52 protein-coding genes and 1 pseudogene (1 of these 53 only partly in view) are annotated in these 56,960 nt (G+C 67.8%); 16 read left to right on the top strand and 37 right to left on the bottom strand.

All coding sequences use genetic code 11. The features are described 5' to 3' along the window. Together GDI_RS01425 and GDI_RS01420 are read right to left on the bottom strand one after the other, a co-directional pair. Positions 1–488, bottom strand: the 5' portion of a protein-coding gene (locus GDI_RS01425) for a hypothetical protein (RefSeq protein ID WP_231854182.1). It extends 283 nt beyond the left edge of the window; the window shows 488 of its 771 coding nt (coding positions 1–488); it begins with the start codon at positions 486–488; its stop codon lies off the left edge, out of view. 230 nt (positions 489–718) lie between these two features. Continuing rightward, entirely contained in the window at positions 719–2,530 is a 1,812-nt protein-coding gene (locus GDI_RS01420) for a putative bifunctional diguanylate cyclase/phosphodiesterase (protein ID WP_012554271.1), read from the bottom strand. Positions 2,531–3,149: 619 nt separating this feature from the next. Here GDI_RS01420 and GDI_RS18785 point away from each other — a divergent pair. The 3 genes from GDI_RS18785 to GDI_RS01400 all read left to right on the top strand — a co-directional run bounded on the left by GDI_RS18785 (position 3,150) and on the right by GDI_RS01400 (position 4,955). After that, a complete protein-coding gene (locus GDI_RS18785) occupies positions 3,150–3,842 on the top strand; it encodes a helix-turn-helix domain-containing protein (protein ID WP_081434730.1) in 693 nt (230 codons plus the stop codon). After that, positions 3,743–4,697, top strand: a protein-coding gene (locus GDI_RS18780; RefSeq protein ID WP_408735206.1) for an IS630 family transposase whose coding sequence is annotated in 2 segments (ribosomal slippage) — positions 3,743–4,107 and positions 4,106–4,697 — 957 coding nt in all. Because the reading frame shifts where the segments join, the coding sequence is not laid out codon by codon here. The genes GDI_RS18785 and GDI_RS18780 overlap by 100 nt, the downstream gene beginning before the upstream one ends. A 15-nt stretch (positions 4,698–4,712) precedes the next feature. Next, positions 4,713–4,955: a S24 family peptidase gene (locus tag GDI_RS01400; RefSeq protein WP_261375551.1), complete on the top strand. Its 243-nt coding sequence runs from the start codon at positions 4,713–4,715 to the stop codon at positions 4,953–4,955. Positions 4,956–4,971: 16 nt separating this feature from the next. Here the strand turns inward: GDI_RS01400 and GDI_RS01395 are convergent, their stop codons facing one another. The 11 genes and pseudogenes from GDI_RS01395 to GDI_RS20530 all read right to left on the bottom strand — a co-directional run bounded on the left by GDI_RS01395 (position 4,972) and on the right by GDI_RS20530 (position 18,277). Further along, positions 4,972–6,006, bottom strand: a complete 1,035-nt coding sequence (locus GDI_RS01395) for a retropepsin-like aspartic protease (RefSeq protein ID WP_012222554.1) — start codon at positions 6,004–6,006, stop codon at positions 4,972–4,974. A 14-nt stretch (positions 6,007–6,020) separates the two neighbouring features. Beyond that, the gene (locus tag GDI_RS01390; protein WP_012222552.1) at positions 6,021–6,569 is read right to left on the bottom strand and encodes a gluconokinase; all 549 of its coding nucleotides are present in this window, start codon (positions 6,567–6,569) and stop codon (positions 6,021–6,023) included. Beyond that, complete coding sequence (rpiA, locus tag GDI_RS01385; RefSeq protein ID WP_012222551.1) at positions 6,566–7,270, bottom strand: ribose-5-phosphate isomerase RpiA; 705 nt, start codon at positions 7,268–7,270, stop codon at positions 6,566–6,568. The genes GDI_RS01390 and rpiA overlap by 4 nt, the downstream gene beginning before the upstream one ends. A gap of 64 nt (positions 7,271–7,334) precedes the next feature. Next, entirely contained in the window at positions 7,335–8,072 is a 738-nt protein-coding gene (gene pgl, locus GDI_RS01380) for a 6-phosphogluconolactonase (protein WP_012222550.1), read from the bottom strand. Beyond that, positions 8,072–8,893 carry a Cof-type HAD-IIB family hydrolase gene (locus GDI_RS01375; RefSeq protein WP_012222549.1) on the bottom strand — a complete coding sequence of 274 codons (822 nt, stop codon included), beginning with the start codon at positions 8,891–8,893 and terminating at the stop codon, positions 8,072–8,074. The genes pgl and GDI_RS01375 overlap by 1 nt, the downstream gene beginning before the upstream one ends. Before the next feature lie 42 nt (positions 8,894–8,935). Continuing rightward, the gene (locus tag GDI_RS01370) at positions 8,936–9,814 is read right to left on the bottom strand and encodes a Cof-type HAD-IIB family hydrolase (RefSeq protein WP_012222548.1); all 879 of its coding nucleotides are present in this window, start codon (positions 9,812–9,814) and stop codon (positions 8,936–8,938) included. Next, complete coding sequence (gene zwf / locus GDI_RS01365; RefSeq protein WP_012222547.1) at positions 9,811–11,343, bottom strand: glucose-6-phosphate dehydrogenase; 1,533 nt, start codon at positions 11,341–11,343, stop codon at positions 9,811–9,813. The genes GDI_RS01370 and zwf overlap by 4 nt, the downstream gene beginning before the upstream one ends. Positions 11,344–11,387: 44 nt before the next feature. Continuing rightward, positions 11,388–12,386, bottom strand: a complete 999-nt coding sequence (gnd, locus tag GDI_RS01360) for a phosphogluconate dehydrogenase (NAD(+)-dependent, decarboxylating) (protein ID WP_012222546.1) — start codon at positions 12,384–12,386, stop codon at positions 11,388–11,390. A 111-nt stretch (positions 12,387–12,497) separates the two neighbouring features. Further along, entirely contained in the window at positions 12,498–15,365 is a 2,868-nt protein-coding gene (locus GDI_RS01355; RefSeq protein ID WP_012222545.1) for a bifunctional transaldolase/phosoglucose isomerase, read from the bottom strand. Between the two features lie 115 nt (positions 15,366–15,480). Next, positions 15,481–17,594: pseudogene (tkt, locus tag GDI_RS01350) on the bottom strand (transketolase). A 335-nt stretch (positions 17,595–17,929) separates the two neighbouring features. Further along, positions 17,930–18,277, bottom strand: a complete 348-nt coding sequence (locus GDI_RS20530; RefSeq protein ID WP_322786474.1) for a hypothetical protein — start codon at positions 18,275–18,277, stop codon at positions 17,930–17,932. Positions 18,278–18,440: 163 nt separating this feature from the next. Here GDI_RS20530 and GDI_RS20525 point away from each other — a divergent pair, with 163 nt between their 5' ends. The 4 genes from GDI_RS20525 (at position 18,441) to GDI_RS01330 (ending at position 21,133) form a co-directional block, all read left to right on the top strand. Next, positions 18,441–19,094 carry an MBL fold metallo-hydrolase gene (locus GDI_RS20525; RefSeq protein ID WP_322786473.1) on the top strand — a complete coding sequence of 218 codons (654 nt, stop codon included), beginning with the start codon at positions 18,441–18,443 and terminating at the stop codon, positions 19,092–19,094. A 41-nt stretch (positions 19,095–19,135) separates the two neighbouring features. Then, positions 19,136–19,657, top strand: coding sequence for an ankyrin repeat domain-containing protein (locus tag GDI_RS01340; protein WP_012554265.1), 522 nt, complete (start codon positions 19,136–19,138; stop codon positions 19,655–19,657). A 69-nt stretch (positions 19,658–19,726) separates the two neighbouring features. Then, entirely contained in the window at positions 19,727–20,797 is a 1,071-nt protein-coding gene (gene hisC / locus GDI_RS01335; protein ID WP_012222533.1) for a histidinol-phosphate transaminase, read from the top strand. Between the two features lie 60 nt (positions 20,798–20,857). Beyond that, complete coding sequence (locus GDI_RS01330; protein WP_012554263.1) at positions 20,858–21,133, top strand: hypothetical protein; 276 nt, start codon at positions 20,858–20,860, stop codon at positions 21,131–21,133. 298 nt (positions 21,134–21,431) lie between these two features. Here GDI_RS01330 and GDI_RS01325 read toward each other — a convergent pair whose 3' ends face one another. After that, a complete protein-coding gene (locus GDI_RS01325; RefSeq protein WP_012222527.1) occupies positions 21,432–23,120 on the bottom strand; it encodes a Na+/H+ antiporter in 1,689 nt (562 codons plus the stop codon). A 184-nt stretch (positions 23,121–23,304) separates the two neighbouring features. Here GDI_RS01325 and GDI_RS01320 point away from each other — a divergent pair, with 184 nt between their 5' ends. Together GDI_RS01320 and gabT are read left to right on the top strand one after the other, a co-directional pair. Beyond that, entirely contained in the window at positions 23,305–24,078 is a 774-nt protein-coding gene (locus GDI_RS01320) for an EAL domain-containing protein (RefSeq protein ID WP_012554261.1), read from the top strand. A 139-nt stretch (positions 24,079–24,217) separates the two neighbouring features. Next, positions 24,218–25,489 (top strand): 4-aminobutyrate--2-oxoglutarate transaminase, encoded by a 1,272-nt coding sequence (gene gabT, locus GDI_RS01315; RefSeq protein ID WP_041249239.1) that lies wholly within the window; start codon positions 24,218–24,220, stop codon positions 25,487–25,489. A gap of 34 nt (positions 25,490–25,523) precedes the next feature. On the opposite strand, the gene GDI_RS01310 is transcribed toward gabT, so the two are convergent. The 6 genes from GDI_RS01310 to GDI_RS01285 all read right to left on the bottom strand — a co-directional run bounded on the left by GDI_RS01310 (position 25,524) and on the right by GDI_RS01285 (position 29,639). Continuing rightward, a complete protein-coding gene (locus tag GDI_RS01310; protein WP_012222520.1) occupies positions 25,524–26,084 on the bottom strand; it encodes a thioredoxin-like domain-containing protein in 561 nt (186 codons plus the stop codon). Further along, positions 26,081–26,623 (bottom strand): MauE/DoxX family redox-associated membrane protein, encoded by a 543-nt coding sequence (locus GDI_RS01305; RefSeq protein ID WP_231854181.1) that lies wholly within the window; start codon positions 26,621–26,623, stop codon positions 26,081–26,083. Before GDI_RS01305 ends, GDI_RS01310 begins: the two co-directional genes overlap by 4 nt. 21 nt (positions 26,624–26,644) lie before the next feature. Then, entirely contained in the window at positions 26,645–27,040 is a 396-nt protein-coding gene (locus tag GDI_RS18575) for a hypothetical protein (protein WP_157870982.1), read from the bottom strand. 113 nt (positions 27,041–27,153) lie between these two features. Next, the gene (locus GDI_RS01295) at positions 27,154–27,741 is read right to left on the bottom strand and encodes a methylamine dehydrogenase light chain (RefSeq protein WP_012222515.1); all 588 of its coding nucleotides are present in this window, start codon (positions 27,739–27,741) and stop codon (positions 27,154–27,156) included. A 34-nt stretch (positions 27,742–27,775) separates the two neighbouring features. Continuing rightward, positions 27,776–28,408 (bottom strand): thioredoxin domain-containing protein, encoded by a 633-nt coding sequence (locus GDI_RS01290; protein WP_012554255.1) that lies wholly within the window; start codon positions 28,406–28,408, stop codon positions 27,776–27,778. Between the two features lie 13 nt (positions 28,409–28,421). Then, the gene (locus GDI_RS01285) at positions 28,422–29,639 is read right to left on the bottom strand and encodes an amine dehydrogenase large subunit (RefSeq protein WP_012222511.1); all 1,218 of its coding nucleotides are present in this window, start codon (positions 29,637–29,639) and stop codon (positions 28,422–28,424) included. Positions 29,640–29,953: 314 nt separating this feature from the next. Here GDI_RS01285 and GDI_RS01280 point away from each other — a divergent pair, with 314 nt between their 5' ends. Continuing rightward, positions 29,954–30,910: a LysR substrate-binding domain-containing protein gene (locus tag GDI_RS01280; RefSeq protein WP_012554253.1), complete on the top strand. Its 957-nt coding sequence runs from the start codon at positions 29,954–29,956 to the stop codon at positions 30,908–30,910. 110 nt (positions 30,911–31,020) lie between these two features. Continuing rightward, positions 31,021–31,503 carry a hypothetical protein gene (locus tag GDI_RS01275; protein ID WP_012222506.1) on the top strand — a complete coding sequence of 161 codons (483 nt, stop codon included), beginning with the start codon at positions 31,021–31,023 and terminating at the stop codon, positions 31,501–31,503. 69 nt (positions 31,504–31,572) lie between these two features. On the opposite strand, the gene GDI_RS01270 is transcribed toward GDI_RS01275, so the two are convergent. The 9 genes from GDI_RS01270 to GDI_RS01230 all read right to left on the bottom strand — a co-directional run bounded on the left by GDI_RS01270 (position 31,573) and on the right by GDI_RS01230 (position 42,884). After that, the gene (locus GDI_RS01270) at positions 31,573–32,412 is read right to left on the bottom strand and encodes an MIP/aquaporin family protein (RefSeq protein WP_012222505.1); all 840 of its coding nucleotides are present in this window, start codon (positions 32,410–32,412) and stop codon (positions 31,573–31,575) included. Between the two features lie 44 nt (positions 32,413–32,456). Beyond that, a complete protein-coding gene (gene glpK, locus GDI_RS01265; RefSeq protein ID WP_012222504.1) occupies positions 32,457–33,956 on the bottom strand; it encodes a glycerol kinase GlpK in 1,500 nt (499 codons plus the stop codon). Between the two features lie 109 nt (positions 33,957–34,065). Then, positions 34,066–36,363 carry an HPr family phosphocarrier protein gene (locus tag GDI_RS01260; RefSeq protein WP_012222503.1) on the bottom strand — a complete coding sequence of 766 codons (2,298 nt, stop codon included), beginning with the start codon at positions 36,361–36,363 and terminating at the stop codon, positions 34,066–34,068. A 2-nt stretch (positions 36,364–36,365) separates the two neighbouring features. Next, positions 36,366–37,001: a dihydroxyacetone kinase subunit DhaL gene (gene dhaL, locus GDI_RS01255; RefSeq protein ID WP_012554251.1), complete on the bottom strand. Its 636-nt coding sequence runs from the start codon at positions 36,999–37,001 to the stop codon at positions 36,366–36,368. Positions 37,002–37,005: 4 nt separating this feature from the next. Continuing rightward, positions 37,006–38,007, bottom strand: a complete 1,002-nt coding sequence (gene dhaK, locus GDI_RS01250; RefSeq protein WP_012222501.1) for a dihydroxyacetone kinase subunit DhaK — start codon at positions 38,005–38,007, stop codon at positions 37,006–37,008. Between the two features lie 46 nt (positions 38,008–38,053). After that, positions 38,054–39,604, bottom strand: a complete 1,551-nt coding sequence (gene glpD, locus GDI_RS01245) for a glycerol-3-phosphate dehydrogenase (RefSeq protein ID WP_012554249.1) — start codon at positions 39,602–39,604, stop codon at positions 38,054–38,056. A gap of 201 nt (positions 39,605–39,805) precedes the next feature. Beyond that, positions 39,806–40,546, bottom strand: a complete 741-nt coding sequence (locus tag GDI_RS01240; protein ID WP_012222499.1) for an SDR family NAD(P)-dependent oxidoreductase — start codon at positions 40,544–40,546, stop codon at positions 39,806–39,808. A 140-nt stretch (positions 40,547–40,686) separates the two neighbouring features. Then, entirely contained in the window at positions 40,687–41,682 is a 996-nt protein-coding gene (locus tag GDI_RS01235) for a zinc-binding dehydrogenase (RefSeq protein ID WP_012554248.1), read from the bottom strand. 137 nt (positions 41,683–41,819) lie between these two features. Beyond that, complete coding sequence (locus GDI_RS01230) at positions 41,820–42,884, bottom strand: SDR family oxidoreductase (RefSeq protein ID WP_012554247.1); 1,065 nt, start codon at positions 42,882–42,884, stop codon at positions 41,820–41,822. Between the two features lie 120 nt (positions 42,885–43,004). On the opposite strand from GDI_RS01230, the gene GDI_RS01225 reads away from it, so the two are divergent. The 3 genes from GDI_RS01225 to GDI_RS01215 all read left to right on the top strand — a co-directional run bounded on the left by GDI_RS01225 (position 43,005) and on the right by GDI_RS01215 (position 45,665). Beyond that, positions 43,005–43,970, top strand: coding sequence for a LysR family transcriptional regulator (locus tag GDI_RS01225; protein WP_050934964.1), 966 nt, complete (start codon positions 43,005–43,007; stop codon positions 43,968–43,970). 81 nt (positions 43,971–44,051) lie between these two features. Next, positions 44,052–45,242 carry a GAF domain-containing sensor histidine kinase gene (locus tag GDI_RS01220; RefSeq protein ID WP_012222495.1) on the top strand — a complete coding sequence of 397 codons (1,191 nt, stop codon included), beginning with the start codon at positions 44,052–44,054 and terminating at the stop codon, positions 45,240–45,242. A 39-nt stretch (positions 45,243–45,281) separates the two neighbouring features. Then, positions 45,282–45,665 carry a response regulator gene (locus GDI_RS01215; RefSeq protein ID WP_012222494.1) on the top strand — a complete coding sequence of 128 codons (384 nt, stop codon included), beginning with the start codon at positions 45,282–45,284 and terminating at the stop codon, positions 45,663–45,665. A 7-nt stretch (positions 45,666–45,672) separates the two neighbouring features. Here the strand turns inward: GDI_RS01215 and GDI_RS01210 are convergent, their stop codons facing one another. Together GDI_RS01210 and GDI_RS01205 are read right to left on the bottom strand one after the other, a co-directional pair. Further along, a complete protein-coding gene (locus tag GDI_RS01210; protein ID WP_157870981.1) occupies positions 45,673–45,855 on the bottom strand; it encodes a hypothetical protein in 183 nt (60 codons plus the stop codon). A 112-nt stretch (positions 45,856–45,967) separates the two neighbouring features. Then, positions 45,968–48,607: a TonB-dependent receptor plug domain-containing protein gene (locus GDI_RS01205; protein WP_012554244.1), complete on the bottom strand. Its 2,640-nt coding sequence runs from the start codon at positions 48,605–48,607 to the stop codon at positions 45,968–45,970. 176 nt (positions 48,608–48,783) lie between these two features. Between GDI_RS01205 and GDI_RS01200 the strand changes: the two genes are divergently transcribed. Both GDI_RS01200 and GDI_RS01195 read left to right on the top strand, forming a co-directional pair. After that, the gene (locus GDI_RS01200) at positions 48,784–49,428 is read left to right on the top strand and encodes a CMD domain protein (RefSeq protein WP_012554243.1); all 645 of its coding nucleotides are present in this window, start codon (positions 48,784–48,786) and stop codon (positions 49,426–49,428) included. Continuing rightward, a complete protein-coding gene (locus GDI_RS01195; protein ID WP_012222490.1) occupies positions 49,428–50,057 on the top strand; it encodes an alkylhydroperoxidase domain protein in 630 nt (209 codons plus the stop codon). The genes GDI_RS01200 and GDI_RS01195 overlap by 1 nt, the downstream gene beginning before the upstream one ends. A 31-nt stretch (positions 50,058–50,088) precedes the next feature. Here GDI_RS01195 and GDI_RS01190 read toward each other — a convergent pair whose 3' ends face one another. The 6 genes from GDI_RS01190 to GDI_RS01165 all read right to left on the bottom strand — a co-directional run bounded on the left by GDI_RS01190 (position 50,089) and on the right by GDI_RS01165 (position 56,904). Continuing rightward, positions 50,089–51,120 (bottom strand): putative FMN-dependent luciferase-like monooxygenase, encoded by a 1,032-nt coding sequence (locus tag GDI_RS01190; protein WP_012222489.1) that lies wholly within the window; start codon positions 51,118–51,120, stop codon positions 50,089–50,091. Between the two features lie 4 nt (positions 51,121–51,124). Further along, entirely contained in the window at positions 51,125–52,750 is a 1,626-nt protein-coding gene (locus tag GDI_RS01185; RefSeq protein WP_012222488.1) for a dipeptide ABC transporter ATP-binding protein, read from the bottom strand. Further along, entirely contained in the window at positions 52,747–53,562 is an 816-nt protein-coding gene (locus GDI_RS01180; protein WP_012222487.1) for an ABC transporter permease, read from the bottom strand. Before GDI_RS01180 ends, GDI_RS01185 begins: the two co-directional genes overlap by 4 nt. Continuing rightward, on the bottom strand, positions 53,559–54,548 hold the full coding sequence (locus GDI_RS01175) for an ABC transporter permease (protein ID WP_012554240.1): 990 nt from the start codon (positions 54,546–54,548) through the stop codon (positions 53,559–53,561). Before GDI_RS01175 ends, GDI_RS01180 begins: the two co-directional genes overlap by 4 nt. Continuing rightward, the gene (locus GDI_RS01170) at positions 54,545–56,149 is read right to left on the bottom strand and encodes a TIGR04028 family ABC transporter substrate-binding protein (protein WP_231854180.1); all 1,605 of its coding nucleotides are present in this window, start codon (positions 56,147–56,149) and stop codon (positions 54,545–54,547) included. The genes GDI_RS01175 and GDI_RS01170 overlap by 4 nt, the downstream gene beginning before the upstream one ends. A 413-nt stretch (positions 56,150–56,562) precedes the next feature. Continuing rightward, positions 56,563–56,904 carry a YkgJ family cysteine cluster protein gene (locus GDI_RS01165; protein WP_231854286.1) on the bottom strand — a complete coding sequence of 114 codons (342 nt, stop codon included), beginning with the start codon at positions 56,902–56,904 and terminating at the stop codon, positions 56,563–56,565. Between the last annotated feature and the right edge of the window lie 56 nt (positions 56,905–56,960).

Raw genomic sequence — 56,960 nt, 5'->3', positions numbered from 1 at the left:
CGGGACGGGCCGGCCTGTTCGGCCGCGGAGACATCCGGATCACTCGATAACGCCACCCGTTCCGCGTCCCCGTTATAGAGCGGACTGTTTTCCGCGTCGGCGCGGGACGGTTTTGCAGTGCGGCTGTACAGCAAATAGATCAAGCCCCGCGCGCCGCTCAATGAAAGCGAGGATATGCCGCGACTCGTTTCGACAGTCGCGGTCGTGGACGAGGTGAGCGCGCGAACGAATCCGTCCAGTTGGTCATCTTCAAGGACGAGGCCGTTCCGGCCCGCGCTGAATTCGCGATTTCCGATATCCATCGTATAATTCGGGGATAGTCCGCCGCCGTTTCCAAGCGTCACGCGCAGGGACGGCAGCCCTCTCCTCGCTTTGATTCCAATGAACAGATCGCCCTGATGACTGACGAGTCGTGCGTCGGAGTCATCGTTCGCCACGAATAACTGCCATTGGTCCACGTCCCGTTCCATATGATAGGTGGCGGCCATGCCCCCGGGCAGCGTCTGTCCGTAACCGGCGGAGGCGGCGCACAACAATGCCACGGAACACGATATAAGAAGGAATGTACGAGATTCAGTCATTTCTATAATATGCTCGAATCCATGCGCGATTATGTATTGACGACGACTATCGTCGCTTCATGGGAATTTAATTCTGTTAATATCCATTTTTGTTACGAAATTCATATGAACAAAACCTGTTCTGCACTTACAAGGACCTATTCGTCACTTTCGGTGATCGTTCCGTCACGAGATTGCAGCCAGTTCGGAATTTCGGCTGACGGCAGCGGCTTGCTGATCAGGTAGCCCTGCACGACATCGCAGCCCAGTTGACGCAGTTTCCTTACCTGCGCGATCTCTTCGACGCCTTCGGTGACCACTTTCACCCCCAGTCGCTTTCCGATCGTGATCGCCGCCTCGGTGACGATCATCGAACCGACGTCCCGCTCCAGACTTGTGACGAAGCTGCGGTCGATCTTGATTTCCGTCAGGGGAAGATGGGTCAGGCGCGACAGGGAGGAAAAGCCGGTTCCGAAATCATCGAGCGCCAGGCCTATTCCGATCGCAAGCATGGCGGAAAGGGTCGCCCCGGTGTCGCGGCTCTGCTGCATCATGGCGCTTTCCGTAATTTCGACCGTCAGGCGGCGCGGTTCCAGCCGATACCGCTTGAGAAGGGCGGCGATCCGCCGGGGCAGATCGGTGTTTCGGATACTGACGGCAGAGACGTTCACGCTGACCGTGGGCAACCGCATTCCGGCCCGGTCCCATTCCGCCATCTGCCGACACGCTTCTTCCATGGACCATCTGTCGATGATTTCGATCTGCCCCGTCTGTTCGGCGACCGGGATGAATTGCGACGGCTGAATGAGCCCCATTGCAGGATGATACCAGCGGGCCAGAGCCTCGACCCCATATATCGTTCCGCTTTCCATGCAGATCTGCGGTTGGTAGAACAGGCGGAATTCGGATTTCTGGACGGCCTTGCGCATGGCCGAGCCGAGAAGGACCCGGGCCTCGACGTCATCTCCGGTGGCGGCGGGGGCGTTCTGCACGCTGCCGCGTGTGGCCTTCTTCGCCTCGCGCAGCGCGATCTGCGCGTGATGGACGACCTGTTCCACCTCGGTCCCGTTCTCCGGAAACGTGCCGATGCCTGTACTGCACGATATGACGATGTCCTGCCCGCGGATGCGGATGGGGCTGCGGAGGGTTGCGACGAGATCCCGGGCGAGGTCGTTTGCCGCCGTGTCCTGTTCTCCGGGAATGACGATGGCGAAGTTGTCTCCGCCGAGACGGCCGATGACGGCATCGCCGCGGCAATGGGTGGAAAATCGGCAGGCCACGATCTGCAGCAGACGGTCACCCTGTTCGTACCCCATCGCATCGTTGAAGTCCTGAAACAGGTCCACGTCCAGGATGATGAGCGCGAATGGTGACGTTGGCGTTTCCGTCGTCATCTTTTGCAAAAGATCGAATATCGCGGCGCGGTTCGGAAGGCCGGTCAGCGCGTCGTGGCGGTCGATTTGGTCCAGCCGCCTGCGGGTTCTGCCGTATTCGATGATCGCAACGCACGAGGAACGGCAGTGCGAGACGATTTTTTCCCCCCAGTCCGCGATGCCGTGCCGATGCCGCGAATACAGGGCGAAGATGCCGATCAGCTGGCCCCTGCCGTCGAAGAGGGCCGACGCCCGGCAATCGGACAATGCGATGTCGTGCGTTTCGTCCTCTCCCGGTCGCCATACGATTCTGTATGCTTCCTCGGGGTTCGCGCGAAGAGCGGCAATATCCGCATCCGTCAGGGTCATGTGTTCCAGCAGAGCGATTTTCGCGCGCGGAAGACTGTCGCCCGAGAGAATTTCGAGCCCCTGCTCCAAATTGACCCGCAGTACTGTCGCCACGCTGTCCGGCACAAGACGTTCGACCTCGGCACACAATACGCCGGCGATATCCTGACCCTGCCCTGTACCCCGCCATGTCGTTTCGAATAAGAACTGTTTTAGGATACGATTATGAAGATCCAGGATTCTTTCCAAAATCCCTCACCGCTGCAACGAAATTGCCCATGATGTTCCGGCTGTATCAGCCACGTCGAGGTCGAACGCTCGATGGGTTCCCATGACGGCAGGCCGCGGCCATGGCGCCCCTTGTCCCAAGGCACTTTCAGATGCGCTATGAGTGCAATGCTGACGATTGATTCCGGATCGGCGCCGAGATACGCGGCCGCAATCCTGACAGTTCGTGCGGAACGGAAGGCCCGTCAGGACAATACCGATCCGATCAGATTTCGTAAGGATTGCAGTCCATGGTGACGGAATCGCCCGTCCGACCGACCAGGGTGCCGACCGTGTCGGGATGCGGCCCATGGGGCGGAACGCCGCCGCCATGAGTGTCGAAATTCCTTCGCATGCGCAGGAAGGTGGTCGACGTGCATCCCCGCCGGCTTTTGTGCCATAGGTAATACTCCTCAAACACGGCTGGCTGCCACCAGCCGTTATTTTCCGCCCCGCTTCGCATGTTTTAAAACGAGAGGAACGACATGTGGATGTACATTCAACTTTAAAAACCCAGTTATGGTACTTTTTCTTAGATGAGTCATATCTGACTGTGGATAAGTCAGACCATTTATCGATATACGACTGAATATAGATCCACATGTCGAATTCCGAGCGCCCAATGCGCGATTTGTCGGACCTGGCAAAAAACCGACAAATAGAGCCGATGGTTATCAGGCTACGAGAAGTAGTGGATCGGACCGGAGGCGCGAAAGCTGTGGCCGCACGCACGGACATCCCTCTCAGCACACTTTCAGGTTACCTGTCGGGTCGGGAACTCAAGCTTTCCGTCGCGCGCAAGATCACGGAAGCCTGCGGTGTCAGTCTTGACTGGCTTGCGGCAGGAGAGGACGGACCTGCGGCCCGGGAATTCGGCAATGCCCGGCAGGCGGGTCCCGAGTCGGTCGAGTTTCTGAATTACGACGTCATTCTCTCCGCCCACCAGGGCGTCGACGGGGATAGTTCTTATATCGAAACGAGAATATCGATACCGCGGGATTTTCTCCCTTTGTCCATTCAGTCCAATACGGACAACATTTCGGCCGTCACGGCGAAATGCGACAGCATGAATCCGATCATAGACGATGGAGACATTCTTTTAGAGCGTGATGATTTCGGTCTGAATCGGAATATGGGTACCCAGATTGCCGAAAATCTGATTCAACATGCTGTCTGGATTGGAGGCCAGCATGGATGGCGCGTCCTTATTCGATGGATCTTCGCGACCGGGTTGTGGCAGCCGTGGAGACAGACGGCCTCTCCTGCCACGAGGCCGCGAAGCGCTACGGTGTAGCACCCAGCACCGCGATCCGGTGGATGCAGAGCTTTCGGCGGACCGGCAGCGTTTCCCCTGGCCAGATGGGCGGCCACAAGCCGAAACGGCTGACGGGTGCGCATCGGGAATGGCTGATCGAGCGTTGCAAGGCGGGGGGCTTTACCCTGCGGGGCTTGGTCGCAGAACTTGCCGGGCGCGGGCTCAGGGTCGATTATCGCTCTGTGTGGGTCTTCGTCCACGACGAGATCCATATGACTAGTAGCTTCAAAAAAAACACTCGTCGCAGCCGAACAGGACCGTCCTGATGTCGCCCGACACCGGGCGCGATGGCAAAAATACCAACACCTCATAGATCCCGCCCGCCTGGTGTTCATCGATGAAACCTGGACCAAAACCAATATGGCGCCGCTACGCGGCTGGGCGCCGCGTGGCGAACGGCTCCGGGCCAAAGTGCCTTGGGGTCATTGGAACACCATGACCTTTATTGCCGCCCTGCGGGTCGATCGGATCGATGCGCCGTGGCTGCTCGATGGTCCGATCAACGGCGAAAGCTTCCGCATCTACGTCGAGAATGAACTCGTGCCGACGCTCAGGCCTGGTGACATCGTGATCGCTGACAACCTCGGCAGCCACAAAAACAAGGCAGCACGCGCAGCCATCCGACAGGTCGGCGCGCGCCTGATCCTCCTGCCAAAATACTCCCCAGACCTGAATCCCATTGAACAGGTCTTTGCCAAGCTCAAGCACCTGCTCCGCAAGGCCGCGGCTCGAAGCCGCGACGCAGTCAGTTCAACCATCGGCGAACTCCTGCGCAGCTACGCTCCCAGCGAATGCGCCAATTATTTCATAAACTCAGGATATGGACCAACCTAAAATCATCACGCTCTAATAAGAACGGATGTGCATACGCTCACAAGTGGCAGCATCTATGCCCTGCGGGTAGAAAACACCCTTCTGGTCAGGCGTCTGATCCTCAAGACCAACGGCAACGTCCAGGTCATCAGCGAGAACCCGCGTTACCCGACCGAGGAACTGAACGCCGAGGACGTTCGCAGGATGGTCCAGGACGACGGCTTTCCGGCCAGGATCATCGGCCGGGTCATCTGGCGCGCCGGTAGCCTGATTCCATAGGACGTCGGAAGGCCCGTCATGGCGGGGCGGCGGGCGGGTCCTGCACCGCGACGTCGGCCAGGCGGGACTGGGCCGGGCTGGCGCCGGCGGAGGCCGTGTCCTGGCCGGGCTGCGTGGCCTGGGGGTCGGAAAAATAGACCATGCGGGTGGGCATGGCGAACAGCACCCGCCGGCCGCGAAAGAAATTCATGCCCAGGATGTTGGTGGTGGACCGGGTGACGTCGGCGGTCAGGTCCGTGCCGCGATAGGTGCCCAGCACGAAGGGGCCGAAGCGGTGGCGGTGGCCGATGATCGCGTTGCCGGCATCGGTGCGCGAGCGGGGATCGGCCGCCAGCGCCGCCGCGTCCACGCCGATGTCGGCGGCCTCGCTCGCCTGGATGAGCGAGGCGTTCGACCCGGGTTCGAGTTCCATGCCGATCGGCACCCCGCCGATCGCGACCTGCACCATCACGCTCATGCCCCGGCTGTTCGGCAACAGCGGCGCGGCATAGGCCGGACCGCCCACCAGCCGGGACACCGGCGGGCAGCCGGCGGCGCCGGTCGCCTGGAACAGGGTCAAGGTCCGGTCCGGGAAATCCAGCAGCACGTCGTAATTGCCCAGGATGTCGTAGCCCACGATGCCCAGCAGCGGCCGGCCCGCCACGCGCCTGTCCCCCGTCGTGCCCAGCATGACGGCCTGGACGTCGCGGGCCGTGCCGTGGCCGAGGGCCAGCTTGCGGACCACGGTTTCGTACACCGTGCCCTCGCCGGTCATGGTCCGGACCTTGATGGGGGTACCGGGGGGATAGGTCACGTCCGGGCGTTCGAACACGCCCAGATTTTCCTGGGTCAAGCCCAGGAAGGCCAGTCCGTCGGTCCCGTCGATGGTCACGGGAATGCCCGGGCTGCCGTCGCCCGTCAGCAGCGGCGCGGACAGGACATGGGCCACGCAGCGGGACGGCACCACGACGGGGCGCCCGTCATCGACCGGCGCGGGCTGCGCGCGCAGAGGCAGCGCGAACGCGGCCGCCAGCCCGAAGGACAGGGCCGCCGCCGGCCGAGACCGCCCCAATTCCAGGCCGCCCCTTATCGCTTGATGCGGTATTTCAACTGGCCGATCGTCTTGGCGATGACTTCGGCCGGGGCGTTTTCGCTTTCGATGACCAGCGCGTGCTCGTCCGCCGTGGGCTCTTCCAGGGTCGCGAGCTGGCTGGGCAGCAGGCTGGGCGGCATGTAATGCCCCGTGCGCCGAGCCAGCCGGGCCTTCAGGATCGATTCCGGCACCTTGAGATACACGAACACCACCGGGTCCATATCCCCCTGGCGCAGCACGTCGCGATAGGCGCGTTTCAGCGCCGAGCAGGTCAGGATGCCGCCGCCGCCGTCCCTGATCCGGGCCTCGATCCACGCCCGGCATTGTGCCAGCCAGGGCCAGCGATCCTCGTCCGTCAGCGGAATGCCGGCGGCCATCTTCTCGACATTGGCCCGGGGATGCAGCAGGTCGCCTTCCTGGTAGGGCCAGCCCAGGATGTTGTGCAGTCCTTCGGCCACCGTGGTCTTGCCGCAGCCGGACACGCCCATGATGACCAGGATCTGCGGCCGGATGCCCGCCGCTTCCGGCAGGGGGGCGTTCATGCCGCCACCAGGCGGGTCAGGCCGCTGCGGCCGGCCACGATGACTTCGGACGTGCGACGGATGAACAGTCCGCTTTCGATCACGCCCACGATGGCGCGGATGTCCGCCGCCAGTTGCGGCGGGTCGGCGATGGGGCCGAAGGCGCAGTCCAGGATCATGTTGCCGCCGTCGGTCACGAACAGGCCGCCATTGCGGTCCATGCGCTGCGACACCCGGGCGCCGAGTTCGCCCAGTTGCCGCGCCGTGCTTTCCCAGCCGAACGACGTGACTTCGACCGGGACCGCGACCCGGCTGCCCAGATGATCGACCAGCTTGCTTTCATCGACCACGATGATGAAGCGCTTCGCTGCCGAGGCGACGATCTTTTCGCGGAACAGGGCGCCCCCCAGACCCTTGACCAGGTTCAGCGAGCCGCGTTCCACCTCGTCCGCGCCGTCGATGGCCATGTCGAGCTGCGGATGGGTGGCGAACGTCACCAGCGTGATCCCATGCGCGCGCGCCTGTTCGGCCGAGTGTTCCGAGGTGGGGATGGCCACGAAGCGCAGCCCCTCGGCCCAGCGGCGGCCCAGCGCGTCGATCATCATCGCCGAGGTGCTGCCCGATCCCAGCCCGACGGCCATTCCGTCCTGGACCATGGCGGCGGCTTCTTCCGCCGCCATGCGTTTCAGTTCAATCATCGGGTCCGAATTCTGGACGCCCATCTTGCTTCCTCCCGGAACCTGCCGGTGTTCCGGCGGTCCTCTTGTCTTTCGCGCCGGCCGATTTTCAGACGGCGGCGGCCGCCTTGTCCAGCAGCCAGACCAGTTCGCCCTCGGTCGTGATGTGGCTGGCGGGTTCGGCGGGGTCGCCGGCCCGAACCTTGGCGAAGGCTTCCCGCTTGCCGGCACCGGCCAGCATGAACACGACATGCCGGCTGGAATGGATGGCGGGGTAGGTCAGGGTCAGGCGGGTATGCGGCGCGTCGTCCGGCACGCAGGTCGAAACCCACAGCCTGCGTTCCTGCAGCACCGGCTGGCGGGGGAACAGCGACGCGGTATGGCCGTTGTCGCCCAGGCCCAGCATCACGACGTCGAACAGCGGGCGGCCGGGTTGCAGCGTGTCCGCGCCGTACACCGCCTGCAGTTCCGCCTGGTAGCGTGCGGCGGCGGCGGCGGGGTCGCCCTCGGTCGGCATCGGGTGGACGTTGGCCGGCGGAATGGAAATGTGCGACAGCAGCGCCGTGCGCGTCATGGTGTAGTTGCTGGCCGGGTCGGTGGCCGGCACGAACCGTTCGTCCCCGAAGAAGAGCTGCGTGCGGTCCCACGGAAAGCGGGTGGCGAAATCGGCCGAGCCCAGGATTTCATACAGTCGCTTGGGGGTGGACCCGCCGGACAGCGCGACCACGAAGGGGCCGTCCGTCTTGGCCAGGGCCTGTTCCGTCAGCCATCTGGCCATATATTGCGCGATCGCCTCGCCATCGGCGAGGACGATCATTTCGCCGGTTTTCACATCATGACCGCTCATCAGACATCGTCTCCGAGAATATAGCGTTCCACCCCGATGGCGAATCCTTCCTCCTCGGAGGAGGTGGAAACGTGGGTGGCCTGTGCCTTGACCTCGTCTATCGCCTGGCCCATCGCAATGGACAGGCCGCTGCGCACGAACATCAGCACGTCGTTGGGCTGGTCGCCCAGGGTCGCCATCTGCGCCGCCGGGATGCCCAGCAGCCGTTCCAGCGCCTTGACCACCCCGCCCTTGTTGGCATCATGGTGGGTGACGTCGACATAATAGGGCTGCGACCGCGCGGCCGAGGCCGCGTCGCCCAGCGCCTGCTGCAGGTCGTGCTCGACCTTCTTCATCAGTTCCAGATCGTCGCTGACGCCGGTGATCTTGACCACCTGGTCCAACTGCGCGCCGACATCGGCGACCTTGGGCGGGAATTTCACCGTCCACTGCTCGCGCGCCACATGGGGCGCCTCGGCGTTCGAGACGATCCAGTCGTTGCCATTATACACCCACGGGTCGACCCGATGGTCGCGCAGGATCTCCAGCGTGCGGCGCGCGACGTCCTGGGTCAGGGTGTGGGCCTCGATCACCGAATAGTCGGGGCGGACGATCATGCCGCCGTTGAAGCCGGCGATCGGCTGGTCGATATGCAGCGGGTCGATCACCATCTTCATGCCCAGCGGCGGCCGGCCGCTGGTGATGGTGAACACGATCCCCCGCTCGCGCAGGCGTTCCACGGCGCGGATGGCGCGCGGGGTCAGGATCTTCTCCCGCGTGACCAGCGTGCCGTCGACATCCGCGAGAACCAGGCGGATCGGTCCCGATTGTGTAGCCGTCATTTCATCATCCCCTTGGCCATCATTCCCTGGGCCATCGTCCCCTCAGGCCCTGTTCGCCTGGGCCCTGTTCGCCTGGGCCCGGGGCAGGACATATCGTTCCATGGCATGCGCCCAGCCATCCTGTTCGTTGGTGTCGGTCACGAAGTGGGCGTGCGCCTTCACCCCGTCGGGGGCGTTGCCCATCGCGATCGAGACGCCGGCCTCGTCCAGCATCGGGATGTCGTTGTTCATGTCCCCGATGCAGGCCACGTCATGGATATCGATATCCATAAGCCGCGCCAGTTCCAATGCCGCATAGCCCTTGTTCGCCTGGGGATGGGTAATATCGAGGTAATAGTCCGAGGAACGGTGCACGCTGGCCCGGCCGGCCAGCCGGGTGCCGATGTCCGCCTCCATCCGTGCCAGCAGGGGATAGTCGGACGAAGCGCCCATGATCTTGCCCACATCGTTGTAATGCCCGGCAAAATCGGGCAGCACGACCGGGTCGGTCTGCACCGTGCGGCGTTCGCGCTCGACATACGCGCCGTCGGGATCGGTGATCAGCCAGTCATGGCCGACGAACAGCCACGCATCGACGCCGTGGGATTGCAGCATCCCGACCGCCTGTTGCGCCGCGTCCGGGTCCAATGACAGACGCGAGATGATGGTGCCGTCCGGCTGCGTGACCAGGCCGCCGTTCAGTCCGGCGCGCGGCGTGTCGATCCCCAGCGGGCCCAGGAACATCTCCATCCCGCGCGGGGGGCGGCTGCTGACCAGGCACAGCGCGATGCCGGCGGCGCGCAGCGCCCGCGCCGTGTCCAGCACCGCCGGCGTCAGGCGCTTGTCCGGCGTGACCAGCGTGCCGTCGATATCGGAAATGACCAGGCGGATGCGGTCCGACGGGCCGGCACGGCGGGCCGCGCCCGGGTCCGTGGCCGTCATTCCGCCAGGTCCTGCCATTGGCGACCGTCGCGCGCCAGCAGGGCGTCGGCCTCGATCGGGCCGGCCGATCCCGCGGCGTAGGGGCACAGCGGCGCGGCCTCGGTCCGCTCGCCCCAGTCCAGGGCGGGCTGCACGGCGCGCCATCCGGCCTCGATATTGTCGGCGCGCTGGAACAGCGTCGCATCGCCGGTCAGGCAATCATAGATCAGCGTTTCGTAGCCGGTGCTCGGCCCCTCGCTGAACCATTCGGAATAGTCGAACTTCATCCGCACGCCGCCAAGCCGCACCGTCGGGCCCGGGATCTTGGCCCCGAACTGCAGGGTGACGCCTTCGGTCGGCTGGATGTGGATGGTCATGATGTTCGGCGTCAGCCGGTCGACCGGCGTGTCGCGGAACAGCGCGTAGGGCGCGCGGCGGAAATGGATCGCGATTTCGGTCTTGCGCACCGCCAGCCGCTTGCCGGTGCGCAGGTAGAACGGCACGCCGGCCCAGCGCCAGTTATCGATGGCCAGCTTCATCGCCACATAGGTTTCGGTGCGCGAAGCCGGCGCCACGTCCGGTTCGTCCCGATAGCCACGCACCGGGGTGCCCCCCAGGACGCCGCCGCCGTACTGGCCGCGCACCACGTCTTCCGGCCCCGTGCAGTGGATGGCCTTCAGCACCTTGGATTTCTCGTCGCGCACCGCGTCGGCGTCGAACGAGACCGGGGCCTCCATCGCCGTCATGGCCAGCAACTGCATCAGATGGTTGGGCACCATGTCGCGCAGCGCGCCGGTGCCTTCGTAAAAGCGGCCGCGCTTTTCCACGCCCACGGTTTCGGCCGCCGTGATCTGGACATGGTCGATGTTCTGGCGGTTCCACAGCGGTTCGAAGAACCCGTTGGAAAACCGCAGCGCCATGATGTTCTGGACCGTTTCCTTGCCCAGGTAATGGTCGATCCGGTAGATCTGCCGCTCGCGCAGGGTGCGCAGCAGGCGGATGTTCAGTTCGCGGGCCGAATTCAGGTCGTGGCCGAACGGCTTTTCGACGATGACGCGGCGATAGGTCTCGCCCACCTCGTCCGTCAGGTGGGATTCGCCCAGGCGGTCCACGATGGTGCCGAAGAAACGCGCCGCCACCGCCAGGTAGAAGACGGCATTGCCGCTCCCGATGCGCGCGCCCAGCCGTTCGAACGTCGCCGGGTCCTCGAACGAGCCGCGCAGGTAGGACACGCGGGTGTTCAGCCAGCGCCAGATGTCGTCACGCAGCACGGCGGCGGCGGTGCCGCGCTTGGCCACGAAATCCTGCAGCGCCTCGTGGAACTGGGCGCGCAGGATGTCGTCGGACAGTTCGGCCCAATCGACGGCAACAATGGAAAAACCGTCATCCAGCAACCCGGCGCAGGCCAGGTTGTAGATGGCGGGGACCAGCAGCCGCTTCGTCAGGTCCCCACCCCCGCCGAAGACGACGAAGGTGCACGGGGGAGCACGCCGCGGCTGCAGGCCTGCCCCCTGGATTTCGGACGATGCAGACGCGACGATTCCATCCATGTCAGATTTTTCCCTGAACTGTTGCCACCCGTCGTTTTGAGGACTCAGTCCTTCTTTTCGACGTGGCCGCCGAAGCCGAACCGCATGGCGGAGAGGACCTTTTCCGCATAGTTGTTGCCGGTACGCGAGCGGAAGCGCGTGAACAGCGAGGCGGTGATGACCGGAGCCGGCACCGCTTCCTCGATCGCGGCTTCCAGCGTCCAGCGGCCTTCGCCGGAATCCGCGACCTCGCCCGTGAATTCGGACAGCGACGCGTTCTTGGCCAGGGCTTCGGCCGTCAGGTCCAGCAGCCAGGACGACACGACGCTGCCGCGGCGCCAGACTTCCGCGATGTCGGCCATGTTCAGGTCGAAGCGCTGGTCTTCCGGCAGCTTGGGCGAGTTCTTGGACTTCATGATGTCGAAGCCTTCGGCGAAGGCCTGCATCATACCGTACTCGATGCCGTTATGGACCATTTTCACGAAATGGCCGGACCCGGCGGGGCCGCAATGCAGGTAGCCCTTCTCCGCCCGGGGGTCGAGGCCCGGCTTGCCGCGGTCGGGGGTCGGCGCGACATCGCCCTTGCCCGGCGCCAGGGCATCGAGGATCGGGTCGATATGGTCGGTCGAATCCTTGGTGCCGCCGTACATCATGCAGTAGCCGCGCTCCAGGCCCCACACGCCGCCGGAGGTGCCGACGTCGACATAGTGGATGCCCTTGTCCGCAAGCTGGGCGGCACGGCGGATATCGTCCTTGTAGTACGTGTTGCCGCCATCGATGACGATGTCGTCCTTGCCCAGCAGGCCGTACAGTTCCTGCACCGCGTTCTCGGTGATCTCGCCGCACGGCAGCATGACCCACACGATCTTGCGCTTGGCCGTCAGCTTCGCGACCAGGTCGGGCAGGCTGGTGGCGGCGACGCCGCGGCCGCCTTCGATCCGTTCGGAAACCTTGGACACCGTCGCGGCGTCACGATCGAACAGGACCACGTCATGCCCGTGCCGCGACAGGCGGACGGCGATGTTTCCGCCCATGCGGCCCAGGCCGATGATGCCGATTTGCATGTTCTTGAATCTCCTTGGCGCGGCCCTTCGCCACGCATAATTCGGCCGCCCGGGCGGTGCCCGGGGGCCAGCAGAAATGCCCCGTCCGCAGGACGGACGGGGCGGTTCGGATCAGAGCGCGGCGGTGATCGCCTGGCCCAGCGCCTGCAGGCCGGACTTCAGGTCACCCGAGATATGCACCCGCAGCGCACGGCGTCCCCGTTCGGCCAGGACGTCGAAATCGCCACGCGCCTGCGCGGCCTTGACCACGCCGAAGGTGAACTTCTCGCCCGGGACCGGCAGGTCGGCGGCATCGTCGGCCGTGATCTGCAGGAAGACGCCGCTGTTGGGCCCGCCCTTGTAGGCCTGGCCCGTCGAATGCAGGAAGCGCGGCCCGAATTCGGCGGCCGTCGCGACCTTCAGCGCGTCGCGGATGGCCAGGCGGGTACGCTGGATCCAGGCGCGGTGTGCATTGTCGCGTTCGATATAGGCCAGCAGCCCGACATAATCGCCCGCCTTCACCCGGCCGAAATGGGCCTTGAGGATGGCGGCCAGCGAGTCGCCCTTCAGCGCCGCCGCGTTGGTCGCGTCGGCGAAGAACGAGAAGGCGCCATCGGTCGCGAACGGCGTTTCCGGCGGCAGCTTGCCCGTCTCGTTATAGGCGGTCGTCAGCTTCTTGGTTTCGATCTTCGACGCCTCGACATCCGGCTGGTCGAAGGCGTCGATCCCCAGGATGGACCCGGCGACGGCGGTGGCGAATTCCCAATGGAAGAATTCCTGCGCGATCTGCCGCTTGTCCTGCAGGTGGATCGTCACCACCGGCTCGCCCGCCGCGACCAGGGCCTTGACGGCCTCGTCCTCTTCCGAACAGGCGTCCGTGTCCAGGCGCAGATAGGCGAAGACGCGGTCCTTTCCGTACAGCGCGGGCGCGCCCAGCGTCTCGTCATCGATGGGGATCAAGCCGCGGCCGATCTTGCCGGTCGATTCCGCCAGAAGCTGTTCCATCCACGCGCCCATGTCGCTGATCGGGTGCGAGGTCACGAACGTCACCTTGTCGCGGCCGAACTGCGTGGCGGCGACGCCCAGCACGGTGCCCAGCACCACGCCCGGGTTCAGCGCCGGCGGCACCGAGGCGGCCGAGGCCTTCACCCCGCGCAGCGCGGAGTCCAGGAACAGCTTCAGCGGCACGCCGGAGGCGGCGGCGGGGACGATGCCGAAATTCGACAGCACCGAATACCGGCCGCCGATCTGCTTGTCGCCGTAGAAGATCTTCCAGAACCCGTCCTTCTTCGCTACCTCTTCCATATGCGAGCCGGGATCGGTCACGGCCACGAAATGGCTGCCGACCTTGTCGCCCAGCACCTTCTTGGCCGCGTCGAAGAAATAGGCCTTGAGGATGTTCGGCTCCAGCGTGCCGCCCGACTTGGACGAGACGATGAACAGCGTGTGGGCGAGATCGACCTTCTTCTCGAACGCCTTGATCTGCTGCGGGTCGGTGCTGTCCAGCACGTAAAGGTGCGGGAAGCCGTCATGCTTGCCGAAGGTTTCGGCCAGCACTTCCGGCCCGAGGCTGGAACCGCCCATGCCCAGCAGCAGGATGTCCTTGAACCCCTTCTGCTTCACTTCGGCCTGGAAGGCTTCCAGCGCCGGCAGGTCGGCCAGCCGGTCCTCGACGATATCCAGCCATTTCAGCCATTTTGATTCGTCCTTGCCGGTCCAGACGGTGGCGTCGCGCGCCCACAGGCGGCGGACGGTGCCGTCCTTGCGCCATGTGTCCAGGCTGGCCTTCACCGCCGCGTCGATGTCGGCGGGCAGGTTCAGCGTCGTGGTGGTCAGCGCATGGCCCAGCAGGGCGTTCTGCTTGGTCGCGACCGAGCCCAGCAGGTCGTCGAACGCGTCGGCGAACGAGGACACGCCTTCATTGACCAGCGTGGTCGTCACGCCGTCCAGGTCCAGGCCCAGGCGCTTGGCTTCCGCCATCACGTGGCGCGCGCCCTCGACGTCCTCGGTCAGCGAGGCACGGACCTTGCCGTGGTCGCGAAAGGCGTCGAACGTGGCGGGCGGGATGGTGTTGACCGTGTCCGGGCCGATCAGTTCCTCGACATACAGCACGTCGCTGAACGTCTTGTCCTTGGTGCCCGTGCTGGCCCACAGCAGGCGCTGCGTCTGCGCGCCGGCGGCCGCCAGCTTCTGCCAGCGGGCGGATTTCGTGACCTCCAGCCAATGCTGGTAGGCGACCTTGGCGTTCGCGATCGCGACCTTGCCGCGCAGCGCCTTCAGCGCCGCCGCGTCCTTGTCGCCGGCCGCCACGCGGTCGTCGATCTTCTTGTCGATCTTGCCGTCGATGCGGCTGACGAAGAACGAGGCGACGCTGGCGATGCCCGACACGGGCAGGCCCTTGGCGTGCCGGTCCTCGAGCCCCGCGATGTAGGCCTCGAGCACCTTCTTGTAGGCGTCGATCGAGAACAGCAGCGTGACGTTGATGCTCAGTCCCTCGGAAATCACGGTGCGCACCGCGGGCGCGCCCTCGTCCGTGCCGGGGATCTTGATCATCAGGTTTTTGGCATCGACCGCCTTCCACAGGCGGCGGGCCTCTTCCACCGTGCCGTGCGTGTCGCGCGCCAGGTAGGGCGAGACTTCGAGGCTGACATAGCCGTCCAGGCCCTTGGTCGCTTCATAGACCGGGAACAGGACCTTGGTCGCCGCCTTGATGTCGTCGATGGCCATGGTTTCGTACAGGGTGCCGGCATCGACGATGCGATGGGCCAGGATGTCCTTGTACTGCGGATCGTAATCGGTGCCCTGCCCCATCGCCTTCTGGAAGATGGCGGGGTTGGAGGTCACGCCCTTCAGCCCGTCCTCGTCCACCAGCTTCTTCAGGCTGCCGTTCTCGGTATAGGATCGCTGGATGAAGTCCAGCCACGGGGACTGGCCGAACTGTTCCAGTGCCTTGAGCGGATTGGCGGCGCCCTGAACACCCGTCTTCTGCACGACGTTCATGGTGTTGCTCCTTCGTTGTCATGGCGGGTTATCGCCGGCCAAAAGCCGGTCCCCGCCCCTTTCGGTAACCGAAACGGGCCGGGGCGCGCCGCGTGGCGGGCGCCCCGGCCACGAATCAACCCTTGGCCACCTGCTTGCGCGCTTCGGCCAGGACGGCTTCGACGGTGAAGCCGAATTTCTTGAACAGTTCCGCCGGCCGGGGCCGAGGGCCCCGAAGCCGTGCATGGCGATGATCGAGCCGCTGAGGCCGACATAGCGGTCCCAGCCGACCGGCGAGGCCATTTCGACCGCGACGCGGTTGGTGACCGTCGGCGGCAGGACGCTGTCGCGGTATTCCTTCGGCTGGGCCTCGAACAGGTCCCACGACGGCATGGAGACCACGCGCGCCTTGACCCCTTCGGCCTTCAGCGTCTCGTACGCCGAGACCACCAGCCCGACCTCGCTGCCCGTCGCCATCAGGATGACGTCCGGCGTGCCGTCGCAATCGCCCAGCACGTAGGCGCCTTTGGCCAGGCCCGACGCCGGGGCATAGACCGTGCGGTCCACCGTCGGCAGGTTCTGGCGGCTGAGGATCAGCACCGACGGGCGGTCGGTCATCGGGATCAGCGTGCGCCACGCTTCCGCGACCTCGTTCGCGTCCGCCGGGCGGATCAGCGTCACGCCGGGGGTGGCGCGAAGCTGCACGAGCTGTTCGATCGGCTGATGGGTCGGACCGTCCTCGCCCACGCCGATGGAATCATGCGTGAAGATATAGACGACCGGCTGGTTCATCAGCGCCGACAGGCGGATCGGCGGCTTCATGTAGTCCGAGAAGATCAGGAAGCCCGAGCAGTAGGCCCGGATGCCCGCCAGCGAGATGCCGTTGCAGATCGAGCCCATGGCGTGTTCGCGCACGCCGAAATGCAGGTTGCGCCCGCCATAGGTGCCGTTCCATTCCGGCGGCTGGAACGAGCCCGCGCCCTGGAAGGTCAGGTTGGTCTTGGTGGACGGCGACAGGTCGGCCGAGCCGCCGATCAGCCACGGGAAGTTCGGCGCGATCGCGTTCAGCACCTCGCCCGAGCTCTGGCGCGAGGCCACGCCCTTGGCGCTGGGCTCGTACACCGGGATGTCCTTGTCCCAGCCTTCCGGCAGGCGATTGGACAGGATGGCGTCCACTTCCTTCGCCAGGTCGGGATAGTCCCTGGCGTAGGACGCGTACAGCGCCTTCCACTGCGCGCTGGCAGCGGCGCCACGGGCGCCCAGGCCCTTCTGGAAATGTTCCAGCACGCCGTCGGGGACGTAGAAGCTCTTGTCTTCCGGCCAGCCATAGGCCTTCTTCGCGCCGCGGATTTCCGCGTCGCCCAGCGGTTCGCCGTGCGCCGAGGCGGTGCCGGCCTTGTGGGGCGCGCCCCAGCCGATGACGGAATGCACGATGATCAGGGTCGGACGGCCGGTTTCGGCCTTGGCGTCCGCCAGCGCCGCCAGGAAGGCCGCCTGGTCGTTGGCGTCCTTGACCTCCAGCACGTGCCAGCCATAGCCCTCGAACCGCTTCTGCACGTTCTCGGTGAAGGCGATGTCGGTCGAGCCCTCGATCGAGATGCGGTTGCTGTCGTAGATCCAGGTCAGGTTGCCCAGGCGCAGGTGGCCGGCCACCGACGCGGCCTCGCTGGCCACGCCTTCCATCATGTCGCCGTCACCGCAGAACGTGTAGACGTGATAGTCGAACAGCGGGAAGCCCGGCTTGTTGAAGCGGGTGGCGAGCCATTTTTCCGCCATCGCCATGCCGACGGAATTGCCGCAGCCCTGGCCCAGCGGGCCGGTCGTCGTCTCGACGCCCGCCGTGTGGTGGTATTCCGGGTGGCCGGGGGTGCGGGAATCGAGCTGGCGGAACTGTTCCAGGTCCTTCAGCGTCAGCGACGGCGCGTCCAGCACCGTGCCGTGCTTCACGTCGCGGATGCCGGCCAGGTAGATCAGCGAATAGATCAGCATCGAGGCATGGCCGATCGACAGCACGAACCGGTCGCGGTTCGGCCACAGCGGATCGGCCGGGTCGTAGCTGAGGACGTTCTGCCACAGGGCGTAGGCCGGCGCCGCCATGGCCATCGGCGTGCCCGGATGGCCGGAATTCGCCTTCTGCACCCCGTCCATGGACAGGGTACGGATGGTGTTGATGCACAGCACATCCTCGGCGGACGGGCCGGTGGCCCCGCCTTCGAAGGCCCGAACAGGTTGGGTGAATATGGAACGCATTAAATCGCCTTCTCCATTATGGTTGCCCTGTCTCATCCATCCGATCGGGTCCCCTGCCCATGAAGCGGCCACGCTGCGCCGGTCATCCCGGCGGCGGCACGCACGCTTCGATACCATGGGTTGAGGACTGCCCTTGCCTGGGGATCCCGTTCGTCATTTTTTTGTCATCCGGTCGCGACCCTGGCCGTTCTGTGACCCTGGCCACCCGGGGGCCCGGACGAATTTTCCGCAGTACAATCTCACGACCTCCCCCCGGGGGCAAGTCACGTGACGGACCCAAAAAACGTTCGCAGTAATAGAGCGCCGGCTGGCCGCAGGATTCCAGTCCCCGCTCATCACGAGTTCTCGACCGTGGCGCGCGCGGGGGCGGGTCGCGTGGACGGGGCGGGCGCGCCATAATGGGCGCCCGCGCGTGGAGGACCATGATGCCGCCTGCCCCCCTGCCCGTGTCCGACCATTGCGACGGGCGCCGTTTCTTCAATCCCGCCAGCATCCTGCCGCCCCCCGCGCCTGCCGCCGCCGGCGGGGCGCCGCGCCCCGGGCGCCTGCTGTCGATCCTGCGCTGGCAATGGGCCCGCCGCCGCCGCGCCGCCTGGCCCGTGCCGCCGCAAGGGCCCGCTCCGGCGGGCGACCCGCATGCCGCGCCGGCCCCGGGCCATGCCCATGTCACCTTCATCGGACATTCCACCTTCCTGCTGCGCCTGCGCGCCGCCGACGGGTCGGTGGTGACGGTCCTGACCGACCCCGTCTTTTCGGACCGCTGTTCGCCCGTGCGCTGGGCCGGGCCGCGCCGGGTGCGGCCGCCGGGCCGGGCGATCGGCAGCCTGCCCCCGGGTGGACGCGATCGTGGTGTCGCACTGTCATTACGACCATATGGACCTGGACAGCCTGGCCTTCTTCGCCCGCCGCGACGCGCCGGTCGTCATCACGCCGCCGGGCAATGCGCGCCACCTGCGCGGGTCGGGCCTGCGCGACGTCGTGGAATGCGACTGGTGGCAGGGCCACACGGTCGGGGGGCTGCGCATCACCTGCACGCCGGCGCGCCACGGGTCGGCCCGCACGCCGTTCGACCGGAACCGGGCGCTGTGGGGCGGGTTCGACATCCGGCCGGCGGAGGGCGCGGCGCCTTCGGTCTTCTTCGCGGGCGACAGCGCGCACGGGCGGCACTGGGGGCAGATCCGCGCGCGGCTGGGCGCGCCGGACGTCGCCCTGCTGCCCGTGGGCGCCTATGACCCCCGCGAGCTGATGGCGGCGGTGCACACCACGCCCGAGGAAGCCGTGGCGGCGATGGCCGAACTGGGCGCGGCGCAGGCGATCGGCATGCATTTCGGCACCTTCCGCCTGACCGACGAGCCGTTCGACGAACCGCTGCACCGGCTGGCCGCGTCCTGCGCGGCGGCGGGGCTGGATGCCGGCCGGTTCACCTGGCTGGCGCATGGGGAATGCCGGGCCTTCGCCGCCGCGGCGCAGCCCCTACTCGCACAGCAGGCGGCCCGCTGATAGGATCGGGGCCCCGATTCACCCGACTCCCCGAGGCCATGATGAACCAGACGCCGTCCCCCGCCCCGGACCAATTCAGCGCCGACGACATCGCGGGCCTGTTCCTGGACGCGGCGCGGGACGGGCAGACCGACCTGGTCGCCGCCTTCCTGGAGGCCGGGATCAACCCCGACACCTGCAACGATCGCGGGCATTCCGCCCTGATCCTGGCGGCGTACAACAGCCATGCCGAAACCGTCGCCTGCCTGATCAAGGGGGGTGCCACGGTCGACCTGCGCGACGGCAAGGGGGCGACGGCGCTGGCCGGCGTGGCCTTCAAGGGCGACGTGGAGGTGGCGCGGCAACTGGTGGCGGCCGGCGCCGCGATCGACGCGCCGAACCATGTGGGGCGGACGCCGCTGATGTTCGCCACCATGTTCAACCGCGCGCCGATGGCCGCCTTCCTGCTGGAATGCGGGGCCGATCCCGACTACCGGGACGGCGAGGGCGACAGCCCCCGGCTGCTGGCCGCGCGGAACGGATTGGCCGCGCTGACGACGCTGATGCCGGCGGCGCGTTCCTGACCGCGTTCCGTTCCCGAGGATGATCCTCTAGAAGGGCACGTCCTTTCCTTCCCGCCAGCGGAACCTGTCATGAGCCGTTTCTGGAGCCCCGTCGTCCACCGCCTGACGCCCTATGTCCCGGGCGAGCAGCCGAAACTGACGAACCTGATCAAGCTCAACACCAACGAATCGCCCTATGGCCCGCCGCCTGGCGCGCTGGAGGCGATTCGCGCCGCCGCCGACGATACGCTGCGGCTGTATTCCGACCCGACGTCCGAACGGCTGCGGGCCGCCATCGCGCAGGCCCACGATGTCGGCATGGACGAGATCTTCGTCGGCAACGGATCGGACGAGGTGCTGGCCCATGCCTTCCACGCGCTGCTGCAGCATGACGCGCCGCTGCTGACGCCCGACATCACCTACAGCTTCTATCCGGTCTATTGCGGGCTGTACGGCATCGCGCACCAGCCGGTGCCGCTGGACGACGCCATGCGGATCGACGTGGACGACTACCGGCGCCCCTGCGCCGGGCTGGTGCTGCCCAACCCCAACGCGCCGACCGGCATCGCGCTGGGGCTGGGACAGATCGAGACCCTGCTGCGCGCGCAGCCCGACCGGGTGGTGGTGATCGACGAGGCCTATGTCGATTTCGGCGCCGATACCGCGATTCCGCTGGTGCGGCGGTTTCCGAACCTGCTGGTGGTGCGCACCCTGTCGAAATCCCATGCCCTGGCCGGGCTGCGGGTCGGGTACGCGATCGGCCATCCCGACCTGGTCGAGGCGCTGAACCGCGTCAAGGACAGCTTCAATTCCTATCCGCTGGACCGGCTGGCCCAGGCCGGGGCCGCCGCCGCCATCGCCGATCGGGAATGGCTTGCACGAACCACGGGAAAGATCATAAAAACACGGATCGGGCTGACATCCAGCCTGAGGGGCCTGGGGTTCGAGGTATTGCCCTCGCAGGCGAATTTCGTGTTCGCCCGCCATCCTGATCGTGACGCCGCACACCTGGCCGCCGCCCTGCGGGAGCGGGCCATCATCGTGCGTCATTTCAGGACGCCCAGGATCGCGGAATGGCTGCGCATCACGGTCGGCACCGACGAGGAATGCCGGGTCCTGACCGATGCGCTGGGCACCATCCTGACCCGGAACGCGGACTGACCACACACTGTCCGGCCGCCCCCCGGCCCGACCTCTCACTTTCTGATATGGACGAGTACCATGCGCGCATTCCACGGCCAGATGTCCGACAACCAGCCGATCCGCCGCACCCACGCGGAAAAGCAGAAGCAGTTGCGCGACCTGCGCGAGACACTGGCGGCCATGAAATCGCATACTGCCCCCACCCTGCGCGAGAGCGTGCAGAAGCGCATCCGCCAGCTCGAGGCCGAACTGGCCGCCGCCCCGGCCCTGAAGGACCAGCCCGCCGGCGCCCCGCGCACGCCCCGGGGGGACCGGCCGGCCGGGGGATCGCCCCGGCGCATCCGCACCCTGTGACGGCATAGGGGCCGGGAATGGACCTGTCGCGCCGCCTGCTGTGCGGGGGCGCGGCCGGCCTTCTCGTGCCCGGCCGCCGATGCGCTGATCCGCTTCGGGGCGGACCGGGCGCGGAGGCGCGCCTGCGGCGCATATAAAAGGCTGTTTCAAAAACCCCGATGCTGAGCGAGAGCGGCCCGAAGGATCGCGCCCGTCGTGTGTTCCCGCGCACCGAAGCGGAGCGGCCTTATGGGCCGAGAGCATCGGAGCACAGGAAACGCGCGTCGGATCGCCGGCAGCGGGGCTTTTGAAACAGCCGTCACGCGACGCGTGGCAGGGTCCGGGCGCGGTTGCGCAGGACCTGTTCCTCGTAATCCATTTCCTGCTGCAGCAGGGATTCGGTTTCGTCATTGACGTACTGGGCGGCGCGCAGGTTGCGCAGTTCGATCCGCGACGCGCGCAGGTTGGTCAGGCGGATCGCCAGTTCCAGGCGCATGCGCCGGATCGACCCGACCTGCGCCGCGCTGGCCGCGCCGTCACCGTCGCGCTGCAACTGGCCCAGGCGGTTTTCATATTCCTGCATCAGGCGGGCGATGATCTCGATCCGGGTTTCGCCGGCCTCGTCGCGGATCTTGGCCCGCGCGGTCAGGGCCGCCTGTTCGTCGCGCATGGCGCGGATCATCGTGCGCAGCAGCACCAGCCGCGCCCAGTCGACCTCGCGCGCCTGGGGGTCGACCTGCCCGGCCGGCATGCCGCGCGCCAGCCAGGGCAGGGTCAGGCTGGCCGCCAGCAGCGACACCAGGATGACCCCGGTGGCCAGCGTCACCAGCAGGTCGCGGTCGGGAAAGCCCGGCACGTCCCCCACCGCCTGCGGCAGGGACAGCACCGCCGCCAGCGTGACCGCGCCGCGCACCCCCGCGACCGTGCCGACCAGCACGGTGCGCAGGCCCGGCCAGTGCATCGCCCCGCGTTCGTGCCGGGCCCGCCACGCCGCCACCGCCAGGATGATCCACAACCCCGCGAAGCGCAGCACGCACATGGCCAGGTGGATGGCGACGATGACCAGAAGCAGCAGCCAGGGCGACCGGCCCGCCTGCCGCACCAGCGCGATCCCGTTTCCCGCCAGGTCGGGCAACTGCAGGCCCAGCAGCAGGAAGATGATGGAATTGAACACGAAGCCGACCATGTCCCACGTCGTGCGGGCCTGCAGGCGGGTGGTGATCTGGGTTTCCTGCAGCACGCCCGTCAGCTTGGCCGTCATGCCGCCCGCCACCGCCGCCAGGATGCCCGAGCACCCCACGAGTTCGGCCAGCAGGTAGGCGGCGAAGGGCAGCAGCAGCATGAAGGTGACCTGGGTCGGCGGGTCGTCGTACCCCCGGCGCAGCAGCATCCGGTCCAGCCGCGCCGCCGCGTAGCAGACCAGGATGCCGATCGCGATTCCGCCCAGCGACAGCAGGCCGAACGTGGCCAGCGCGCCGCGCAGCGAGAACGCCCCCGTTACGGCGGCCACCGCCGCGAACCGGAAGCAGACCAGGCCGGACGCGTCGTTCAAGCAGGGATTCGCCGTCCAGCAGCGGTGGACGATGGTGCGCGGCACGGACGGCCCCCAGCATGCCCGCCCACGGGCCACCGCGTCGGTCGGCGACAGCACGGCGGCCAGCGCGAAGCAGGCCGGCAGCGCCAGCACCGGGATCAGCCAGTGCACGGCATAGCCGCACAGGATGGTGGTCCCCACCACCATCGGCACCGCCAGGGCGAAGATGATGCCGCGCAACTGGCCGAATTCGCGCGTCGGCATGCGGAACGCATCGCGGAACAGCAGCGGCGGAATGAACAGCAGCATGAACATGTCGGGGTTCAGCACGACATGCAGCCCCGCCACGGACCCCACCACCCCCAGCGCGATCTGCCACAGCGGCAGCGGGATGGGCACGGGCAGAAGCCGGGAAAACAGGCTGCTGATCGCGGCCACGAACAGCAGGATCAACCCCACGATGACGTCGTGCATGGCCGCGCTTCGATTTCCCCGATGCCGATCCGCGAAAGATCATCACGGTTGCGGACACGCTACACGGATTTCCCGCGACTGGCCATGCGGGGCGTCCCGGATAGCGAAGCGGCTGGATATGGGCTGCTTTCCGGGACCGACATGCGATAGTCATGAATTCGAATATCCACGTCCGGAACCCCCCATGACAGCATCACCCCCGTCCAGTCGCGCCCCCTGCCAGGCCTGCCACGACCATCAGGATCTGTTTCCGTTCACGATGGCCTTCCAGCCCGTCGTCGATCTGGTGAATCGCCGCATCGACGGGTACGAGGCCCTGGTTCGCGGCCCCGGGGGCGAGGGCGCGCCGAGCGTCCTGGCGCAGGTCACGGAGGAAAACCTGTATGCTTTCGATCAGGCGTGCCGCACCCGGGCCATCCGGCTGGCGTCCCGGCTTGGGCTGGACCGCCGCCTGAGCATCAATTTCCTGCCCAACGCCGTCTATAACCCGCGCGCCTGCATCCAGGCGACGCTGCAGGCCGCCCGCGAAAGCGATTTTCCCCTGGAAAACCTGACCTTCGAGATCCTCGAGACCGAACATCTGACCGAGACGAAGCACCTGCAGGACATCATCGGCGAATATCATCACCATGGCTTCAAGGTCGCCCTGGACGATTTCCCGACCGGACAGTCCGGGCTGATGCGGCTGGCCGATCTCAAGCCCGACATCATCAAGATCGACCGGGCCCTGGTACAGGATTGCGACCGGGACCAGGTGCGCCGCACGATCATCGCCGGCATCATACGAATTGCCACCGATCTGGGCGTCAAGGTCGTGATCGAGGGCGTGGAGCGTCTTGAGGAGGTGCGGGCCCTGCACGCCGTGGGCGGCCGCTTCTTCCAGGGGTTCTTCTTCGCACGGCCGCTGTTCGAGCAGATCGCGCGGGACGGCGATATCGACTGGCCCGTCATGGCCTGACGGACGCCCCCGGCCACCGGGAACGGCGTGGCGGGCGGTGACCGGACGTCACCGGGGACGACCGACAAGGCGGCTCCCGCGTCGGCGGGGCGTGGCCTACATCTGTCGGGCGGATTCACGCCAGACGAGGACAGGCACGATGTCATCCACCAATTCCGATCTTCAGGCCCGGCGCGAGGCCGCGGTGCCGCGCGGCGTCGCATCGGCCACCGCCATCCATGCCGCGCGGGCGGAGAATGCCGAGCTGTGGGATGTCGAGGGGCGGCGCTATATCGACTTCGCCGGCGGCATCGCGGTGCTGAATGTCGGCCATCGCCACCCCCGTGTGATGGAGGCGGTGCGGCGGCAGGCGGAGCTGTTCACCCACACCGCGTTCCAGGTCGCGCCGTATGAATCCTACATCGCCCTGGCCGAGCGGCTGAACGGGCTGGCGCCGTTTCCCGGCCCGGCGAAGACCATCCTGTTTTCGACCGGGGCCGAGGCGACCGAGAACGCCGTGAAGATCGCCCGCGCGGCGACCGGGCGCAGCGGCGTCGTGGCCTTTACCGGCGCCTTCCACGGCCGGTCGCTGCTGGCGTCGGCGCTGACCGGCAAGGTCCGGCCGTACAAGGCGCCGTTCGGCAGCATGCCGGCGGGCGTCTATCACGTGCCGTTCCCGGCCGGGGAGGTCACGGTCGAGGACAGCCTGAAGGCGCTGGATTTCCTGTTCGCGGCCGATATCGATCCGGCGCAGGTGGCCGCCATCATCATCGAGCCGGTACAGGGCGAGGGCGGATTCCGTCCGACCCCCGCCGCCCTGCTGCGGGCGCTGCGCGCGGTCTGCGATACGCACGGGATCGTGCTGATCGCCGACGAGGTGCAGACCGGCTTCGCGCGGACCGGGCGGCTGTTCGGCATCGAACTGTCGGGCGTGGCGCCGGACCTGGTCTGTATCGCGAAATCGCTGGGCGGCGGCTTTCCGCTGTCGGGCGTGATCGGCCGCGCCGCGCTGATGGATGCGGTGGGGCCCGGCGGGCTGGGCGGGACCTATGCCGGGGCGCCGATCGCCTGCGCGGCGGCGCTGGCGGTCCTGGACGTCATTGCCGAAGAGGGGCTGGTGGAGCGGGCGAACGCGATCGGCGCCCTGATCCGCGACCGGCTGGAGGGGATGCGCGGCCGGCGCGGCCTGACGCCGATCAGCGCGCCGCGCGGACCGGGAGCCATGATCGGCTTCGACATCCTGGAGGGGCCGGACGGGCCGGTGCGCGTCGGCGGGGCCGCCGCGATCTGCGCCCGCGCCGCCGAACGGGGGCTGATCCTGCTGTCATGCGGCATCCAGGGCGAGACGGTGCGCATCCTGGTGCCGCTGACGGCGCCGGACAGCCTGATCGAGGAAGGGCTGGCGGTCATCGAGCAGGCGCTGGCGCTTTAAAGGCCGGGTCCTGGCCCTGGTCCGGGCCCTGGCCCTACGCCGCCCGCCCGGCGGCGGCGGGGATCAGGGCTTCGACCTGCCGCCGCGTATTGACCACGTCCTTCGCCAGGATGGTGCCGTTGGAATCCAGCAGCACCAGGGTCGGCAGGCGGCTGACCTGCAGCACCAGGCCCAGTTCGACCCCCGTGACGAAGGCGACGCCGCCCAGGCCCATCCGGTCGCGCATCGCGACCAGTTCGGGCGCGGCGCCGTCCCCGACCAGGACCGGGTCCAGTCCGCGATCGCGCGCCACGTCCAGCGCGACGGGCAGCACGCGCTTGCAGACCGGGCAGTCGGGCGCCACGAACAGCAGCATGCGCACGGTGCCCGGCGGCAGGGCCTCGCCCATCGGGAACGGCGCGCCGGACAGGGTGCGCATGGTGATGCGCGGAATCACCTGCCCGACATCCAGCCCGGACTGGGGCTGCTGCAGGCCGATGGGGGCGATGCGTTCGTGCAGCACCCCGATCTGGCGGGCCAGGGCCAGCACGACCAGGACCAGGACGACGATCGCGGCGAACAGCAGGATCTGCGAGACGATCAGGGCAGTCATCATGCGGACGGTTCCTCGGCACCGGCGGGCAGCAGGTGCGATGCGGCCAGCCCCAGCGCCAGCAGGCAGGCCCCGGCGGCCAGGGACTGATAGCGCAGCAGGGCGGCGGCGGGCAGGCCGGCAAGGCCGGGCAGCAGCGCCGGCGGCGCCAGCAGCAGCGTGCGGGCCACCGCGCCCCACGACAGCCGCGCCGAGGCCAGGCCCGGCAGGCAGCCGCAGGACAGGTCGGTCCGGCCGCGCATCACGTTGACCGCCATGGACAGCGCGAACAGCACGAACAGCAGGGCGGCCCCGTACCCGGCCGCGCGCACGGACACCCCGCCCAGCAGCATCGTGCCCAGGACGGTTTCCACCGCCCCCAGCGCCCAGGCGGCGGGGCCGAGCAGCGGATCGGGCACCAGCCGGTAGGCGGCGAGCGTGCCAAGGAACGTGTCGCGATCACGCAGTTTCGCAATCCCGGCGGCCAGCAGCAGCACGCCGACGCCCCCGGCGAGCAGCGCCGCCGTTACCGGCGCGACTGCGTGGTCGAACGAATCCATCATCTCTCCCTGTTCCATATCCCGTCAGCGTTCGCGCGCGGCCTGCGCGGTGTCGTATTCATGCAGCCCCCGCGCCGCCGGGCAGGCGCGCACCACGCCCCGGACCACCTGGTCACGGTACAGGTGCAGGTCGGCCACCCGCAAGGGTTGTGCCCGCAGGGCCGCGATTTCGTCCGGCGTGTAGGGCCGGCCGCCCGGCGGCACGCTGGCGCCGCCCAGGGTGAAGACCACGAAATTCATCATGTCGGCCAGGTCGTGCGACGACAGGTTGGCGAAGGCCACGTTCGGCAGGCGGACCAGATAGTCCCGCCCCTGGCCGGTACACAGGAAATAGCCCACCTGTCCGGCCAGGTCGGGCACCACCTGGCGCCCCGAGCGGCCCTGGATCCGTGCACCGCCCAGCCCACCAGGTAATGGCACTGGACCATGGGCACGACCGGCATGCCGGCCGGGGCCGGAACGCCGTATGCGAGGACCGGTGCCCCCGCGATGGCGGCGAGCAGGCCGAGAACCGGCAGCCGACGCACCGCCCGTCAGCCGGCCTGGCCGATGATCGCGGCGGTCGAGCAATGATAGGCGTTCGAGGCCGTGCCGAAGCACCAGATGATATCGTTGCTGGCCTGCGGCCGATAGATCGGCATTTCGCGGTCGGCGGTGTTGCACGAACAGGATTTGGGGGCGGCGCAGAGGCTGCGGCCGCAGCAGTCGCGATAGGCGATGACGTAGGCGCGGCCGTCATCGGGGTTGCGGCAGGTGCCGATCCACGACACCGGCGAGGGCTGGGTGCCGGGCGGGCAACTGTGCACCCCGCCGCCGCAGCAGCCGCACAGTACGCCGTCGATCGCGCAATGGCGCCAGTACGTGCATTTGGTGGGATCGGCGGATTGCGCGCGGCGTTCGAAATCGCTGAGCGCGGGGTCGGGCGTCGCCGGGGCGGGACCGGACGTAGCGGCGGGCGTGGCGGCGGGCGCGGCATCGGCCCGGGCGACCGGCAGCAGCGGGAAGGCGGGCGCGACCGCCATGGCGGCGCCGATGCGCCCCAGCATGCCGCGCCGCGACGAACGTGCCGCCAGGCGCCGGGTGACGGTTTCGCCCAGCGTGTCGAGGAAAGAGACCGGCATTGACGTTTTACACTCCTCAGAGCCTGGCGGCCCGTCAGGCCGCGTGAGGGCGGGCATCCAGGTAGGATTGCACGGACACATGGCCGGTTTCGCCTGCCACGACCAGGCTTTCCAGATGTTCGCGGCTGTTGACCAGGCCCTTGGCCACGATCGTGCCCGTCGCATCCAGCAGGAACGCGAAGGGCAGCTTGTCCACCCCCAGCATGCGGCCGATTTCCGGATCGTTCACGAAACGGGACGGTGAAATGGCGAACCGCGCGGTCAGGTCGTGCTGCATCGCGTCGGTATCGTCGCCCAGGCACAGCAGGTCGATGGCTTCGCGACGCGTGAAATCCCCCGCGATGGGCAGCATCTTGCGCGAGATGGGGCAGGCGCCGGAGACGAACAGCAGCAGCGTGCTGCCGCCGTCGGCGCGGCTGCCGCCCAGCGCGACCTCGCCCCCGTCCAGCGCGCGCAGGATGCGGGACGGCAGGCGCACGCCGGGGGCGGGACCGCCGGACGTCATCAGCGCGCCCACGGGCGCCACGCGGGCGAACAGGCGGCGCATGCGCCGGAACAGCAGCGCCAGCACCGGCACCAGCGCCAGCAGCAGCAGCCAGTCCAGCACCTGGGTCCAGGCCAGGATGGCGCTGGTATCCAGCGCGGCCATGGAATGGGAATCGATCATCGTCCCGTCCCCGTCACAGGTCGGGCGCCAGCAGCATGGGGCCGGCCTGGGCCTCGATACTGCGGCGGAGCGTGCCGGTGCGCACGTCGATGACCGCCATCGTCCCGTCCTGGGCCGCGGCGTAGAGCAGCGGCGCGGCATCCGCGCTGACCGCGATGCCGCGGGCGGGCGCGGGCAGGTCGATGCGCCGCACCAGCGCGTGGCGGGCGGGATCGAGTTCCCAGACCTCGGTGCCCGGGTTCTTGTGCGTCCAGTAGGTGCCGGTGTGCATCAGCACGAACAGGTGCCCGGTGGCGCGGTTCCAGGCGAAGGGCTGCGACCCGCCGGGACGCCATGCCAGTTCCTGCACCCCGGTGCCCGCCGCCGGCTGGCCCGCCGCCTGCTGGATGGACCAGGGGGCCGCGATCACGGGCGCCTGGCCCAGCGCCGCGTCATAGACCTTGCCGGTATAGGAGACGAACAGGGCGTGGCCGGTGGCGCGGTCCACCGGCGCGCCCTCGAAGATCGGGTCGGTGTTCGCGTCGAAGAACGGGGTGGTGTGGGTGACGGTGGGCTTGCCGCCGTCATAGCCGACATTGGTCAGCGAACCGTCGCCGCACAGGCTGGAGAAGCCGCCCGATTTCCAGGGATAGACCAGGGCGCAGCCGGGGATGTCGACCGTCCGCGCCACCGCGGCATGGGCCAGGTCGACGACCGTGACCGATGTCGCCGGGCTCATGTTGAAGCTGTAGGCCCATCTGCCGTCGGCGCTGAGGGCGAAGTCGCGCGACTGGTACACCGCCAGCGCCCGGGGCGGCAGCGTGATTTCGCGCCGCAGGGACAGGGTGCGGGCGTCATATTCCTGCAGCAGGTCCTGCCGCGTGCCGTGGTCGACGCGCGACCAGATCGTATCGGCCACATAGACGCTGCGCCGGTCGGGCGACAGCGCGATATTGCCCACGATGCCGGCGGGAATGGTGCCGAGGATGCGCCCGGCATCGGCGTCATAGAGCGTGTAGGCGGTGCGGGCGGTGGGCGGCAGGACCCAGTGCGGGGCGAAAGGCGGCAGGGTGGCGACGTCGCTCTGTTCCGCCTCCAGCACCGGGGGGACGGCGGCGCGGGACGGCGCGGGCGCCCCCGCCACGGCCACCGCCACGGCCAGTCGGGCGGCCAGCAGCGCGCCCGGCACCGCCAGGCCGCGCGGCACGCGGCGGCTTTCCGTCAGGCCGGTCCGGTCATGAGATATCGCCATCCATCGCATCATGCAGACTTCCGCAGTTTCAGGCCCCGAGCGGCCCGGCGGGGCGAAGTATATCCACCGGCCCCGGGGTGGTTTTACCGGGCTTCGGCACGCGGCAGAATGGAACCCGAGCGGTCTATGTTCGAAAATTTCATTTTGTTGCCGGCAAGGCACAGTTTCTGTCCCCCCGCTTCCGGCACACCGGATTTTTCTTAGTTGACCGTAACGTTGCGTGGAAGGCGCCTTCGCGTGCGGCGGTGGTGACAAAAAGGCACCGGTATGCGCACATGGTCCCCCGACCCGAGCATCCGAGACTGCGGAGCCCCATGTCCGACCGGCGCCCCCTTCCCCCGTTCGCCCCGTTGCGGGCCTTCGACGCCTTCGGCCGGACCGGCGGCATTCGCCGGGCCGCGACCTGGCTGGGCGTGGACCACGCGGTGGTCAGCCGGCAGGTGCGGGCGCTGGAGCAATGGATCGGGGTGCCATTGCTGGACCGGTCCCCCGGCCAGGGCCAGGGAACGCTGAACGCGGCGGGCCGGGCCTATCACGCGCGGATCGCGGCGGCGCTGGACGAGATCGCGAGCGCCACCGAGGCGCTGCGCCTGGGCGACGCGTCGCACCTGAGCGTCTGGTGCGTGCCGGGCTTCGCCTTCCACTGGCTGGTGCGACGGCTGGGCGCGTTTCGTGCCGAACATCCCGAGATCGACCTGGTGCTGCGCCCGACCGACGCGCGGGCGTCGTTCTGGTCCGACGGGGTGGATGCGGATATCCGCTATCGGCTGGACGGCGCGCCCGGCGGTGCGCCCGATGGCGCGTACGACACCCCGGGCATCCGCCGGGTGGATCTGGCGCGGCCGGTGGTGTTCCCGGTCGCCAGCCCCGATTTCATCCGCCGCGCGGGCACGATCCGCACGATCGGCGACCTGCCGGCGCTGCCGCTGCTGGCCGAGGAGGACAGCCACGAATGGCTGGCATGGTTCGCGCGGCAGGGCGTGGCCGTGCCCCGCATCACCCCGGCGGCGCGGCTGTGGCATGCCCATGTGGTGCTGGCGGCGGCACGTGAGGGACAGGGCGTGGCGCTGGCCAATCCGTTCCTGGTGGCGGACGACCTGGAGCGCGGTACGCTGGTGCGGCTGGGCCCGCCGGGCGCGCCGTTTCCGGGCGTGGAGATCGGGGCCTATACGCTGTTCGTGCCGGAAACCCGGCGGGACCGGCCCGCCCTGGTGCGCTTCAGCACCTGGCTGTCGCGCACCGCCGGCGCGTTCCTGCCGCCGGAGCGTTAAATCCCCTGCGCCGGCACGGGAAATCTGGTTATGATCGCGCGATTCCAGACTGGGACACAGAAAATGGGTATGCCAATCGGTGACGGGGTGCCGGCCCCCCTGACCCTGCCATGACGGCGGGCCGGCGCGTCGCGGCGTTGCTGCTGGGGATGGCGGTCGGCCTGGGCGGCTGCGTGCAGCCGACCGGCCCGGTGTTCGGCGACTGGTACGGCTATCCGCCCCTGCCCGGCCCGCAGGCCTATGTTTCCGTCGAACTGGTGCTGCTGGGCCCGCCGACCGCGCGCCAGGGCCGGTTTCGGATGCATACGCAGACGATGTGGCTGGACGCCGCGCAACAGAACCAGTCGGACTATATGGGCGGCACCTGGACCGCGCAGCCGGTGACGATCGACGGCCAGGCGTGCCTGCGGATCGACCTGTCCGGCCTGAGCACCGGCATGCACCACGAGACGCTGATTTCGCATTTCATCGAACTGCCGAACGGGATGCTGGTGCCCGCCACCAGTGACGGCAGGCCGGACCTCAGCCCCGGCGGCCTGGCCTTCCGCCTGGCGCCGCGCCCGCGCAACAGCTTCGCCTACGGCCGGGTATGATACGGGAAAGGCCGCGTGATTCCCCGGGGAATCACGCGGCCGGTCCCTGTTCCCCCTGCTCCGTCGTCCCTATTCCGCCGCGCGGGGCGGCGGGGTCGTGACCACGGCGTGCAGGGCCTTCTGCGCGCGGATGTGCGCCGGCAGGAACGGGTGGACCAGATATTCATAGACCGTGGCCCCCACGACGCCGCCGATCAGCGGCCCGGCGATCGGCACCCACCAGTAATTCCCCGGCGAGGGGAAGGCCGATTGATCCCATCCGGCGAAATAGGCGAACAGGCGCGGACCGAAATCACGGGCGGGGTTGATGGCCCAGGCCTCCAGGTAGCCCATCGAGGCGCCGATCAGGGCGACGAGGAAACCGATGATCAGGGCACCGAAATTCGCGCCCGGCGCCATTTCGTTATATTGCTCGGTAATCGCGAAGATTCCGAACAGCAGGAAGGCGGTCAGGATGATCTGGTCGCTGAACGCGTGCATGGGCGTGATGGCGTGGCCCGGATGGGTGAAGAAGACCCCGGCCGCGCCCCCGGCCGCGCGCGTCAGGTGGTGCACCGTGTTGAAATCGTCGATGACGGTGACATACAGCGCATAGACGATGGCAGCCCCGAGGAAGGCGCCGATGATCTGCGCGATGCAGTACGGCACCACCTTGCGCCACGGGAAATGCCGGTAGATCGCCAGTGCCAGCGTGACGGCCGGGTTGGCGTGGGTGCCGGACACCGAGGCCGTCGCATAGATGGCGATGGTAACGCCCAGCCCCCAGGAAATGCACACGCCCCAGTAGGCGTTCAGGTAGGGACTGGGATCGTACAGGATGTACATCGCCGCGACGGAATCGCCGAAGGCGATGATGATGAGGACGGCGAGCGCTTCGGAAATCAGCTCGCCGAGAAATTCTCTGCTCATGGGTTCTTCCCCCCACATGGTCTCGTTGCAGGCGCCCGCGATCGTCAATCCACCCAGTCGAAGGACCGCTGCACGGCCTTCTTCCAGGATTTCGTGTAATGGGCGCGGCGGTCTTCCGGCATGGACGGTGTCCAGGTCTTGTCGATTTCCCAGTTGGCGCGCAGGTCGTCCGTGTTGCTCCAGTACCCCACGGCCAGCCCCGCCGCGTAGGCGGCGCCGAGGGCCGTGGTTTCGACGACCTTGGGTCGGACGACGGGAACGTTCAGGATGTCGGCCTGGAACTGCATCAGCAGTTCGTTGGCCACCATGCCGCCGTCGGTCTTCAGGCTGGTCAGCCTGATGCCGCTGTCGCTTTCCATCGCCTCCACCACGTCGCGCACCTGATAGGCGGTGGATTCCAGCGCCGCGCGGGCGAAATGCGCCCGGGTGACGTAGCGCGTCAGCCCGGCGATCACGCCACGGGCGTTTTCCTTCCAGTACGGCGCGTACAGGCCGGAGAAGGCCGGCACGATATAGATACCGCCGTTATCCTCCACGCTGCGGGCCAGCGGTTCGATCTGGGTCGCGATATCGAACAGTTTCAGATTGTCGCGCAGCCATTGCACCAGCGCCCCGGTGATGGCGATGGCGCCCTCCAGCGCGTAGCAGGGGCGTTCCTCGCCGAACTGGTAGGCCAGCGTCGTCAGCAGGCCCGCCTTGGACTGCACCGGCTTGACGCCCGTGTTCATCAGCAGGAACGAGCCCGTGCCGTAGGTGTTCTTGGCCTCGCCCGGTGAAAAGCAGGTCTGGCCGACCAGGGCGGCCTGCTGGTCGCCCAGGATGCCGGCGATCTTCGTACCCTTCAGCGTCGGCGTGGCGATTTCACCATACACGAAGGATGAGGGCACGATTTTGGGCAGGCATGCGGCGGGAATGGCGAAGACGTCCAGCATGCCGCGATCCCAGTCGCAGGTTTCCAGGTTCATCAACTGGGTGCGCGAGGCGTTGGTGACGTCCGTCACATGGATGCCGCCGTTCGGCCCGCCGGTCAGGTTCCAGATGACCCAGCTGTCGATGGTGCCGAACAGGGCCTGCCCCGCTTCCGCCTTCGCGCGCGCGCCATCCACGTTGTCCAGCAGCCAGCGGAGCTTCAGCCCCGCGAAGTAACTGGCCAGCGGCAGGCCGGTGACCTGGCGGAAACGGTCCTGCCCCCCGTCGGCGGCGAATGTCGTGACCAGTTGATCGACCCGCGTATCCTGCCACACCAGGGCGTTGTGCAGCGGCCTGCCGGTTTCCCGGTCCCACAGGACGGTCGTTTCCCGCTGGTTGGTGATGCCGACGGCGGCCAGGTCCTCCGCCGCCAGGTTGGCGCGGGCCAGCGCCGCCCCGATCATTTCGTTGGTGTTGTTCATGATTTCGACAGGGTCATGTTCCACCCAGCCCGGGCGGGGATAGATCTGTCGATGTTCCTTCTGCGCGACCGAGGCGATCCGGCCTTGGCGGTCGAAGATGATGAAGCGCGAACTGGTCGTTCCCTGGTCGATCGCGCCGACATAGCTGGTCATGGTGCCTGCTCCCTTTACGGTTTTTCTTCTTGCGGCATACCGCTTGGCGGTTTTCTGAAATTTTCCTTATATCACGTGATGTTTGCGAAAAACCATGCGATTCTCCCCGTCAGGCGGCGAAGGCGGCGCGGATCGCGCCCAGGCGCGTCGCGGCCATCGACAGGCGGCGAATGCCCGCCGCGACCAGCAGGCGCGCGGCACGCGGATCGCCCGCCGCTTCCCCGCAGACCGAGACGGACCTGCCGTTCGCGTGCCGGACGACGTGCGCGCACAGATCGATGACAGCGGGATGCGCGGCGTCCGCGAACGCTGCGAAATCCTGCCGCCCGCGTTCCGCCGCCATGACATATTGCGTCAGGTCGTTGGTGCCGATCGAAAAGAAGTCCGTTTCCGCCACAAGGTCTTCGATCCGCAGCGCGGCGGCGGGGACTTCGATCATCGCGCCCAGCGGGGGGATGGGCGTTCCGGCCTCGCGGCACGCATCCGCCAGGATGCCACGCGCCGCGCGCATTTCCTCGGCGACTGTGACCATCGGCAGCATGATGCGCAGGTCGTGTGCACCGCCCGCGCGCAGGATCGCGCGCAGATGGGTGCGGAAGAACGCGGGACGGCGCAGCAGGGCGCGCAGGCCGCGCACGCCCAGGGCCGGATTGTCCTCGGGATCGAGGGCGAGGAACGGGATCGGCTTGTCCGCCCCGGCATCCAGCGCCCGCACGACGACCGGACGCCCCCGGAACGGCGCCAGCAGGGCGGCGATCCGCTCGGCCTGCTCGGCCTCGGCGGGGGCGTCCGGGCGGTCCAGGAACAGGATTTCCGTGCGCGCCAGGCCGATCCCGTGGGCGCCGGCCGCCGCTGCCGCCAGGCTTTCGCGCACGGTGCCGACATTGGCCCACAGTTCCAGGCCGGTGCCGTCCCGCAGGGGCAGCACGGACGGGCCGGCGGCGGGCGCCGGCGACGGAGGGGACTGGAAGCGCCGGGCGGTGGCCGGGTCGGGGTCGGGCACGATCTCCCCACTGGCGCCGTCGAAGGCGACGGTGCGGGGAACCGGGTCCAGCGTCACGCCGGCCAGGGCGGGAATGCCGGCGCCCCGCAGCAGGATCGCGGCATGGCTGGTCGCCCCGCCCTGCCGGTCCAGCACGCCGATGACGGAGGCCGGCAGGGACGCGGCCTCGGCCGCGGTCAGGGTATCGACCAGCAGGATGCACGGCGCCGGCCCCACCGCCAGGTCGCGCGGCCCCGTGCCGGGCAGCAGGCGCTGGAGCACCGCGCGCCCGACCTCGATCACGTCCTGCCCCCTGGCCCGCAGGTAGGGCGCGTCCAGCGCGCCATAGCGGGCGTGGGTGGACAGGACCGCGCGCCACCAGGCGGCGGCCTCGTTCAATCCGGCGTCCTGGATGGCGGCATAGGCCGCATCGACCAGGGCCGGATCGTGCAGCAGCGTCGCCTGCGCCGCCATGATGGGCGGGCCGGCGCTCAACCGGCCGAACGTGGCGTCGATGGCGGCGCGCAGCCGGATGCGGGCGGCGTCCCGGTCCGGGGCGGGATGGTCCGGGATGGCCAGGGGCGCGCGGTCCACGACATGCAGCGGGCCGGCGACGCGGCCGGGCGAGACCGGGATGGGCCCCGTGGCCGGGGGCGCCGGCAGGTCGGGCGGGGGCGCTTCGGGCGCCTGGGCCAGAAGGGTGGCCAGGGCGGCGACCGCGGCTTCGGCCTGCGGGCCGGAGGCCTCGATCGTGACGGTGGCCCCCGCGGCGGCGTCCAGCGTCAGCAGCGCCGTCAGGCTGTCGGCGCGCGCGCTTCTGCCGTTCGCCGTCAGGCGGATATCGGCATCGTAGCCCGCCGCGACGGTCACGAACGCGGCGGCGGGGCGCAGGTGGAGCCCCGCCGGGTCCGCCAGCGTGACGGCGCGGCGTGCTGTCGCCGTTGTCGTTGCCGGCGAAGGCATGGGCTTGGGCTGGGGCTGGGGCGCGGATGGCGCGATGTCCGCGCGTTTCGCGGCCAGTCCGTTTTCCGCCTCGGCCAGGACCCGTTCGACCGGCAGGCCGGCGGCGGCGGCCAGGGCGGCGGCCAGCGCGCCCTCGACGAAGGCGGCGGGCGAGAGGTGGAGTCTGGCCCGCACGCCCGCCGGCATCAGGTCGCGCGCCATGTCCGCGCTGAGCAGCGCGCTGCCGATATCCATCAGCACGACGATGGCGCCGCACGCCGCCGGCAGCGATTCGGCGGCGGCGACGATGGCCATGGGATCGGTGCCGAGGTCGCGGCCGCCCGGCCCGGCGCCGGCCGCGCGGGCGATCGCGACGCGCGTGCCGGTCATCTGCCGGATCAGGGCCTCGGTCGCTTCGGCCAGCGCCGCGCTGTGCGACACCAGCAGCAGGGCGGTGGGGGCCGTGATGTCGGGCGCGTCCATCGCTAGCCCGCCGTATCGGCCAGGGCCGTCAGCAGAAGCGCCGAGGACGCGGCGCCCGGGTCCTCATGCCCCGCCGAGCGCTCGCCCAGATAGCTGGCCCGCCCCTTGCGCGCGATCATCGGGATGGTCGCCTCCGCGCCCTGCCGGGCGGCCTCGGCCGCCCGGGCGAGGGCCTGCGGCGTGTCGGGGCCGGACTGGGTGCCGGACAGGGCCGCCACCGCCGGGATCAGGGCGTCGAGCATGGTCTTGTCGCCCGCCACGGCCTTGCCCCGCGCCGCGACCCCGGCCACCCCGGCCGCCAGCAGCGTGCGCCATGCCGGAACGTCCAGGGCGGAGACGTCCCGGGCCGCCTTGCCCATGTCCAGGAAGAACGTGCCGTACAGCGGCCCCGACGCACCGCCCACGGTGCTGATCAGCGTCATGCCGACCAGCTTCAACAGGGCGGCGACGTCGGGGGGCGGTTCGTCCAGCTTGCCCGCCACGGCCCGGAAGCCGCGCGCCATGTTCGCCCCGTGGTCGCCGTCGCCGATCACGGCGTCCAGCACCGACAGGCTGTCCTGCCGGTCGTCGATGACCTGTGCCGCCCGGCGCAGCCAGACGCACAACAAGGCGACATCCGCCGTGCGGGCATCCGGCATGCGCTCACGCCCCCCAGCGCAGGGCGGGCGTGACGCACGGGGCGTCCCAGTAGCGGGTCATCTCGTCCGTCAGGCGCAGCAGCGTGATCGACGTGCCGGCCATTTCCAGGCTGGTGATGTAGGACCCGACCAGCGAGCGGGCGACGGTCAGCCCATGTGCCTGGGCGATCCGGTGGGCCGCGCGATAGACGATATACAGTTCGATCAGCGGCGTGCCGCCCAGGCCGTTGACGAACAGCAGGACCGGGTCGCCCCGGCGGAACGGCAGGTCCTCCAGGATCGGCTGCATCAGCATGTCCGCGATGCGGTCGGCGCTTTCCATCCCGACGCGCTTCCGTCCGGGTTCGCCGTGGATGCCGATGCCGAATTCCATTTCGTCTTCCCCCAGTTCGAAACTGGGTTTTCCGACATGCGGCACGGTGCAGGACGTCAGCGCCACGCCCATCGAGCGGACGGACGCGTTCACGTCCCGGCACAGGCGGGCCAGCGACCCGAGGTCCGCCCCGGCCTCGGCCGCGCCGCCGCAGATCTTCTCCGCCAGGATCGTGCCGCCGACGCCGCGCCGCCCCGCCGTGTAGAGGCTGTCCTTGACCGCCACGTCGTCGTCGATGATCACGGCCTCCAGCCGCAATCCTTCCTCCCGCGCCAGGTCGGCCGCCATGTCGAAATTCATGACGTCGCCCGTGTAGTTCTTGACGATGTGCAGCGCCCCCTGCTCGCCCGTCACCGCGCGGGTCGCCGCCAGGATCTGGTCGGGGGTCGGGCTGGTGAAGACCGCGCCCGGACAGGCGGCGTCCAGCATGCCGCGCCCCACATAGCCGCCATGCATCGGTTCGTGCCCCGATCCGCCGCCCGAGACCAGCGCGGCCTTGCCCTTCACGGGCGCGTCGGCGCGCATGATGTAGGCGGGGTCGAGATGGACGGTCAGCAGGTCGGGGTGGGCCGCCGCCATGCCCTCCAGGGCTTCGGTGACGACCCGGTCGGGGGCGTTGATGAGCTTCTTCATGCCTGGTCTCCAGGGACCTGTTCGGGCGGGGCGAATCCGATACGTCCTAGGCTACATCCGCCACCTGCGATTCCACGGGCTTGCCGCGATGCGCGATATAGGATTCGAGTTCCGCGACCTGCCCGGCGGAAAACAGGAGGCCGAGCTTGGACCGGCGCCACAGGATATCCTCGGCCGAACGGGCCCATTCGCGGTCGATCAGGTAATCGACCTCGCGCGCGTACAGTCCGGATCCGAAATCCTGGCCCATCGCGGCGGCGTCGCCGGCCGCGATGTCGAAGGCCCGCGTGCCGTAATTGCGCATCAGGCGCCAGGCATTGTGTTCGTCCAGCCAGGGTGCCCGCGCCCGCAACTGCGCCAGCATGCCCAGAAAATTCCGCCCCACGAATTCGCCGCCCGGCAGCGCGTGCAGGCCGGTCCACGGCACCGCGCGCAGCGACCGCACATGGGGGGCCAGCCTTTCGATCGCGTGTTCGGCCAGCCTGCGATAGGTCGTGATCTTTCCGCCGAAAATCGAAAGGACGGGCGCCCCGCCCTCGGTATCGACATCCAGCACGTAGTCGCGCGTCACGGCCGAGGCGCTGCTGGCCCGGTCGTCGAAGAGCGGGCGCACGCCGGCATAGCTCCATACGACGTCGGACGGCTGGACGGGCTTGCGGAAATACCGGTTCACGCTGTCGCACAGATACGTGATTTCATCGGGCGAGATCGCGACCTTGCCCGGGTCCGCGTCCCACGGAATGTCGGTCGTACCGATGAGGGTGTAGCGGCTTTCGTACGGAATGACGAAGATGATGCGGCGGTCGGGATTCTGCAGGATATAGGCCTGCGATCCCTCGAACAGGCGCGGCACCACGATGTGACTGCCCTTGACCAGCCGCACCTGCTTGTTCCCCCCGACCCCGAGCGTGCCGTGCAGCACCGAGGCGACCCAGGGGCCGGTGGCGTTCACCAGCGCGCGCGCCCGGACGGTGCCGGTGCGGCCGGTTTCCTGGTCGGCGATCGTGGCCTCCCACGACTCGCGGCCCCTCGTGGCCGAGACGAACCGGGTGCGGGTGCGGATTTCCGCGCCGTGGGCGGCGGCGTCCATGGCGTTCAGGACCACCAGCCGGGCGTCCTGCACCCAGCCGTCGGAATAGATGAACCCCCGGGTGAATTCGGGTTTCAGCACGGCGCCGCTGGGATGGTCGGCGAAGGTGACGCTTCGGGTGCGCGGCAGCGTCATGGTCAGGGCCAGGTGATCGTAGAGGAACAGCCCCGCGCGCAGTTCCCAGACCGGACGCGCCAGCTTCGAATGCGGCAGCACGAAGCGCATCGGCCAGATGATGTGCGGCGCGATCCGCAGCAGCACCTCGCGCTCCATCAGCGCCTCGCGCACCAGCCGGAATTCGTAATATTCCAGATAGCGCAAGCCGCCATGGATCAGCTTGGTGCTGGCGGACGAGGTATGGCCGGCCAGGTCGTCCTGTTCCACCAGCAGGACGCGCGCCCCGCGCCCGGCGGCGTCGCGCGCGATGCCGCAGCCGTTGACGCCGCCCCCGATGATCAGAAGGTCGTACGATCGTCCGTCACCGGACGCGGCACGGTCGCCCGGCATGGGTGTCGCGGATGATGGCGAGGGGAAAGGTCGAAAGGATGACATGCGTGCCTCCTTGCGGTGGACATTCATATCCGAAGACGGCCGGGCGTCTCAATTCGATTCCGCGCCCGGGCGAACGCATATCCGTGAGGATGCGATCAGGTTTCACGCCCCGTGCGTTCCAAAGCGAACATCCCCGCCCCCACGCCGGATGCGCGCTCACACCTGGGCGGCGCCTCCGTCCACGAACAGTTCCACCCCGGTGACGAAGCTGGCGTCGGACGAGGCGAGGAAGAGCACCGCGCTGGCGACCTCCTCCGCACGGCCGACGCGTCCCATGACGACGGTCGCGGCCAGGGCCTTCTTTTCGTCGGGATCGGAGAAGGTGTGGTTCAGCAGCGGGGTATCGATCGGCCCCGGGCTGACCACGTTGACCCTGATCCCGCGATCCTTGAGGTCCGATGTCCAGGAACGGGCGAAGGACCGCACGGCCGCCTTGGTCGCGGCATAGATGCTGAAGGCGGGAAAGCCCTTGATGGACGCGATGGAGGCATTCAGGACGATGGCGCCCCCGTCCGGCATCAGGGGCAGCGCCTTCTGCACCGTGAAGACGACCCCCTTGACGTTGATGTCGAAGATCCTGTCGTAATGGTCTTCGGTAATCGCACCGAGCGGGACCATTTCGCCCAGGCCCGCGTTGGCGAAGACGATATCCACGCGGCCCTTCTCCCGGCCGATCTGGTCATAAACCCTGTCGAGGTCCGGGAGTTTCGCGACATCGGCCTGGATGGCGCTGATGCCCCCGCCCGCGGCGGAGACCGCGGCGTCAAGCTCGGGCCGGCGGCGTCCGGTGATGTAGACATGCGCGCCCTCCCCGGCGAACAGCCGGGCCGTGGCGAGGCCGATTCCGGCGCTGCCACCGGTGACAAGGGCGATCTTGCCCTCGAGTTTCCGTGACATGCTGCGTCTCCGTTCCAATATCCTGCGGGAAACCGCCATCGGTACGGATCGTGTCTCCGGTCATCCGGCGTGCCACGAGGGACGCGGGAGGGGCGATGGCATCACCCATATCGTCCGGCGATGCCATGCGTTCGAATGTCCTATATCTTCACCAGCACTTTTCCCGTTGTCCGGCCGGCCTTGAAGGCGGACAGGCTTTCGGGCAGGGCCGTGAACGCCGTCACGCGGACGGGCTGCGTTTCCAGCGCGCCGGCCTGCACGTCGTGCATCAGGCCGGCGCCGGCCATGCGCCAGTCGCGCCAGTCCTGTGGCGACGCGTGGTCGTGCATCGCGTTCAGCGCCACCTCGTGCAACGAGAGCGCGGTGGCGAACGGCGGCAGGGGCGGCGCGTCCAGCCGGTCCTGGATGCAGACCAGATGCCCGTTGAAGCCGAGCATCGGCGCCAGCGTCCTCGCATAGCCCCCGCTTGTGGTGTCGAACACGGCGAACAGGCGGCGCGGCCCCAGCGCCTGTTGCAACGCGCCCTGCCAGGAATCGTCCTGATAATCGAACGCCCCGCAGACCCCCAGGCCCAGCAGGCGCGCGTGATGGCGGGGCGACGCCGTGACCCAGACCCGCCACCCCCGCCGCACCGCCAGTTGCGCGAGGATCAGCGCGACCGCGCCCCCTGCCCCCGTCACCAGCACATCGCGATCGGGAACGGACGGGACCTTGGCCAGCGCCTGCCACGCCGTCAGGCCGGGGCAGGGAATGCCGGCCGCGACCTCGTCACTGACGCCGTCGGGAACCGGCAGGACGCTCTCGGCCCGCAGGGTGGTGTAGTCCGAGAAACTGCCGTCCCGCGCCAGGCTCTGGTGATACGCGACCCGCTGGCCGACCGGCAGGCGGACATCGGGGCCCACGGCGGCGATCCGGCCGACCCCGTCGACCCCCGGAACGCGGCCGGATTTCCAGGCGGCATGGCCGTTCTGGATGATCTTCCAGTCCACCGGGTTGAACGCGGCCAGGGTATTTTCCACGACGATTTCGCCCGATGCGGGCTGGACCGTCGCTTTTTCCACCAGTTGAAGTTCATCCGGTTCGCCGGGCGCGTCCCAGCTCCAGGCCCGATAACGGCTCCGCAATGCGTCCGGCATTCTCGTTCCCCTGTTGATGGCGCACAGGGACATTGGGATAGGACGGGACATTATTGAAGCTGGAGAATCCTGATATCAGAGTCCGTCTGGCATCATGACGCGCCCGCCCGCCGGGACCGTTATCGCCGGAGCCGTTATCAGGGAATCAGCCTTTCCGCGCGCAGGCGTGCGAACAGGTCGGTGAAGGAATCCGGCGTGTACTGGTAGGACGTGAAGCCGGCGCGGCGGCTCTTGCTCATGTCGGTCACGCATTCGACGGGCCGGCCCAGGTCGGCGTCGGTATGCCAGGCCGATGCCAGGCGCGAGATATCCGCCTCCCGCAGGCCGTGCCGGCGGGCGATGCCGGCCCACAGGTCGCCAGCCCCGGCCAGTTGCGCCTCCAGCGGCGTCGCCTGTCCCGGATAGGGGGCGGCCTCGATGTCGAACCAGGCCGCCAGGCGGGGCCAGAGCCACTTCCAGCGGAAGACGTCGCCGTTGACGATGTTGAACGCCTGGTTCCGCGCCTCGGCGCTGGTGCCGGCCCAGTACAGGTGCCGGGCCAGTTGCCGCGCGTCGGTCACGTCCGTCAGGCCGTGCCACTGGGCGGGGGAGCCGGGAAAGACGAACGGCCGCCCCGTTTCGCGGCAGATCGCGGCATAGACCGCCAGCGTCGTGCCCATGTTCATCGCATTGCCGACGGCGTGGCCGATGATCGTGTGCGGACGATGCACGCTCCAGGAAAACCCGTGCGCCTGCGCCGCCGCGAACAGGGCGTCCTCCTGATCATAGTAGAAATTGGCCAGGTCCAGGCGCGGCATGTCCTCGCGGAACGGCGTTTCCGGCGGCGAGCCGCTGGCATAGGCCTCGAACGGGCCGAGATAATGCTTCAGCCCGGTGGTCAGCGCCGCATGGCGCAGGCCCTGCGGTTCCGGCAGGGCCTCGAACACATGGCGGATCATGGCGCTGTTGACGCGGACGTTCTCGGCCTCGGTCGCGTGCCGCATCCACGAGCAGAAATAGACATGGGTCGGGCGCAGCCCGGCCAGGGCGGACCGCAGCGCCGCGGGGTCCAGCAGGTCCGCCGCCACGGGGATGACCGGCGCCATGTCGCCGCGCGGCCGCCGCGCCAGGCCGTGGACCACCCAGCCTTCGGCCGCCAGCCGCGCGGCAAGGGCCTGACCCACGATGCCGGTCGCACCGACGACAAGAGCAGTGTTCGACATATCCCTCTCCTTCCTTCTTCGGCCGGCCCCTGCCGGCCGCCTGGCGTCATCAAACATGGATGGTGGACGATTGGCGCGCTAGCCTGCCCGAAGGCACATCATTTATGAGTTGAAGTCATCATGGGACGATTGGAGATCAACCGTGCGGGCGAGATGGACGTCTTCGTCCGCGTCGTGGACGCCGGGGGCTTCACGCCGGCCGCGCGGCTGTCGCGCATGACGCCGTCGGCCGTCAGCAAGCTGGTGTCGCGGCTGGAGCGGCGGCTGGGGACCCGCCTGTTCAACCGGTCCACGCGGCAACTGCAACTGACGCCGGAGGGCGCCGCGTTCTACGACCGCAGCGTACGTATCCTGGCCGACCTGGCGGAGGCCGAGCAATGCGCGTCGGCCAGCGCGCTGCCCCACGGGCGGGTCCGCATCAACGTCAACGTGCCGATGGGGCGCCGTTTCCTGCTGCCGCTGGTTCCGGCGCTGTCGGCCCGGTATCCGGACCTGGTCCTGGATATCGTGCTGACGGATACGGTGGTGGACCTGATGGAGGACCGCACGGACATCGCCATCCGCCACGGCCCCCTGAAAAGCTCGCGCCTGATGGCGCGCAAGCTGGGCCGGATGCGGATGAGGCTGGTCGCCGCCCCGGCCTACCTGGCGCGGTACGGGATGCCCGGAACGCCGGCGGACCTGCGGCGGCACAGGCGGATCGGGTCCAGCTACTGGCGCATGCATGACGGCTGGCCGCAACTGGACGATGGCGGCCCCGTGCCCGTCCTGCCGCCCGGCATCGTCCAGGCCAGCGACGGCGATGCGGTCCTGCAACTGGCGATTGCGGGAATGGGCCTGGCCTATCTGGCCGCGTTCCAGGTCGACGAACATATCGCGGCCGGCAAGCTTGTTCCGGTGCTGGAGGCGTTCCACAGTCCGGCCCTTGTGGATACGCATGCGGTCTATCTGGGCCATCATGGGAAATTGCCCGCGCGGATCAGGGCGGTGCTGGACTTTTTGCAGGAAAACATGCGGATCGGGAACGGCGAAGGAATGGTCGCCGAGCATGGCCGCGTGGCGGCATCATGGATGGCCGACGGGTAGCATCCATCCCCTGTATCATGCCAATGTCATCATTGCGGTATCGATCGGCCGTTTCATTTCGCGCAGCGACTGTTAGGTGACATGGTAAAATATCTCGACGGCATCAGGGTCGCGGGGCGCGTTCCGGCTCTTCTGAAGATTCTCGATGTCGTGCAGCACACGACGTCCCTGCGCTTCGCCGCGGTCGCACGCGTCACGCCGGAATACTGGCTGGCCTGCGCCGTACGGGACGGCGTCGATCTGGGGCTGGAAATCGGGGACGAACTGCCCCTGGAAACGACGATCAGCCATGACGTCCTGCACCGGGGGGAGGCCGTCGTGATCAACCACGTCGATGCCGATCCGGCCTACGCCCGCCATGTATCCCCCCGGCAGTATCATTTTCAAAGCTATATCGTGGTGCCGGTCCGCCTGCCCGACGGCACGTTCTTCGGCACGCTGTGCGCGGCCGATCCGGCGCCGCATGACCTGGACCGGCCCGAAATCCTTGCCATGTTCCGGCTGTTCGCCGACCTGGTGGCCTTCCATGTCGATGCCAGTTCCCGCCTGGCCGAGAACGAGGCGATCCTGTCGCACGAGCGCACCCAGTCCGAACTGCGGGAACAGTTCATCGCCGTCCTGGGTCACGATCTGCGGAACCCGTTGATGTCGATCGAATCCGGGACACGCATGCTGCTTCGCTACCCGGAACGGGCGGCCGAGTTGGTGCCCCATATCCAGAAGAGCACCGCCCGGATGGGGGCGCTGATCAACGACCTGATGGATTTCGCCCGGGGGCGGCTGGGGGGCGGCATTACCCTGCAACTGAAGGTCGAACATGCCTTGCAGGCCATCCTGGAACAGATCGTCCAGGAGGTTAAGACCACCCGGCCGGAACGACGTATCGAGACCCGATTCCAGATGGAGCATGCCGTGACATGCGATACCGTCCGCCTCGCCCAGTTGTTTTCCAACCTGCTGAGCAACGCCGTCACGCATGGAGACCCGGACAAGCCGATTGTCGTCAAGGCGAGCACAAATGAAAAATTCTTTGAATTGTCGGTATCCAACGCGGGGAAACCCATTCCGCCGGAAGCCCATGAGAAGCTTTTTCATCCGTTCTTCCGGGGAGGCGACCGGCCGAGCCAGCAGGGACTGGGTCTCGGCCTCTATATCGTATCCGAAATCGCCAAGGCCCACCGAGGAAGGCTGGCCGTTACATCGGGCAATGACGAAACGTGCTTTACGTTCCGCCTGCCTTATGTATTTTCCGTTACTGATCGGAGCGCTTGAAACAGCATCCGAAGTATCCGTCCTTTCCCGAGAGGCGTGATGGCCCGTTATTCCCCGCACATCCCCCCGCGCATCGTCATTGCCGAAGACGAGGTCCTGACGCGCCTGGCCGTCGCGACCGAATTGCGGGACAATGGCTTCGAGGTGCGCGAGGCGTCCAACGCCGAAGAGGCGCTGACCGTCCTGGAATGCACGACGACGCATATCGATGCCCTCTTTACGGATATCGATATGCCGGGGTCGATGAACGGCCTGGAACTGGCGCTGCGCGCCCGCCAGAGCCGGCCCCGCCTGGGGGTGCTGGTGACATCGGGAAAGCACATGATATCGGACGATTTCGTCCTGACCCGCAGCCGGTTCGTGCCCAAGCCCTACGACATATCGGAAATTCCGCGGATTCTTAACGACCTGATCGAACCCTAGAGCGCCCTCAGCCGCCATGTTCCGGCAGGGTCAGCGGTTCGGGCAGGTCCTTCGGCGTGTTGCCCGGCTTGGGGGGCGTTTCCGCGTCGGGGTCGGGCACGGCCTCGGGCGGTGAGCCCAGGCCGGGGGCGGGATGGCGCTTTTCGTCGCCGTCCTCCCGCCGGTCGGCCTGTTCCGGTTCGTGCCTCATGGTCGTGTCCTCCGTCGTCATGAATCTCGGACGAAAACGGACCGCCTGCCATGAGGTTGCAGCGACAACCGCAATCCGCCCGTGCCGGCGGCGGGACCCTCGAAGCGGTGGCTCAGAACACGTAGCCGACCCGGGCATAGTAATATCCGCCTTCGTAGCCGCCCGGGGCGGTCATGGGATAGGCGATCGTTCCCTGGGTCTCGGCCACGGTGCTGCGCTTGACGTGGGTCGGGTATTTGTTGAACAGGTTGTTGGCCCCGACCGTCAGGGTGAAGCCCCTGCCCACCCGGGCGCTGAATTCGACGTTGGTCTGGACCTGCGGACGGATATGCGTCCATGTCGATGCCGGATCGCCGCTGTAGTTGATCCATTCCACGCCGGCATAGCGCTGTTCCTGCACGTATACGCTGTAGCGCCCCCTGGACCAGTCCAGCGCGAAGGATTCCTTGTTCTTGGGCGATGCGCGCAGCAGGTTGTTGCGCGACAGGCTGTCGAAATAGGTCTGCCCCAACTGGCCGAGGATCGCGGGCGTGCTGGCGTAATGCGTGACTTCCGTGTCCGCGGCGTTCGCCATCACGGTGCCGACCAGCTTGCCCCAGGACGGATCGACCGGGAACTGGTAGCTGATCTTGCCGGTAAAGCCGTTCGTCGTCGTATTGCCGATATTGGTCATGTACGTGACGTAGATCTTGTCGGTCGGGCTGGAAGTGATTCCCTGGCTGTAGAGGAACTGGTTCATCAGCGGCCCGGAAAATTCGGTCGTGCTTTCGATCCGGTCGTTGATGTCGATCCGGTAGCCGTCCAGCGACAGGTGCAGCGAATCCAGCGGCGTCCAGTCGAAGCCGATATTGTAGCTGCGCGAGGATTCGCCCTTCACGCCGGTCGCGCCGAGCAGCCTGGCGGTCGGGTCGAAATCGGACAGGTTCTCGGTCACCTCGCCCGGGCCGGTCGAGGTCGCGTTGTAATGGACGGCGCCGAGCGTGGGGGCGCGATAGCCGGTATTGACGTTGGCGCGCAAGGCGAAACGACGGCTGAAATTATACCGCGTTCCGATCGACCCGGTCGGCGCGGCGCCCAGGTCCGAATAGCTGACGGCGCGGCCGCCGATCGTCCATTCCCATTTCTTCGTCACGAAAATGTCCAGGCCGACATGGCCGTCGAAGATGTCGCGCGACCAGTTGCCCGCGTTCACGGGTTCGAAGCCGGCATAGCCGACGGCGCCCGAACTGGGCTGCACGCCGGTCTGGCCGATCAGGACCGGCCCGGTGGCCCAGGATTGATAATCGCCCTGTCCCAGCTGATAGGTATCGTGCCGGTATTCCAGTCCGAAATCCAGGACGGCGGGCTTCGGCAGCGCGGCGCTGCGGAATTCCTTGGAGAATTTGGCGCCGCCGATCAATTCGGACGCGACGATGGTACCCTGGTGGAAATTCGTCTGGCTCTGGGCGCCGAAGGTGGGATTGAGGTCATTCTCCACGTCCTCGTTCACCTGCTCGCGCCCGAACGAGGAATAGGTGTTCCAGCTTACGCCCAGCGGCAGCACGCCCCGCAGGCCGCCATTCACCTGGAAATCGAGTTCATCGAACGTTTCGATCGGGGCGAAGCCGTTCGGGTAGATCGCGCGGACGTTATTGTTGTTGGCCGGGCCGCGTGGGAACCCGACCCGGTCCGTGGTCCGGTGGCCGAGCGTTCCGGTCAGGTAGGCGTCCACGCGATCCGTGACGGGAACATGGCCGTTGAAACTGAAGACTTCCGCAAGGGACTTGCTGAGCCCTTCGACGCGGTTCACGTCCTGCCCGACCTTTTGCTGCAATGCGGCATCCTGCGGCCCATAGAGGGTGGCCGTGTTCAGGCCGTCGCGATGGGTGGGCAACTGGTTCAGGACCTGCCAGGCGATATCGATGCCGCCGCCCCGGTGGCCGATGGTCCGCTCGATGTCGCCGTAGCCTTCGATGGCCTGCCCGTCACCGCGATAATAGCCGCTGTTCATCAGGTTGGCGGTGCCGCCGTTGCGCGCGCCCGATTTCAGGACGATGTTGACCGCGCCGCCCAGCGCGTCCTGCCCGTACAGGGCGGTGGCGCCCTCGGTGATGATCTCGACATGGTCGATCGCGCTGAGCGGGATCAGGCTGAGGTCGGCGGGTTCCGTGCCCTCGGCCGGCCCGTCGCCCCAATTGCCCAGCGCACTGATATGCCGGCGTACCCCATTGACCAGCACCAGGGTTTCGTCCGCGTTGAGGTTGCGAAGGATGACGGTCTGCGTCGGGGTTGTCGAATACGCGCCGCCGCCGCCGCCCGGTGGCGCGTTGATTTCGGGCGACGTCATCTGCAGGGCTGAGATCACGTTGGTCTGGCCGGTCTGCAGCAGTTGCGCGGCCGTGACGACGGCGACGCGGACCGTGCTGTTGGTCAGCGTCGCGACGCGAAAGGCCGGCGAGATCCTGTCGGCGGCACCCGTCGCGACGATTTCCTCGCCGGCGCCGACATGGGCGAGGCCGGAACTGGCGCCGGCCGTCTTCCCCGGCGGTACCGCCACGCCGCGCACCGCCTTGCCCGCCGTGGATTTCGAGGGGGTCTTGGAGGTAGGCTTCGAGGATGCGTCGGGGCCGGCTTCGGTGGTGGCGCCGAATCCCTTGACCGGTGCGACGGACAGCAGCAGGGCCGCCATCAACGTGATGGCATGGTCCGAATAGACCGCCACCGGCCCCCTGGCCGCTGCCGCGTTCCGGGGGAAGAAACCGCTCCGCATCATCTCGATCGCCTCATCAACGGGATTCCAAATCAACGATAATTTTTAGTTGTTTTATTTATTCACAATCATGTCTCTCATGATGTTATCGTTCCGTCAATAAAATACTTTATGTTTGTTTGATTTTTGTAATCACGCTATATAATGTGTATATAGAGGCTTCAGTCGGGGGAGAGGACATGTCTTCGGGACCAATCGTCGATCTGGCGCATGTGCCGGACGTTATCGATCATATCGTGGGAATTCCGAAAGGATCGTGGCTGGACGCCCTGCGGGAGCGGCGGCGCGTGTTGCGCGACAATGCGCAGCGCAGCGCCCTGGTGCTGTTCGCGCCCGAGGATGCGGGCGAGGTCTCGGTGCTGGAACGGCGCGGCCTGGCCGTGTTCGTGGCCGGCCTGCACGGCCATCGGCCGGTCCATGATTTCTATGCCGCCGTGCTGCGCGGCCTGCCCGGGGGCGCGGCCCACCTGGCCGCGATCGAGGCGCTGCTGGACCGGGCCAGGACGCGCGGCCCCTATGGCCATTATCCGGCCGGGACGCTGTCGGCGGAAAACCTGTCGGGCATCGTCTTCGATGCGCCGGCCGAGGGACTGGGCGCGCGGCTGGCCGCCGCCTTCAGCCACGCGCACCTGCTGGTGTTCCACCCGCGCGACGCACGGCAGGCGGCGATCGAGACATTGCGTGATGCGGGCTGGACCGATTCGGGAATCGTCACCCTGTCGCAGCTTGTCTCGTTCCTGGCCTTCCAGATCAGGGTCATTCACGGACTGTCCGTGCTGAAGGATGCCGGCCCGGCGCCGGCTGCCCACAAGGAGAACGCATGATGAGCGACGCACGACACACCCGACGGGCGCAGGGCGTGGGCGAACCGGCGGAATTCACCTTCGCCGAACTCGACTGGACCCCATGGCTGGACCCGCTGCCCGAAAGCGAACTGACCGAGCGGCACCGCGACGGGCTGGTCGATGCCGCGCGTGCCAAATCGCCCTATTTCATGCTGCTGGCGCGCGATCCGGACATTCTTGGTGCGCGGACCCGCAGCGACAAGGACATTTTCTACAATACCGACGGCGGCCTGCCGCGCCGGGAACGGGAACTGGCGGCGGTGGCGGTGTCGCGCTTCAACGGCTGCATCTTCTGCGCGTCGGTCCATGCGCGCTTTTCCGAACTGCAGGGCGGCGACCATGAAACGATCGCCGCCCTTCTGCGCGACGGAACGCTTCCGGCGGACGCGCCGGCGCCATGGCTGCTGACGGCCGAAACCGCGGAACGGCTCTCCGCAACGCCGGTTGAATTTTCCGCAGTGCATGTCGCGGCCCTTCGCGAGGCGGGCTTCGATGACGCCGCCATCCTCGACCTGATCAATTCCGCATCCTTCTTCAACTGGGCCAACCGGCTGATGCTGTCGCTCGGCTTCCCGTCCGGGAAGACGGGGTCCGACCGGGACGCCTGATCGGCGTACCCGGATCGGGGCGGCCCCGCGATTACCGCGCGGGCCGCAGCCCCAGGGCCGGCGCGACCGCGCGCGCGATCAGTTCGATCGACCGCAGCGTTACCGCATGGGGCGGATCGATCGGATGGACCTGGAAGGCGATTTCGCTCGCACGTCCCAGGACCGTGTCGGCCGACAGCGACCGGACGACGTCGTCCGGCGTGCCGACATGCAGGTCCAGCGCCCGGATCAGCGCCTCCGGCGTATCCGGCACCGGGGCGTCCTTCCACGCGGCCGCGCGGGCCTCGGTGGCGAGGAAGCGGCGCGCGCCGGCCAGGGCCAGGTCCAGGGCCGTCTGGCGGTCGTCGGCCACCAGCACGCTGCGCGACGCCAGGACCCGGGGCGCGGTTCCCGACGGCAGGGCGGCGAGGTAGGCATCGACGATCGGGGTCTGGATATCGGACAGCGGGATATGGCCCCCGTCCCCGGCCGCGCCGTCGGGGCGGGGCTGGGTGCGGGACAGCATCAGCCCGTCCCCGGCGCGCGCCGCGCGCGCGCCCCCGTGGGTGGAGAACGTGGCCTGCCAGATGCGCGCGCCGATCGCCTGCCCCGGCGGATACAGCACCGCGCCGCCGCGAAACGGCTGCCCGCGCAGGGCATCGCGCACGATGGCCAGGTTGTCCTCCATGATCGGGGTGCGCCGCGCGCCGTCGAGGCCGAAGGCCTCGAAGCTTTCGGACGTGCCGCCGGGGCCGACCCCGAATTCCAGCCGGTTGTCGCTGAGAAGATCGAGAACGATGGCGTCTTCCGCGACCCGGATCGGGTTTTCCATGGGCAGCGTCACGATGCCGGTACCCAGCCGGATCGTCGCGGTCTTCGCGGCGAGGTTGGCCAGGAAGACGAAGGGGGACGGCAGGCCGCCCTGGTCGGGGTGGAAATGGTGCTGGGCGACCCACGCCGTGGAAAATCCGTACCGTTCGGCATGCATGATCTGTTCCGTCGCCAGCCGGTAGCGCGTCAGGGCGTCGCCGTCGTCCAGAAGACGGGTGAAGAAGGCGAAGGTGGGGGCGCTGGATGCGGTCATCGCGTCATGTCTCCTGCAGATGAAGGGATGCCGCGTTTCCCTGGCCGGGAATGGCGGCGATCAGGATTTTGGTATAGGCGTCGGAGGGGGCACCGAAGACGGTCTCCGCCGGGCCGCTTTCGACCTGCCTGCCGTGGCGGATCACCGATACCGTGTCGGCGATCTGGCGAACCACCGCCAGGTCGTGCGAGACGAAGACGTAGGTCAGGCCGAGATCTTTCCGAAGTTCGACCAGAAGATCCAGAATCCGGGCCTGCACCGTCACGTCGAGCGCGGACACGACCTCGTCCAGGACCAGGATGCGCGGCGCGATCACCAGCGCCCGGGCCAGGGCCACGCGCTGGCACTGGCCGCCGGACAGTTCGGCGGGCCGGCGGTCGAGCAGGGTGCGCGGCAGATGGACGCGGTCCAGCATCGCCGCCGCATGCGCGCGGCGTCCGGCGGGGGCACCGATCGCGAAATTGCGTAGCGGTTCCGCGATGATGTCGCGCACGCTCTGCCGGGGATCGAGGGACGCCCAGGGATTCTGGTAGACGAGCTGGACATGGCGCAGCATGGCGCGCCGGGCCGGCCCGCGCGCATGGGCGATATCCTGGCCCTCGATCAGGATCGTGCCGGATCGGGGCGCGAGCAGGCCGGTCAGGCAGCGCAGGATCGTCGTCTTTCCCGACCCGGATTCACCGACGATGGCGTGGGTCGTGCCGGCCCGCACGCCAAACGAGACCGAATCGACGGCCAGGCGTGCCGGGTGCCGGCCGGCGGGATAGGACACGGACAGGCCCGACACCTGGACCGCGATGGCGGTGTCCGTCGGCGGCGGCGCGGGCGGGGCCGGGCGGCGCGCGAACACCGGCAGGTCGGCCATCAGGCGTTTCGTGTATTCCGACCGGGGGGCGGCGAAGAGGGCCGGCGTGTCGCCGCCCTCGGCGATCCGGCCGTCCTTCAGGACCACGGTGGCGCGGGCGCGGTCCTTCGCGATGGCCAGGTCGTGGGTGATCAGCAGGATGGACGTGCCGTGTTCCGCCCGCAGGCTGTCCAGCAGGTCGAGAATCTGCCGCTGCACCGTCACGTCCAGCGCGCTGGTCGGTTCGTCGGCCACGATCAGGTCCGGGTTCAGCGCGACCGCGGCGGCGATCAGCACCCGCTGGCGCATGCCGCCGGACAGTTCATGCGGATACTGCCCGTAGCGGAGCACGGGGTCCGACAGGCCCACGCGCTCCAGCAGCGCCAGCACGCGTTCGCGGATTTCGCCGCGCGGCAGGGCGGTATGCAGGCGGAACATCTCGCCGATATGGGCGCCGATGGTGGCCACGGGATCGAGCGAGTTGGACGGGTCCTGCGGCACGAAGCCGATGCGCCGCCCGCGCATGGCGTCCAGCGTGCGCGGCGGCCGGCCGGTCAGCGTGTCGCCCAAAAGCCGGATGGCCCCGGATTCCAGGCGGGCGGATCGGGGCATGAGGCCGATGATGGCGCGGGCGATGGTGGATTTTCCCGAGCCCGATTCCCCGATCAGGGCGGTCGTCTCCCCCCTCGCCGCCTGGAACGATACGCCGTGCACCACCGTTTTGCCGTGGTAGGCGATACGCAGGTCCTCGACCTCCAGCACGGTATTCATGGGTATCGGGCTCATGGGCGCGGGCCGGACGGATCGGCCAGGGTGCGGCTGATCCGGTTGACGGCCAGGGCGACCAGCAGCACGGCGAGGCCGGGGAAGGTCGTCATCCACCATGCCGTGGTCAGGTAGTCGCGGCCTTCCGCAATCATCAGCCCCCATTCCGGCGCCGGCGGCGGCGCGCCGTAGCCGAGGAAGCCGAGGGTGGCGATCGACAGGATCGCGGTGCTGTAGCGCAGCACCGACAGGCCCAGGATCGACGCCGCGCAGTTGGGCAGGATGTGCCGCCACAGCAGGCCGGCGAAGGTGGCGCCGCTGCCGCGCGCGGCCTCGACGAACGTCATGGCGCCGACCCGCGTCACGTCGGCCCGCACGATGCGGGCGAAGCCGGCGATCTGGCCGACCCCCACGGCAATGGCGGCATGGAACGTGCCGAACCCAAGCAGGATCACGATGGTCAGCGACATCAGCAGTTCGGGGATCGCCATCAGGACGTCCATCAGGCCGGTCAGCGCGGCATCGATCCGCCCGCCCGCGGCACCCGCCAGGGCGCCGATGAAGGTGCCGCACACCAAGCCCGTCGCCACCGCCAGCAGCGCGGCCGGCAGCGTATGATGGGCGCCGTAGACGATCCGGGCGAACACGTCCCGCCCGAGCTGGTCGGTGCCGAACCAGTGCGCCCCGCCGGGCGCGCGCAGATGTTCGACCGCGGCCCCCGCCGTGGCGCTGTAGCGGGTGAACAGGGCCGGGTCGGCCACCATGGCCAGCAGCAGGCCCAGCAGCAGCCAGGACGCCGCCAGCGCGGCCCCGGGTCGCGCGGGCACCCTCATGGCGCGCGGGTCCGATGGCGCAGGGTCGGGTTCAACACCGGATACAGCAGGTCCACGACCAGGTTGATGCTGACATAGGCCGCCGCCGAGATCATGACCACCGCCTGCAGGACCGCGAGATCCTGCCCGGCGACGGCCTGGCGGGTCAGCTGGCCGATGCCGTCCAGCCCGAAGATCGTCTCGGTCACCACCGCGCCGGCCAGCAGTTCGCCGAAGACGAGGCCGCCCATCGTCAGGAAGGGCAGGATCGCGTTGGGAACGATGTGCCGCCAGAACACCCAGGCCAGGCTGGCCCCCTTGGCGCGGGCGACGGTGGCGAACGGCAGCGCCCCGGCCTCGTCGATGTGCCGCAGCAGGATCTGCGCCAGCGGCGCCGCGATCGGCAGGCTGACGGCCAGGGCGGGCAGGATCATCCCCTTCCACGGTCCCACGCCGATCACCGGGATCAGGTGCAGGCGGAACGACACGACCTGGATGACCAAGATACCCGACCAGTACAGCGGCATCGCGCCCCACAGGCCGGGCACGGCCCGGGCCAGCCGGCGCATCCACGCCCAGGGCAGCAGGTTGGCGGCCACGGCGACGGCGAAGGTCCACAGCACCGCCGCGACGAAGCCGCAGACGGCCAGGCGGAGCGTGACCGGCAGCGCGTTTTCCAGCAGGGACGCGACCGGCACGCCAAGCTGCACCGAATAGCCGAAATTTCCGCGCAGCATCTGCCCCAGCGTGTGGACATATTGCGCCAGCGGCGACGTTCCGACGCCGTAGGATAGGCGGATCGCGTCGATCTGCGCGGGCGACAGGCCGAGTTCGGGGTCCATGAAGCGGATCATGACGGCATCGCCCGGCAGCACCTGCAGCAGGATGAAGGTGAGCGTGAACGCGCCCCACAGCACCAGCAGCGCGTGGCCGACGCGGCCGGCCAGGCGCGCCGCCATGCCCCCGCCCACCAGGCCGGACCACGCCATCGGCAGGACGCGCGTCATCGCCGGTCCAGCCATATGCCGTAGAAGCTGGGGCGGCCCACGGCCTCGAAGCCGACGCCGTGGACGCCGGGCGCCCCGGCATAGACCTGGGGTTCCTCGAAGATCGGGATCGTATAGGCGTTTTGCACGATATACTCCTGAACGTCGCCCAGGTGCCGCAGCCGGTCCTGCCGGTCGGTGTCCGAGGCGACCTGCAGCAGCATCGCGTCCAGCCGGTCGTCACGGAATGCGCGCACCTTGGCGCTCTGGCCGCCCTTTTGCAGAAGCGTGTCCCGGTTGGACGGGAAGAATTCGCTCTTCATCACGTCCGGGTCCGCGCGCCCGACCTCGGACACCGTGACGGGGGTGCGCGTCGGGTCCAGATTGTCGAGGATGACGCCCGCCGCCGAACCGGACATGACGGTCAGCTGGACGCCGACCCTGCGCCATTGCTGGGCCAGCAGTTCCAGCATCGTCCTGTTCTGGGGATGCGGCTGCGAGATGTGGATGCCCAGCGCGAGCGTCTGCCCGTCCCGATGGCGCAGCCCGTCCGGCCCCAGGCGCCAGCCCGCTTCGTCCAGCAATTGGGCGGCGCGCCGCGGATCGAAGCCCAGCCGGTCGGACAGGTCGCGGAAGCCGGCGGCCCGGGCCGACAGCACCGACCGCGCGAGGGGGTAGTTGGCGGAATAGAGCGTGGTGACGATTTCCTGCCGGTCGGTGGCGTGGAGCAGGGCCTCGCGCACCCGGATATCCGCCACCAGGGGATTGTCCGGCCGGAAGGCGATCCCCGTGTTCACCCCGCGCGTCGAGGGGGCATAGAGGCGATAGCCGGCCAGGGTGACCTGTTCCTCGTCATAGGCCTCGACCTGGCGGATCAGGTCGGCCTGGCCCGCCAGCAGCGCGCCGACGCGGATACTGTCCTCGGGCGTTACCAGGATCTTCACGCCGTCCAGCCACGCGCGCGTCTGCCCCGCGCGCGAGGCCGGGGGCCAGGCATAGTCGCGCCGCGCCACCAGATCGACCTCCTTGCCCGGAACGTCGCGGACGATCACGAACGGGCCCGAGCCGACGACCTGCGTGCCGACGCCCAGTTGGTCGAACGGATGCGCCAGGGTGGCGGGCGAGACGATCCCCGAGCCGATGACAGACGTGCCTTGGAGAAAGCCCGGCGACGGACGGGTGAAATGAAACCGGACGGTCAGCGGGTCGAGGATTTCGGCATGGTCGAAATTGTTAATGACCTCGGAAACCGGGAAATGAAGCGCCGGGTTTCCCTTGCCGTAGGTTTCGTAATTCAGGGCGACGGCCCGCGCGTCGAGCGGAGTGCCGTCCGAGAACGTCACCCCCGGGCGCAGGTGGAAGGTGTATTCGGTATCGTCGGCGTTGCTGGACCAGGATTGCGCCAGCCAGGGCTCGATTTCCAGCGTCTGCGGGTTCTGCCAGGTCAGCCGGTCGGTGACCTGGTCCAGGATTCCGCCGTTGGGATAGAAGCCGGCCGCCGGGGGATACAGGTTGGTATGCGCCTGGGGGTCCAGATAGATCAGTTCCCCGCCCCGAAGCGGGCCCTGCGCGTGCGCGGACGGCAGGCCTGCCGCCGCGACGGCCGCAACAGCGAAAAGCACCGGAAAGCAATCGGGTCTCAGCGTCGGCCTCCTGGGCGGGAACGGGGCAGGAACGGGCGTCCGGCGGTCGGCGCGACCGCACATTTCATATTTCACACAAAAAACATGATGGCCAGGATTTTAACGCCAGTAAATGCATAAAAATCATATTTATACATTTTTCATAGTGATATATTCGGCCGCCGGGCCAGCGTTCACCCTTCTTGCGGATCGTCCCACAGGGCGCGTACTGCTTCATGCAAAAAAACCGGCCCCGGATCGATACCGAATTCCCTTTCTATATCCTCGATGCGCTTTTCAAGAACAAAAAGAAAAATCCTGTACTGATGCGCCGCATGCCCTTCATCTCCCTGGTATCCCAGGTCGTTTTCGCAGAACGTTCCTGACTGGCACAGTGCGACGTCGAAACTGTATTAGCCGCGGCAGACCATCGGGCGTTGATCGTATATCGAGCATGCACCATCAAACAGAAAAGGACAGAACGTCACGTCTGTCAGAAGTCTCTGATGCAGCATCTCCAGACGTTCCGGGGTGAAGGTGCGTCGTGCGTAATCCAGTGCGAGTCTCGCGAAAATCGGGTTGACCTGAATGAGGCTTCTGCAGCAGGTGTCGCAGCCACTGCGGCACGCCACGGGGCTGACCTTGCATATACTGTTGAGACCGTCGGAAACTTCGGTGCAAATATCTAGAAGAGTCCTGGAAAGTTTCAGGATATCCGAAGGCTGCGCGGCAGCGGCGAGACCATTCCTGAACATGCTGTCTGCTTCAGCCATCCTGGCCCGCATATAGGCGAGTGCGGAGCTCTCGGATT

This window comes from Gluconacetobacter diazotrophicus PA1 5 (genome assembly GCF_000067045.1).
Lineage (GTDB): Bacteria > Pseudomonadota > Alphaproteobacteria > Acetobacterales > Acetobacteraceae > Gluconacetobacter > Gluconacetobacter diazotrophicus.
This window is presented reverse-complemented; position numbering and strand designations above follow the sequence as displayed.

Coding starts and splice junctions, on each gene's coding strand:
- GDI_RS01285 (WP_012222511.1), bottom strand. CDS start 29,639: ATGGCGATATCTCATGACCGGACCGGCCTGACGGAAAGCCGCCGCGTG.
- GDI_RS01195 (WP_012222490.1), top strand. CDS start 49,428: ATGAGCGACGCACGACACACCCGACGGGCGCAGGGCGTGGGCGAACCG.
- GDI_RS01320 (WP_012554261.1), top strand. CDS start 23,305: ATGACAGCATCACCCCCGTCCAGTCGCGCCCCCTGCCAGGCCTGCCAC.
- GDI_RS01210 (WP_157870981.1), bottom strand. CDS start 45,855: ATGAGGCACGAACCGGAACAGGCCGACCGGCGGGAGGACGGCGACGAA.
- GDI_RS01165 (WP_231854286.1), bottom strand. CDS start 56,904: ATGTTCAGGAATGGTCTCGCCGCTGCCGCGCAGCCTTCGGATATCCTG.
- GDI_RS01290 (WP_012554255.1), bottom strand. CDS start 28,408: ATGATCGATTCCCATTCCATGGCCGCGCTGGATACCAGCGCCATCCTG.
- GDI_RS18785 (WP_081434730.1), top strand. CDS start 3,150: ATGTCGAATTCCGAGCGCCCAATGCGCGATTTGTCGGACCTGGCAAAA.
- GDI_RS01260 (WP_012222503.1), bottom strand. CDS start 36,363: ATGGACGCGCCCGACATCACGGCCCCCACCGCCCTGCTGCTGGTGTCG.
- GDI_RS01370 (WP_012222548.1), bottom strand. CDS start 9,814: ATGACGGCCACGGACCCGGGCGCGGCCCGCCGTGCCGGCCCGTCGGAC.
- hisC (WP_012222533.1), top strand. CDS start 19,727: ATGAGCCGTTTCTGGAGCCCCGTCGTCCACCGCCTGACGCCCTATGTC.
- GDI_RS01325 (WP_012222527.1), bottom strand. CDS start 23,120: ATGCACGACGTCATCGTGGGGTTGATCCTGCTGTTCGTGGCCGCGATC.
- GDI_RS01175 (WP_012554240.1), bottom strand. CDS start 54,548: ATGACGCGCGTCCTGCCGATGGCGTGGTCCGGCCTGGTGGGCGGGGGC.
- GDI_RS01230 (WP_012554247.1), bottom strand. CDS start 42,884: ATGTCGAACACTGCTCTTGTCGTCGGTGCGACCGGCATCGTGGGTCAG.
- gabT (WP_041249239.1), top strand. CDS start 24,218: ATGTCATCCACCAATTCCGATCTTCAGGCCCGGCGCGAGGCCGCGGTG.
- GDI_RS01215 (WP_012222494.1), top strand. CDS start 45,282: ATGGCCCGTTATTCCCCGCACATCCCCCCGCGCATCGTCATTGCCGAA.
- dhaK (WP_012222501.1), bottom strand. CDS start 38,007: ATGAAGAAGCTCATCAACGCCCCCGACCGGGTCGTCACCGAAGCCCTG.
- pgl (WP_012222550.1), bottom strand. CDS start 8,072: ATGAGCGGTCATGATGTGAAAACCGGCGAAATGATCGTCCTCGCCGAT.
- GDI_RS20530 (WP_322786474.1), bottom strand. CDS start 18,277: ATGTCCGATGAAGGTGACATGGGCATGGCCCGGGGCCGGCGCGGCATG.
- zwf (WP_012222547.1), bottom strand. CDS start 11,343: ATGGATGGAATCGTCGCGTCTGCATCGTCCGAAATCCAGGGGGCAGGC.
- rpiA (WP_012222551.1), bottom strand. CDS start 7,270: ATGGGCGTCCAGAATTCGGACCCGATGATTGAACTGAAACGCATGGCG.
- dhaL (WP_012554251.1), bottom strand. CDS start 37,001: ATGCCGGATGCCCGCACGGCGGATGTCGCCTTGTTGTGCGTCTGGCTG.
- GDI_RS01225 (WP_050934964.1), top strand. CDS start 43,005: ATGGGACGATTGGAGATCAACCGTGCGGGCGAGATGGACGTCTTCGTC.
- GDI_RS01280 (WP_012554253.1), top strand. CDS start 29,954: ATGTCCGACCGGCGCCCCCTTCCCCCGTTCGCCCCGTTGCGGGCCTTC.
- gnd (WP_012222546.1), bottom strand. CDS start 12,386: ATGCAAATCGGCATCATCGGCCTGGGCCGCATGGGCGGAAACATCGCC.
- GDI_RS01220 (WP_012222495.1), top strand. CDS start 44,052: ATGGTAAAATATCTCGACGGCATCAGGGTCGCGGGGCGCGTTCCGGCT.
- GDI_RS01305 (WP_231854181.1), bottom strand. CDS start 26,623: ATGATGGATTCGTTCGACCACGCAGTCGCGCCGGTAACGGCGGCGCTG.
- GDI_RS01205 (WP_012554244.1), bottom strand. CDS start 48,607: ATGATGCGGAGCGGTTTCTTCCCCCGGAACGCGGCAGCGGCCAGGGGG.
- GDI_RS01185 (WP_012222488.1), bottom strand. CDS start 52,750: ATGAGCCCGATACCCATGAATACCGTGCTGGAGGTCGAGGACCTGCGT.
- GDI_RS01200 (WP_012554243.1), top strand. CDS start 48,784: ATGTCTTCGGGACCAATCGTCGATCTGGCGCATGTGCCGGACGTTATC.
- glpK (WP_012222504.1), bottom strand. CDS start 33,956: ATGACCAGCTATGTCGGCGCGATCGACCAGGGAACGACCAGTTCGCGC.
- GDI_RS01240 (WP_012222499.1), bottom strand. CDS start 40,546: ATGTCACGGAAACTCGAGGGCAAGATCGCCCTTGTCACCGGTGGCAGC.
- GDI_RS01180 (WP_012222487.1), bottom strand. CDS start 53,562: ATGAGGGTGCCCGCGCGACCCGGGGCCGCGCTGGCGGCGTCCTGGCTG.
- GDI_RS01190 (WP_012222489.1), bottom strand. CDS start 51,120: ATGACCGCATCCAGCGCCCCCACCTTCGCCTTCTTCACCCGTCTTCTG.
- GDI_RS01275 (WP_012222506.1), top strand. CDS start 31,021: ATGACGGCGGGCCGGCGCGTCGCGGCGTTGCTGCTGGGGATGGCGGTC.
- GDI_RS01295 (WP_012222515.1), bottom strand. CDS start 27,741: ATGCCGGTCTCTTTCCTCGACACGCTGGGCGAAACCGTCACCCGGCGC.
- GDI_RS01355 (WP_012222545.1), bottom strand. CDS start 15,365: ATGAACGTCGTGCAGAAGACGGGTGTTCAGGGCGCCGCCAATCCGCTC.
- GDI_RS01235 (WP_012554248.1), bottom strand. CDS start 41,682: ATGCCGGACGCATTGCGGAGCCGTTATCGGGCCTGGAGCTGGGACGCG.
- GDI_RS01270 (WP_012222505.1), bottom strand. CDS start 32,412: ATGAGCAGAGAATTTCTCGGCGAGCTGATTTCCGAAGCGCTCGCCGTC.
- GDI_RS01340 (WP_012554265.1), top strand. CDS start 19,136: ATGAACCAGACGCCGTCCCCCGCCCCGGACCAATTCAGCGCCGACGAC.
- GDI_RS01310 (WP_012222520.1), bottom strand. CDS start 26,084: ATGATGACTGCCCTGATCGTCTCGCAGATCCTGCTGTTCGCCGCGATC.
- GDI_RS01375 (WP_012222549.1), bottom strand. CDS start 8,893: ATGACGGCTACACAATCGGGACCGATCCGCCTGGTTCTCGCGGATGTC.
- GDI_RS01390 (WP_012222552.1), bottom strand. CDS start 6,569: ATGAACGCCCCCCTGCCGGAAGCGGCGGGCATCCGGCCGCAGATCCTG.
- GDI_RS01330 (WP_012554263.1), top strand. CDS start 20,858: ATGCGCGCATTCCACGGCCAGATGTCCGACAACCAGCCGATCCGCCGC.
- glpD (WP_012554249.1), bottom strand. CDS start 39,604: ATGCCGGGCGACCGTGCCGCGTCCGGTGACGGACGATCGTACGACCTT.